Source organism: Pseudotabrizicola sp. (assembly GCF_030684215.1).
GTDB lineage: Bacteria > Pseudomonadota > Alphaproteobacteria > Rhodobacterales > Rhodobacteraceae > Pseudotabrizicola.
In genome coordinates this window covers 1-55,989 of the sequence record NZ_JAUXOV010000041.1, presented here as the reverse complement: position 1 = coordinate 55,989, position 55,989 = coordinate 1, and the positions used below count along the sequence as shown (strand labels likewise).

The 55,989-nt window shown below is 62.2% G+C and carries 56 protein-coding genes (1 of these 56 only partly in view); 30 read left to right on the top strand and 26 right to left on the bottom strand.

Features of this window, described 5'->3' with window-relative positions; all coding sequences use genetic code 11:
* Together Q8K08_RS08670 and pgk are read right to left on the bottom strand one after the other, a co-directional pair.
* A protein-coding gene (locus Q8K08_RS08670; RefSeq protein ID WP_304802081.1) for an SDR family oxidoreductase crosses the window boundary here: on the bottom strand, positions 1–438 show its 5' portion. 381 nt of this gene lie to the left of the window's left edge; only the first 438 of its 819 coding nucleotides appear in the window; its start codon is at positions 436–438; its stop codon lies off the left edge, out of view.
* Positions 435–1,625, bottom strand: coding sequence for a phosphoglycerate kinase (pgk, locus tag Q8K08_RS08665; RefSeq protein WP_305249791.1), 1,191 nt, complete (start codon positions 1,623–1,625; stop codon positions 435–437). Before pgk ends, Q8K08_RS08670 begins: the two co-directional genes overlap by 4 nt.
* 152 nt (positions 1,626–1,777) lie before the next feature.
* On the opposite strand from pgk, the gene Q8K08_RS08660 reads away from it, so the two are divergent.
* From Q8K08_RS08660 to Q8K08_RS08650, 3 genes are all read left to right on the top strand, one after another.
* Entirely contained in the window at positions 1,778–2,287 is a 510-nt protein-coding gene (locus tag Q8K08_RS08660; RefSeq protein ID WP_304797592.1) for a peptidylprolyl isomerase, read from the top strand.
* Positions 2,277–2,888, top strand: a complete 612-nt coding sequence (locus Q8K08_RS08655) for a peptidylprolyl isomerase (protein WP_305249790.1) — start codon at positions 2,277–2,279, stop codon at positions 2,886–2,888. Before Q8K08_RS08660 ends, Q8K08_RS08655 begins: the two co-directional genes overlap by 11 nt.
* Before the next feature lie 190 nt (positions 2,889–3,078).
* Positions 3,079–4,185 (top strand): cystathionine gamma-lyase, encoded by a 1,107-nt coding sequence (locus tag Q8K08_RS08650; RefSeq protein WP_305249789.1) that lies wholly within the window; start codon positions 3,079–3,081, stop codon positions 4,183–4,185.
* Positions 4,186–4,191: 6 nt separating this feature from the next.
* Here Q8K08_RS08650 and Q8K08_RS08645 read toward each other — a convergent pair whose 3' ends face one another.
* The 11 genes from Q8K08_RS08645 to pyrC all read right to left on the bottom strand — a co-directional run bounded on the left by Q8K08_RS08645 (position 4,192) and on the right by pyrC (position 15,394).
* Positions 4,192–4,848, bottom strand: a complete 657-nt coding sequence (locus Q8K08_RS08645; protein ID WP_304797599.1) for an SDR family oxidoreductase — start codon at positions 4,846–4,848, stop codon at positions 4,192–4,194.
* A gap of 98 nt (positions 4,849–4,946) precedes the next feature.
* Positions 4,947–6,410: an amidophosphoribosyltransferase gene (purF, locus tag Q8K08_RS08640; RefSeq protein WP_304797600.1), complete on the bottom strand. Its 1,464-nt coding sequence runs from the start codon at positions 6,408–6,410 to the stop codon at positions 4,947–4,949.
* A gap of 107 nt (positions 6,411–6,517) precedes the next feature.
* Positions 6,518–7,114, bottom strand: a complete 597-nt coding sequence (locus Q8K08_RS08635; RefSeq protein WP_304797602.1) for a CvpA family protein — start codon at positions 7,112–7,114, stop codon at positions 6,518–6,520.
* 21 nt (positions 7,115–7,135) lie between these two features.
* The gene (radA, locus tag Q8K08_RS08630) at positions 7,136–8,494 is read right to left on the bottom strand and encodes a DNA repair protein RadA (RefSeq protein WP_305249788.1); all 1,359 of its coding nucleotides are present in this window, start codon (positions 8,492–8,494) and stop codon (positions 7,136–7,138) included.
* A 111-nt stretch (positions 8,495–8,605) separates the two neighbouring features.
* Positions 8,606–9,016, bottom strand: coding sequence for a hypothetical protein (locus Q8K08_RS08625; RefSeq protein WP_304800897.1), 411 nt, complete (start codon positions 9,014–9,016; stop codon positions 8,606–8,608).
* 9 nt (positions 9,017–9,025) lie between these two features.
* On the bottom strand, positions 9,026–9,772 hold the full coding sequence (locus Q8K08_RS08620; RefSeq protein ID WP_305249787.1) for an ABC transporter ATP-binding protein: 747 nt from the start codon (positions 9,770–9,772) through the stop codon (positions 9,026–9,028).
* Positions 9,769–10,551, bottom strand: a complete 783-nt coding sequence (locus tag Q8K08_RS08615) for an ABC transporter permease (protein ID WP_304800890.1) — start codon at positions 10,549–10,551, stop codon at positions 9,769–9,771. The genes Q8K08_RS08620 and Q8K08_RS08615 overlap by 4 nt, the downstream gene beginning before the upstream one ends.
* Complete coding sequence (alr, locus tag Q8K08_RS08610) at positions 10,548–11,597, bottom strand: alanine racemase (protein WP_305249786.1); 1,050 nt, start codon at positions 11,595–11,597, stop codon at positions 10,548–10,550. Before alr ends, Q8K08_RS08615 begins: the two co-directional genes overlap by 4 nt.
* Before the next feature lie 194 nt (positions 11,598–11,791).
* Positions 11,792–13,291 (bottom strand): replicative DNA helicase, encoded by a 1,500-nt coding sequence (locus tag Q8K08_RS08605; RefSeq protein ID WP_305249785.1) that lies wholly within the window; start codon positions 13,289–13,291, stop codon positions 11,792–11,794.
* 270 nt (positions 13,292–13,561) lie between these two features.
* Complete coding sequence (locus Q8K08_RS08600; RefSeq protein WP_305249784.1) at positions 13,562–14,239, bottom strand: orotate phosphoribosyltransferase; 678 nt, start codon at positions 14,237–14,239, stop codon at positions 13,562–13,564.
* Between the two features lie 111 nt (positions 14,240–14,350).
* Entirely contained in the window at positions 14,351–15,394 is a 1,044-nt protein-coding gene (pyrC, locus tag Q8K08_RS08595; RefSeq protein ID WP_305249783.1) for a dihydroorotase, read from the bottom strand.
* Between the two features lie 165 nt (positions 15,395–15,559).
* Here pyrC and Q8K08_RS08590 point away from each other — a divergent pair, with 165 nt between their 5' ends.
* On the top strand, positions 15,560–16,036 hold the full coding sequence (locus tag Q8K08_RS08590; protein WP_304798155.1) for a TspO/MBR family protein: 477 nt from the start codon (positions 15,560–15,562) through the stop codon (positions 16,034–16,036).
* Positions 16,037–16,105: 69 nt separating this feature from the next.
* Here the strand turns inward: Q8K08_RS08590 and crtC are convergent, their stop codons facing one another.
* Positions 16,106–16,987 (bottom strand): carotenoid 1,2-hydratase, encoded by an 882-nt coding sequence (gene crtC, locus Q8K08_RS08585; protein WP_304798161.1) that lies wholly within the window; start codon positions 16,985–16,987, stop codon positions 16,106–16,108.
* On the bottom strand, positions 16,945–18,519 hold the full coding sequence (crtD, locus tag Q8K08_RS08580; RefSeq protein ID WP_305249782.1) for a 1-hydroxycarotenoid 3,4-desaturase CrtD: 1,575 nt from the start codon (positions 18,517–18,519) through the stop codon (positions 16,945–16,947). The genes crtC and crtD overlap by 43 nt, the downstream gene beginning before the upstream one ends.
* Before the next feature lie 125 nt (positions 18,520–18,644).
* Here crtD and Q8K08_RS08575 point away from each other — a divergent pair, with 125 nt between their 5' ends.
* From Q8K08_RS08575 to Q8K08_RS08490, 18 genes are all read left to right on the top strand, one after another.
* On the top strand, positions 18,645–19,514 hold the full coding sequence (locus Q8K08_RS08575) for a polyprenyl synthetase family protein (protein ID WP_304798158.1): 870 nt from the start codon (positions 18,645–18,647) through the stop codon (positions 19,512–19,514).
* A gap of 3 nt (positions 19,515–19,517) precedes the next feature.
* Positions 19,518–20,633 (top strand): methyltransferase, encoded by a 1,116-nt coding sequence (locus Q8K08_RS08570; protein WP_305249781.1) that lies wholly within the window; start codon positions 19,518–19,520, stop codon positions 20,631–20,633.
* 158 nt (positions 20,634–20,791) lie between these two features.
* The gene (gene bchC, locus Q8K08_RS08565; RefSeq protein WP_305249780.1) at positions 20,792–21,736 is read left to right on the top strand and encodes a chlorophyll synthesis pathway protein BchC; all 945 of its coding nucleotides are present in this window, start codon (positions 20,792–20,794) and stop codon (positions 21,734–21,736) included.
* Positions 21,733–22,737: a chlorophyllide a reductase iron protein subunit X gene (locus Q8K08_RS08560; protein WP_304803130.1), complete on the top strand. Its 1,005-nt coding sequence runs from the start codon at positions 21,733–21,735 to the stop codon at positions 22,735–22,737. Before bchC ends, Q8K08_RS08560 begins: the two co-directional genes overlap by 4 nt.
* Before the next feature lie 162 nt (positions 22,738–22,899).
* On the top strand, positions 22,900–24,342 hold the full coding sequence (bchY, locus tag Q8K08_RS08555) for a chlorophyllide a reductase subunit Y (RefSeq protein ID WP_304803136.1): 1,443 nt from the start codon (positions 22,900–22,902) through the stop codon (positions 24,340–24,342).
* 61 nt (positions 24,343–24,403) lie between these two features.
* Entirely contained in the window at positions 24,404–25,891 is a 1,488-nt protein-coding gene (bchZ, locus tag Q8K08_RS08550; RefSeq protein WP_304803128.1) for a chlorophyllide a reductase subunit Z, read from the top strand.
* Complete coding sequence (gene pufQ / locus Q8K08_RS08545; RefSeq protein WP_304803126.1) at positions 25,888–26,100, top strand: cytochrome PufQ; 213 nt, start codon at positions 25,888–25,890, stop codon at positions 26,098–26,100. Before bchZ ends, pufQ begins: the two co-directional genes overlap by 4 nt.
* 159 nt (positions 26,101–26,259) lie before the next feature.
* Positions 26,260–26,409, top strand: coding sequence for a light-harvesting antenna LH1, beta subunit (gene pufB, locus Q8K08_RS08540; RefSeq protein WP_100198094.1), 150 nt, complete (start codon positions 26,260–26,262; stop codon positions 26,407–26,409).
* Between the two features lie 13 nt (positions 26,410–26,422).
* Complete coding sequence (pufA, locus tag Q8K08_RS08535; RefSeq protein ID WP_304803121.1) at positions 26,423–26,596, top strand: light-harvesting antenna LH1, alpha subunit; 174 nt, start codon at positions 26,423–26,425, stop codon at positions 26,594–26,596.
* A 127-nt stretch (positions 26,597–26,723) separates the two neighbouring features.
* Complete coding sequence (pufL, locus tag Q8K08_RS08530; protein WP_304803119.1) at positions 26,724–27,572, top strand: photosynthetic reaction center subunit L; 849 nt, start codon at positions 26,724–26,726, stop codon at positions 27,570–27,572.
* A complete protein-coding gene (pufM, locus tag Q8K08_RS08525) occupies positions 27,565–28,488 on the top strand; it encodes a photosynthetic reaction center subunit M (protein ID WP_304803117.1) in 924 nt (307 codons plus the stop codon). The genes pufL and pufM overlap by 8 nt, the downstream gene beginning before the upstream one ends.
* 9 nt (positions 28,489–28,497) lie before the next feature.
* Complete coding sequence (pufX, locus tag Q8K08_RS08520; RefSeq protein WP_304803115.1) at positions 28,498–28,740, top strand: RC-LH1 core complex protein PufX; 243 nt, start codon at positions 28,498–28,500, stop codon at positions 28,738–28,740.
* A gap of 201 nt (positions 28,741–28,941) precedes the next feature.
* The gene (gene dxs / locus Q8K08_RS08515; RefSeq protein ID WP_305249778.1) at positions 28,942–30,867 is read left to right on the top strand and encodes a 1-deoxy-D-xylulose-5-phosphate synthase; all 1,926 of its coding nucleotides are present in this window, start codon (positions 28,942–28,944) and stop codon (positions 30,865–30,867) included.
* Positions 30,868–31,045: 178 nt separating this feature from the next.
* Positions 31,046–32,044, top strand: coding sequence for a hypothetical protein (locus tag Q8K08_RS08510; protein ID WP_305249776.1), 999 nt, complete (start codon positions 31,046–31,048; stop codon positions 32,042–32,044).
* 1 nt (position 32,045) lies between these two features.
* Positions 32,046–32,726, top strand: a complete 681-nt coding sequence (locus Q8K08_RS08505; protein ID WP_305249775.1) for a hypothetical protein — start codon at positions 32,046–32,048, stop codon at positions 32,724–32,726.
* A gap of 129 nt (positions 32,727–32,855) precedes the next feature.
* Positions 32,856–33,509, top strand: coding sequence for a protein-L-isoaspartate O-methyltransferase (locus Q8K08_RS08500; RefSeq protein WP_304804412.1), 654 nt, complete (start codon positions 32,856–32,858; stop codon positions 33,507–33,509).
* Between the two features lie 74 nt (positions 33,510–33,583).
* Positions 33,584–34,945 (top strand): TolC family outer membrane protein, encoded by a 1,362-nt coding sequence (locus tag Q8K08_RS08495; protein WP_305249773.1) that lies wholly within the window; start codon positions 33,584–33,586, stop codon positions 34,943–34,945.
* Positions 34,946–35,121: 176 nt separating this feature from the next.
* Positions 35,122–35,910: a hypothetical protein gene (locus Q8K08_RS08490; RefSeq protein WP_304800653.1), complete on the top strand. Its 789-nt coding sequence runs from the start codon at positions 35,122–35,124 to the stop codon at positions 35,908–35,910.
* A 70-nt stretch (positions 35,911–35,980) separates the two neighbouring features.
* Here the strand turns inward: Q8K08_RS08490 and Q8K08_RS08485 are convergent, their stop codons facing one another.
* On the bottom strand, positions 35,981–36,307 hold the full coding sequence (locus tag Q8K08_RS08485) for a DUF6280 family protein (protein ID WP_103333163.1): 327 nt from the start codon (positions 36,305–36,307) through the stop codon (positions 35,981–35,983).
* Positions 36,308–36,523: 216 nt separating this feature from the next.
* Here Q8K08_RS08485 and efp point away from each other — a divergent pair, with 216 nt between their 5' ends.
* On the top strand, positions 36,524–37,087 hold the full coding sequence (gene efp / locus Q8K08_RS08480) for an elongation factor P (RefSeq protein WP_304800658.1): 564 nt from the start codon (positions 36,524–36,526) through the stop codon (positions 37,085–37,087).
* Positions 37,088–37,090: 3 nt separating this feature from the next.
* Here efp and Q8K08_RS08475 read toward each other — a convergent pair whose 3' ends face one another.
* Both Q8K08_RS08475 and Q8K08_RS08470 read right to left on the bottom strand, forming a co-directional pair.
* On the bottom strand, positions 37,091–37,852 hold the full coding sequence (locus tag Q8K08_RS08475) for a folate-binding protein YgfZ (RefSeq protein WP_305249772.1): 762 nt from the start codon (positions 37,850–37,852) through the stop codon (positions 37,091–37,093).
* Entirely contained in the window at positions 37,849–39,645 is a 1,797-nt protein-coding gene (locus Q8K08_RS08470; protein WP_305249771.1) for an ABC transporter ATP-binding protein, read from the bottom strand. The genes Q8K08_RS08475 and Q8K08_RS08470 overlap by 4 nt, the downstream gene beginning before the upstream one ends.
* 118 nt (positions 39,646–39,763) lie before the next feature.
* On the opposite strand from Q8K08_RS08470, the gene Q8K08_RS08465 reads away from it, so the two are divergent.
* Positions 39,764–40,990: an alanine--glyoxylate aminotransferase family protein gene (locus tag Q8K08_RS08465; protein ID WP_370870533.1), complete on the top strand. Its 1,227-nt coding sequence runs from the start codon at positions 39,764–39,766 to the stop codon at positions 40,988–40,990.
* Here the strand turns inward: Q8K08_RS08465 and Q8K08_RS08460 are convergent.
* Positions 40,987–41,322: a DUF305 domain-containing protein gene (locus Q8K08_RS08460; protein WP_304797408.1), complete on the bottom strand. Its 336-nt coding sequence runs from the start codon at positions 41,320–41,322 to the stop codon at positions 40,987–40,989. The two genes, Q8K08_RS08465 and Q8K08_RS08460, sit on opposite strands and share 4 nt — an antisense overlap.
* Before the next feature lie 142 nt (positions 41,323–41,464).
* Between Q8K08_RS08460 and Q8K08_RS08455 the strand changes: the two genes are divergently transcribed.
* Positions 41,465–42,256: a gamma-glutamyl-gamma-aminobutyrate hydrolase family protein gene (locus tag Q8K08_RS08455; protein WP_305249770.1), complete on the top strand. Its 792-nt coding sequence runs from the start codon at positions 41,465–41,467 to the stop codon at positions 42,254–42,256.
* A gap of 71 nt (positions 42,257–42,327) precedes the next feature.
* The gene (locus Q8K08_RS08450; protein WP_305249795.1) at positions 42,328–43,014 is read left to right on the top strand and encodes a D-lyxose/D-mannose family sugar isomerase; all 687 of its coding nucleotides are present in this window, start codon (positions 42,328–42,330) and stop codon (positions 43,012–43,014) included.
* 68 nt (positions 43,015–43,082) lie between these two features.
* Here Q8K08_RS08450 and Q8K08_RS08445 read toward each other — a convergent pair whose 3' ends face one another.
* Positions 43,083–44,180, bottom strand: coding sequence for a L,D-transpeptidase (locus tag Q8K08_RS08445; RefSeq protein ID WP_304798198.1), 1,098 nt, complete (start codon positions 44,178–44,180; stop codon positions 43,083–43,085).
* Positions 44,181–44,372: 192 nt separating this feature from the next.
* Positions 44,373–45,569 (bottom strand): kynureninase, encoded by a 1,197-nt coding sequence (gene kynU, locus Q8K08_RS08440; protein ID WP_304798200.1) that lies wholly within the window; start codon positions 45,567–45,569, stop codon positions 44,373–44,375.
* Positions 45,570–45,705: 136 nt separating this feature from the next.
* Between kynU and Q8K08_RS08435 the strand changes: the two genes are divergently transcribed.
* The 4 genes from Q8K08_RS08435 to Q8K08_RS08420 all read left to right on the top strand — a co-directional run bounded on the left by Q8K08_RS08435 (position 45,706) and on the right by Q8K08_RS08420 (position 50,774).
* Positions 45,706–46,179, top strand: a complete 474-nt coding sequence (locus Q8K08_RS08435) for an isoprenylcysteine carboxylmethyltransferase family protein (protein WP_305249769.1) — start codon at positions 45,706–45,708, stop codon at positions 46,177–46,179.
* Between the two features lie 119 nt (positions 46,180–46,298).
* Positions 46,299–47,876, top strand: coding sequence for a Re/Si-specific NAD(P)(+) transhydrogenase subunit alpha (locus Q8K08_RS08430; protein ID WP_305249768.1), 1,578 nt, complete (start codon positions 46,299–46,301; stop codon positions 47,874–47,876).
* 12 nt (positions 47,877–47,888) lie between these two features.
* Positions 47,889–49,322 carry an NAD(P)(+) transhydrogenase (Re/Si-specific) subunit beta gene (locus Q8K08_RS08425; RefSeq protein WP_304798208.1) on the top strand — a complete coding sequence of 478 codons (1,434 nt, stop codon included), beginning with the start codon at positions 47,889–47,891 and terminating at the stop codon, positions 49,320–49,322.
* A 168-nt stretch (positions 49,323–49,490) separates the two neighbouring features.
* A complete protein-coding gene (locus Q8K08_RS08420; protein ID WP_304798211.1) occupies positions 49,491–50,774 on the top strand; it encodes a DUF3422 family protein in 1,284 nt (427 codons plus the stop codon).
* A gap of 176 nt (positions 50,775–50,950) precedes the next feature.
* Here Q8K08_RS08420 and Q8K08_RS08415 read toward each other — a convergent pair whose 3' ends face one another.
* The 5 genes from Q8K08_RS08415 to hydA are packed head-to-tail and all read right to left on the bottom strand — an operon-like array spanning position 50,951 to position 55,947.
* Positions 50,951–51,937: an ABC transporter substrate-binding protein gene (locus Q8K08_RS08415; RefSeq protein ID WP_305249767.1), complete on the bottom strand. Its 987-nt coding sequence runs from the start codon at positions 51,935–51,937 to the stop codon at positions 50,951–50,953.
* A gap of 48 nt (positions 51,938–51,985) precedes the next feature.
* Positions 51,986–52,831: an ABC transporter permease gene (locus Q8K08_RS08410; RefSeq protein ID WP_305249766.1), complete on the bottom strand. Its 846-nt coding sequence runs from the start codon at positions 52,829–52,831 to the stop codon at positions 51,986–51,988.
* Positions 52,828–53,697 carry an ABC transporter permease gene (locus tag Q8K08_RS08405; protein ID WP_304801971.1) on the bottom strand — a complete coding sequence of 290 codons (870 nt, stop codon included), beginning with the start codon at positions 53,695–53,697 and terminating at the stop codon, positions 52,828–52,830. Before Q8K08_RS08405 ends, Q8K08_RS08410 begins: the two co-directional genes overlap by 4 nt.
* Complete coding sequence (locus tag Q8K08_RS08400) at positions 53,690–54,487, bottom strand: ABC transporter ATP-binding protein (RefSeq protein ID WP_304801973.1); 798 nt, start codon at positions 54,485–54,487, stop codon at positions 53,690–53,692. The genes Q8K08_RS08405 and Q8K08_RS08400 overlap by 8 nt, the downstream gene beginning before the upstream one ends.
* A gap of 5 nt (positions 54,488–54,492) precedes the next feature.
* Positions 54,493–55,947 (bottom strand): dihydropyrimidinase, encoded by a 1,455-nt coding sequence (hydA, locus tag Q8K08_RS08395; RefSeq protein WP_304801975.1) that lies wholly within the window; start codon positions 55,945–55,947, stop codon positions 54,493–54,495.
* Positions 55,948–55,989: the final 42 nt, after the last annotated feature.

Sequence of the window (55,989 nt, the reverse complement as noted above, 5' to 3'; positions counted from 1 at the left end):
CAGGATCCGCCCGCCACCAATGGCTGCCATATGGGCCAGCGCGCGTTTCATCAGGATCGTGGCCGAGATCACATTGACCAGAATCGATTCCGACTCGCGCAGCCAACCGTCGGGATCAAGAAACTGCCCGTTGCGGCCAAGGCCCGCTGCATTGACCAGCACCGCGATGCGGCCTTGGCTGGCGGCCTCGGTCCAAAGCGCCTCGGCGGCGTCGGGGTCGGACAGATCAGCGGTGATGCAGACCGTTGCCACATAATGCGCCCGGCGCAGGCTTTCGGCATGTGCCTCTAAGCGATCAGACCGCCGACCAGACAGGATGACATTATACCCCGCCTTGGCCGCCTCGGTCGCCAAGGCGCGGCCGATCCCGTCGGATGCGCCTGTCACCAGCGCCCAGTCTGCCTTGCGGTAGTCTTGCGCCAGTGATGTGTCGCTCATGCCATCAGCGCCGCTACGCCGGGCAGTTCCTTGCCCTCCATCCATTCAAGGAACGCACCGCCTGCGGTAGAGATAAAGGTGAAGTCATCCGCTGCACCCGCCTGATTGAGCGCAGACACGGTATCGCCGCCGCCCGCGACTGAGATCAACGCACCTTCACGCGTGAGTGCCGCTGCCGATTTTGCCGCCGCATTGGTGGCTGCGTCAAACGGTGTCAGCTCGAACGCACCCAATGGGCCGTTCCAGATCAGCGTTGCACTGGCCTCGAACACTTTGACGATGGCGGCCACGCTCATCGGGCCTGCGTCCAGAATCATCGCATCAGCCGGGCAAGCATCGGCGGCCACCACGTCATGCTCGGCATTGGCCTTGAACTCACGCGCGACAACCACATCGACGGGCAGGTGAATGGTGCAACCCGCCGCCTTTGCCTTGACCAGAATGTCACGCGCGGTATCGGTCATGTCGCGTTCCGCCAGCGATTTGCCAACCTCTATCCCCTGGGCCACAAGGAAGGTGTTGGCCATGCCGCCACCGATCACCAGATGATCAACCTTTGTCACCAGATTGCCCAACAGATCCAGCTTGGTCGAAACCTTGGCCCCGCCCACCACGGCCACCACCGGGCGCTTGGGGGTGCCAAGGGCCGCTTCCAGCGCCTGCAGCTCTGCCTCCATCAACCGGCCCGCAGCGGCGGGCAGCAGGTGGGCCAGACCAGCGGTCGAGGCATGGGCGCGGTGTGCGGCGGAAAAAGCGTCGTTCACAAAGGCGTCGCCCAGCTTTGCCAATTCAGCGGCGAGCGCGGGGTCGTTCTTTTCCTCGCCAGGGTGAAAGCGGGTATTTTCGAGCAAGACGACATCGCCCGGTTCCGCACCGACAATTGCCGCCGCAGCCTCGGACCCGATACTTTGCGCGCTGAACACCACCTTGCGGCCCAGACTTGCCTCTAGTGCCGGGGCAAGCTGGCCAAGGCTCATTTCCGGCACCACTTTGCCCTTGGGCCGGTCGAAATGTGCCAAAAGCACAACCCGCCCACCACGCGCGATGATGTCTTCGACTGTCGGTTTGATCTTGTCGATCCGGGTGGTGTCAGTCACCCGCCCGCCCTCCATGGGCACGTTGATATCAACGCGGACCAGCACCGTCTTGCCTGCAAGGCCGATGTCATCGAGTGTCTTCCAGCCCATGCGCGGACCCTCCTGTCGTATTACCGCCCTCTGTTTCCGCCGGAATGCCGCGCAGGTCAACCGATCTGCGCACCTTATGCACCGGCCCCCCTTTCCTTGCGGCCACAGGGACATTAGGTTGCGCGCGACAGAACAGGAAGGAGCCTCACCCGATGGCCGAGATCAAAGACCCCGAAAATACCATTATCCTCACGCTGAAGGATGGCGAAGTGGTGATCGAGCTTCTGGCCGATGTTGCGCCAAAGCACACCGCCCGGATGAAAGAACTGGCCCGCGCCAAAGCCTATGACAACGTGTGTTTTCACCGCGTGATCGACGGTTTCATGGCGCAGACCGGTGATGTGGAAAACGGCAACATGGAAAACAACTTCAACCTGCGTCGGGCTGGCACGGGCGGATCTGACATGCCGGACCTGCCGGCCGAGTTTTCCAAACTGCCGCATGACCGTGGCACTTTGGGCGCCGCCCGCAGCCAGAACCCGAACTCTGCCAACAGCCAGTTCTTCATCAACTTTGGCGACAATCATTTCCTGAACAACCAATACACCGTCTATGGCCGGGTGATTTCGGGCATGGAGCATGTGGACAAGATCGCGCGCGGCGAGCCACCGGCAAGCCCGGACCGCATGATCACCGTGCGGGTGGCTGCCGATGTTGCGTGATCGGTTCATTGCAGGCGGGATCTTTGCCCTTGGTCTGGCGGTTGTGGGCGGATATGCCATCAGCCAGTTTGCAAGCCCGGTGATGGCGCAGGCCGAAGACGGCCCCGGCCCGAACCTTGTGATCGAGGTCGCGGGCAGCACCTCTGGTCAGATCGTGATCGACATGCTGCCGGACGTGGCCCCGCGCCATGTCGAGCAGATCACTACCTTGGCCCGCGAAGGCGCTTATGACGGGGTGGTGTTTCACCGCGTGATTGATGGCTTCATGGCCCAGACCGGCGATGTGGCTTACGGCAAGACGGGTGGCGATACCTCGATGGCAGGGATGGGCGGATCATCGCGCCCCGACCTGCCGGCCGAGTTCTCGCAACTGAGCTTTGAACGTGGTGTGGTCGGCATGGCGCGCAGCCAAAACCCGAACAGCGCCAACAGCCAGTTTTTCATCATGTTCGCACCGGGCGAGTTTCTGAACGGTCAATACACCGTTGTGGGCCGGGTGATTGCGGGTATGGAGGTGGTTGATGCCATCAAAAAGGGCCAAGGCAGCAATGGTGAAGTGACCGACCCGGACCAGATGGCGAAAGTCTCTGTCGCCGAGTGATCGGGTTTTTGATCGGTGACAAGGCCCCCGAAGGTGACTTCGGGGGCCTTGTCTTTTGGGCGGCCCGACGGGGTGCCGCACCTTGTTTCCGGGCCACGCAAGAAACTTCCGCGCCGCAGCGCCTTCGCCGACCGCCTCTTGCAAATTCCAGCGGGCTGCCTGACTGTGCGCCATCACATCAAGGGGTTGGATGATGGACACCGACATGCAGCGCCGTTTGGCAGACCTGTTGCACCACCGCAGCGCGGGGCTGGAAAAGGGCGATCCGGTGTCGCTGCCGCTGACCACATCGACCAGCTTTCACCTGCCAGAGGTGCAGGGCGCGCCCTATATCTACGCGCGCAACGGCACGCCCACATGGGAGGCGGTCGAGGCGCAGTTGTCTTTGCTGGAGGATGCCGAAACGGTGACCTTTCCAAGTGGAATGGGGGCAATTTCGGCAGCTCTGTTTGCGACGCTCACGGCAGGGGATCGGGTGATCCTGCCCTCGGACGGGTATTATGTGACCCGCGTGTTGTCAGAGGGGTTCCTTGCGCCCTTGGGCGTTGATGTGGTGCAGATCAGGACGCTGGACTATGCGACGGCTGATTTTACCGGAGCGGCAGTTGTCTATCTGGAAACCCCATCCAATCCGGGGCTGGATGTGGTGGACATAGCCGATGTTTGCGTGCGCGCCCATGCGGCGGGGGCGATTGTGATTGTGGACAACACCACGATGACGCCGCTTATGCAACGGCCCTTGGACCTTGGTGCCGATCTAGTGGTGGCCGCCGATACCAAGGCGCCCGCAGGCCATTCAGACGCGCTGTTTGGCCATGTTGCGGGGCGCGATGCCAGACGCATGGCCCGCGTGCGCGACTGGCGGCGGCTGTCGGGGTCGGTGCCGGGCTCGATGGAAGCGTGGCTGGTGCATCGGGGGTTGGAGACGCTGGAGGTGCGGCTGGAGCGGATGTGCGCCTCGGCAGCTGTGATTGCAGACCGGTTGCAGAGCCATTCTGCGGTACTGGCCTTGCGCTATCCGGGGCTGATGGATGATCCGGCGAATGCGCTGTCAAAGCGGCAGATGCAGGGGTTTGGCTTTCTGATCGGCATGACAGTGAAAGATGCCACCCTGGCCGAGGGGTTTCTGGCGCGTTGCCCCTATCTGGTGCGCTCCACCAGCTTTGGCGGCACCCATTCGGCGGGTGAGCGTCGGGCGCGCTGGGGCGACGGCGTGCCCGAAGGCTTTATCCGGCTGTCGATCGGGGTGGAGCCGGTCGAAGCCCTGTGGGCCGCGATGCGAGACGCGTTGAACTAGGGGCGCTCAGATAAGATCAAGCAACCGCGCGGCCTCGTCCCTTGGGGAGAACAGGGCTGCGCGGTCTTCGCCCGGATAAAAGCGCGCGCGCACCGCTGTTGGCATCGGGCGTGGGGTTTCCACCAGCACGCGCGGGCCAATGCGCTGCGATTCCGCCTGCCAGTTGTGGGCGAGGGCGATCTGGCCTGCTTTGCTGGCCCCATAAGCCGCACCGAATTTCTGAGTGGCCACCGGATCATCGAAGAACATCGCGGTGCCGGTTTTCGCGCGTAACAGCGGTTCCACCATGGTGATCAGAAACGCCGTAGCGCGCAGATTGGCTGCGATGGATTTGTCGAGATCCTTCATGTCGATCGAGGGCGCGGGCGCAAGTGCCGTGGTATGCACCGCCGTATGCGCCCAGAACTGCAATCCGCCCCAACGGTCATGGATGGAGCGGCACAGATGGCGCATCGCGTCTTCATTTGTTACATCCATCGGGGCAAGCGTCAGGCTGCCTGCGCCTGGAAGGCCCGCAGCTTTGACCCGGTCATCAAGGTCTTCGAGCCCGCCCACGGTGCGGGCGACCGCCACCACATGCCAGCCGCGCAAGGCCAGTTGTTCGGCCATGGCCGAACCCAGCCCGCGCGAGGCGCCGGTGATGAGGGCGATGTTCTGAGTCATGGGTGGCTCCGGTGGTTGGTGATGGACGCGGGGGTTTCACACCCCCGCACCCCCGTGGAGTATTTTGCCAAGATCAAGGGGCCAAGGCAGGCGCGCTTTTATTCGGCGGCTTTCATCTCAAAGCCTTCGGCGATCTTGTCCGATGGTGTAACGGGATAGTCGCCGGAAAAGCAGGCATCGCAGAATTTGGGGGCGGCTGCATCGCGGCCTGCGGCCTCGCCTGCGGCGCGGTAGAGGCCGTCGAGCGAGATGAATTTCAGGCTGTCTACGCCGATCCAGTCGCGCATTTCATCCTCGGTCATGGTGGCGGCGAGGAGTTTGGAGCGTTCGGGCGTATCAACGCCGTAAAAGCAGGGCCATGCGGTGGGGGGTGAGGCGATGCGGAAGTGGACTTCGGCGGCACCTGCATCAAGGATCATGTCCTTGATCTTGCGGCTTGTGGTGCCGCGCACGACCGAGTCGTCCACGAGGATGACCCGCTTGCCCTTGATCAGCGCGCGGTTGACGTTGAGCTTCAGTCGCACGCCCATGTTGCGGATGGATTCGGTGGGCTCGATGAAGGTGCGGCCCATGTATTGGTTGCGGATGATGCCCATGGCATAGGGGATGCCGGATTGCTGGGAATAGCCGATGGCGGCAGGTGTGCCGGAGTCTGGCACCGGGCAGACGAGGTCGGCATCCACAGGGGCCTCAATAGCCAGTTCCACGCCGATCTGGCGGCGGGTTTCATAGACAGAGCGGCCGCCGATGATGCTGTCGGGACGCGAGAAGTAGACCTTCTCGAAAATGCAAAAGCGTGAGGGCGCGGGGTGGAAGGGGCGGGTGGAGATCACCTTGTTGCCTTCAATCACCACCATTTCACCGGGGTCGATCTCACGCACGAAATCGGCGCCGATGATGTCGAGTGCGCAAGTCTCTGACGACAGCGCCCAACCGGAATCGCCGATGCGGCCAAGGACCAGCGGGCGCACGCCAAGCGAGTCGCGCACGCCGATCAGTTTGGTACGGGTCATGGCAACGACCGAGAACGCACCTTCGCAGGCGCGCAAGGCGTCCTTTATGCGCTCGGACAGGTTCTTCTGGATTGACCGCGCCATCAGGTGGATGATGCATTCGCTGTCCGATGAGGACTGAAAGATCGAGCCGCGCTCGATCAGTTCTTTGCGCAGGGCGGCCGCGTTGGTCAGGTTGCCGTTATGCGCAATGGCACAGCCGCCCATGGAAAACTCGCCAAAGAAGGGCTGCACGTCACGGATCGCGGTGGCCCCTTTGGACCCGGCGGTGGAATAGCGGACATGGCCGATGGCAAGCTGGCCCGGCAGAGTGTCCATCACATCGGCTTTGGTGAAGTTGTCGCGCACATAGCCAAACCGGCGGGCCGAGTTGAAGCCGTGGTCGGGGTGATAGCTGACGATGCCGCCTGCCTCTTGCCCGCGATGTTGCAGGGCGTGCAGGCCAAGGGCGGTGAAGTTGGCTGCATCCGAGACGCCGATGACGCCGAAGATCCCGCATTCCTCCTTTAACTTGTCATCATCAAAGGGGTGGGACAGGAAGGGGCGCATCGGGCGACTCCGTCTATGGCAGGTTTGCCACCCTTTACGCCATGGTCACGGCAGTGTCACGCGCATTGCAGCAAATAGGCAGAGCCGATCTGCTGCAATGCGGCAAGTCAGTTGCCAGCCGGGGCAGGTTGCGCGGCGGGAACGGTCGCAGGGGCTGCACAGGCGGCGGTCAGGTCGTTATAGCGCGAGACGATCCAGCCCGGCGCATCGGCAGGGATGCTCTCGTCGATATTCGCCTGAAAGCTGGCGAAAACCTTGGCCGAGCGCGAGTTGTCCACCATGGGGATGGTGTTGGCCGCCACAGCGCGGTCGTAGACGATGAAGGCCACCGCCACCAGAATCACCCCGCGCGCGACGCCGAACAGAAAACCAAGCGCCTGATCTATGCCGCCAATGGCCGAGCGTTGCACAAAGCTGGAAAACAAAGGTGTGAACAGCGCGGCAATGACAAGACCCACGGCGAAGACGGCGGCGAAGGCGCCGATGATCGACAATTCGCAACTGTCGCCCAAGAAATCGCCGACCACCGGCAGTTCCTTGATCAGGGGTTGGGCTGCGGGCGCGAAGATGAAGGCCAGAACAGCGGCCCCGATCCAGCCTGCAATGGCCATCGCCTCACGCACAAGGCCGCGCGAATAGGCAAGGATCGCCGACAGGACAATCACGCCCGCCACGATCCCGTCAACCAAGGTAAAGCCTTCCATCGTCCGCTCCTTTGTGTCGCGTCAGCCTGCGCCGAACATCTCGCCAACAAAGGCGGTCAGATCGGGCATGTCGCGCAAACGCATATCTGTTCCACCCGCGGTTTTCGACCCCGTGGGCAAGGTTGCCTGCTGAAAACCAAGTTTCGACGCTTCTTTCAACCTGTTTTCCGTTTGCCCCACCGGGCGCAGCGCACCCGAGAGCGAGATTTCCCCGAAAAGCACCATGTCTGGCGGAATTGCCACATCCTCTCGCGCGGAAAGAAGTGCTGCAGCGACGGCCAGATCGGCGGCAGGTTCATTGACGCGCAAGCCCCCTGCGACGTTCAGAAAGACATCCAGTCCGGCAAAGGGGATTCCGCAACGCGCCTCCAGCACGGCAAGAATCGTCGACAACCGGCCTGAGTCGAGGCCGACAACTGTGCGCCGGGGCGTGCCAAGGGTGGAGGGCGCGACCAGCGCCTGAATCTCGGTCAGCACGGGCCGCGTGCCTTCGATTCCGGCAAAGACCGCCGATCCGGGGGCAGGGCGGTCGCGGTCGGACAAAAACAGCGCCGAGGGGTTGGTGACCTGCGCCAGCCCGTTGCCGGTCATCTCGAACACGCCGATTTCATCCGCCGGGCCAAAGCGGTTTTTCACCGCGCGCAGGATGCGGAACTGGTGGCCACGCTCGCCCTCAAAGTAAAGCACCGTATCGACCATGTGTTCCACCACGCGCGGGCCTGCGATCTGGCCCTCTTTGGTCACATGGCCGACCAGAACGACAGCCACGCCGCGCTTTTTGGCAAAGGTTACCAATTCATGCGCAGCGGCGCGGACCTGAGACACCGAACCGGGAGCGGCTTCGACCGTATCCAGCCACATGGTCTGAATCGAATCGATGATCGCAAGCGCGGGGCGTTCGGCGTCCAGTGTGGTCAGGATGTCGCGCAGGTTGGTTTCAGCCCCAAGCCCGACCGGGGCATCCTGCAGCCCCAGACGCTGGGCGCGCATCCGCACTTGGGCAGCGGCTTCTTCGCCGGAAATGTACAGGACTTTCAGCCCCGTGCGGGCAAAACTTGCCGCGGCTTGCAACAGCAAGGTAGACTTGCCGATGCCGGGATCTCCGCCCACAAGAATGGCCGAGGCGGGCACCAGACCGCCGCCAAGCACGCGGTCCAGCTCGTCTATGCCCGATGAGGCGCGCGGCGGCGGATCTTCTTCGGTGGCCAGATCGGTCAGCACAATGGTGCGGCCCTTGGCCCCCAGCGATTTGGGGCCAGCCGACAACGGGGCTTCCTCTACGATGGTGTTCCATGCACCGCAGGCGTCGCAGCGGCCCTGCCATTTCTTGGAACTGGCACCGCAGGCTGTGCAGGAAAAGCTGGTGGAGGATTTGCTCATGGCCCTGCCTAGCGCGGAACCGGGCCGCTCTTCAAGCCTTGCGACTTTCATCGCTGGCGGCAGGCAAGCGAAGTGGCCCGAAAAGGCTGAGGAGCATGGCCGGACCGGCGGTCAGAGCAGCTGGTCCCATCCCATCATGTCGCGGAACAAGGCCACGCCGGTTGTCACGATCAGCGCAATCATGAACGCCACCACGATACTGTTGGCGGCCAGAAGGAAAGGTTCGTGCCATTTGACCTGACGGCCCCAGGCCGAGATCAGCCAGAACCAGCCGATGATTGATACCACCCGACCCGGCAGCACCAGTTCGGGGGCAAGGGGCTGGGGCCAGAGCATCCAGACCATATAGACGGCCACCCAAAAGATCAGCAAAAGCCCGCGACGGTCGCCGATGCGCCATGTGGCATAGCCCGACAAGGCAATCGCAAACGGTGTGGCAATCAGCAGGCTTTGCACCAGATTTCGCCAGATCGACGGTTGCTCAAAGACAAAGCTCAGATCGGCTTGAAAGACCGGGCCCAACTTGCGCGCCTATCGGATAGCGTTGATCGGGCCGTTGGCCCGGCCATGGATGAACTGCTGCACATAGGGGTCTGCGCAACTGTCCATCTGTGATACCGGGCCGGTCCATTTGATCGTGCCTTCGTGCAGCATGGCCACATCATCGGCAATGGCGCGGACCGAGCTCATGTCATGGGTGATGGTCATGGCCGTTGCCCCCATTTCAACCACGATTTCGCGGATCAGATCATTGATCACCCCGGCCATGATCGGGTCAAGCCCGGTGGTGGGTTCGTCAAAGAAAATGATCTCTGGCTCGGCGGCAATGGCGCGGGCAAGGCCCACGCGCTTTTGCATGCCGCCTGACAACTCGCCGGGGTAAAGATCAGCCACTTGGCTGCCAAGGCCAACGCGGCGCAACTTTTCAACGGCAATTTCGCGCGCCTCGGCCTTTGGTCGCTTGGTGGTCCCGCGCATCAGACGAAAGGCGACGTTCTCCCAGACCCGCAGACTGTCAAACAGCGCGCCACCCTGAAACAACATGCCAAAGCGGGCAAGGAAGGCATCACGCTCGGCGCGGCGCACGTCCTGGCCGTCCAGCGCGATGGTGCCCGCATCGTGTTCGACCAGCCCAAGAATGCATTTCAAGAGCACCGATTTCCCGGTGCCCGATCCGCCGATGATGACCATGCTTTTGCCCGAGGCGATCGTCAGATCAACGCCGCGCAATACGTTGTTTGTGCCAAAGGATTTGGTGACGGAGGCGAGGGTGATCATGAGGTAAAAAACAGCTCTGTCAGCATGTAATTGGCGGCGAGGATCAGCACGCTTGCCGCCACAACGGCGGATTTTGTCGCTTTGCCCACACCTTGCGCGCCGCGGCCCGAGTTCATGCCGTGATAGCAGCCCATCAGCGCCACGATAAAGCCAAAGGCAGCGCCTTTCACAAGGCCGGAGCCGACATCCCAGACCTCCAGAAAGTCGACGGTGTTTTTGAGATATGTGACCGAGTTGAAGTCGAGCCGCGTCACACCGACAAGCCAGCCGCCCATGATGCCAATGGCATCGCCGACACCGACCAGAACCGGAACGGTCAGGGTGGCGGCAAGCACGCGCGGCACCACAAGATATTTCATCGGGTTGGTCGACAGCGTGGTCAGCGCATCAATCTGTTCGGTGACCTTCATCGTGCCAAGCTCGGCCGCAATGGAACTGGCGACCCGCGCGGCCACCATCAGGCCGCCCAGCACGGGGCCAAGTTCGCGCACCATGCCGATGGCGACGATGGAGGGCACCACGGCCTCGGCGTTGAAGCGCGCACCCCCGGAATAGATCTGCAACGCAAGCGCTCCGCCGGTGAACAGCGCTGTCAGGCCGACGACAGGCAGGCTGAACCAGCCGATTTGCAGGATCTGGGTGCCTAATTCCCGCCAGTAAAACGGCGGACGCAGCAAATGACCAAGGGTGGCCGCGGCAAACAGCACCACGCGCCCGATGGCTGCAAGCGCTGCCAGAGTAGGCCGGCCGACAGCCCGCAACCCAAGGGCAGGACTCACGTTCCGCCCTCTTGATACCGGCGGGTGTAGCGCTGGCTGAGCGACGTCAGGATTTCATAGCCGATGGTGCCGGCGATATCGGCCAAATCGTCCACGGTCTGATGCGGGCCAAGAATATCGAGGCTGCGCGGGACATAGGACAGGTGGCTGATATCAACGGTGATAAGGTCCATAGAGACCCGACCCACCAGCGGGCAGGGCGTATCGCCATCCCACAACACGGCATTGTTCGACAGACTGCGCAGCAGCCCGTCGGCATAGCCGCCCGACAGGGTTGCGATCATCGTCGGGGCCTCGGCGGTCCAGCTGCACCCATAGCCCACCGCCTCGCCGGGTTGGACGATCCGGGTCTGGATCACCGGCAAGGACAGGCCAACCACGCGAGTGGCGCCCTCATAGGGGCGGCCGCCATAAAGGCCGATGCCGGGACGGGTCAGATCGAAGTGGTATTTGGGGCCAAGCAGGATGCCTCCGGTGGCCGCAAGCGAGCGCGGCACCCCGGTGCCATCGGTCATCGCATGAAAGGTAGCCAGTTGCAGATCGTTCAACGCATGGTCCGGCTCATCCGCGCAGGCCAGATGCGACATGATCAGCTCTGGCCCGGCCTCGAGCACAAATGGGGCGACCGCCTCCCACTCCGCTTCCTCCATGCCAAGACGGTTCATCCCGGTATCAAGCTGCACGCCAAAGGGCAGACCGGGCAAAGCTTCCAGATGGCGGGTGACCTGATCCAGAGCGTTGAGCATCGGGGTCAGGTCAAGATCATGCACCATTTCGGTGTCGCCGGCCATATGGCCGGACAGGATGCAGATTTGTGGCCCCGGACCAATCGCCTGACGCAGGGCTGCGCCTTCTTCGGCCAGAGCGACAAAGAACCGCCGTGCGCCGGCCTGTGCCAGCGCGCGGGCAACGCGGGTGATGCCAAGGCCATAACCGTCGGCCTTGACCACAGCCGCGGTTTGCACGCCCGAAGCCGAGGCACGGTCCAGCGCGCGCCAATTGGCGGCAATGGCATCAAGATCAATGGAGAGGGTCGCTGTTGTCATGGGGGTTTGTTGTCGGATCAGGGGTTACGGTCAAGGGGAAAACGGGATTTCGGCGGAAAGCGGGCGGGTGCGGCGGGCATCGAGCCCCCCGCACCCGCTGCTGCCGCGCGCAAGGATTGCCGCGGCGGGTGTGGCTGCGGGGGCGGAAGCCTCCGGCGGGAGTATTTGGCAAGCAGCAATCGGGGGGTGGGCAGTCAGTAATCTTGTCCGTCGCCTTGCCAGGGTTTGGCGAGGTTTCCAAAGCGGGTGAAGCGGCCCTCGAAGCTGAGATCAACGCTGCCGATCGGGCCGTGGCGTTGTTTGCCGATGATCACCTCGGCCTTGCCATGGACCTGTTCCATGATCTGTTGCCAGGCAGCCATCTTTTCCAGCTCGTGATCGCCGGGCTTTTCGCGTTCTTTGTAATATTCGTCGCGGTAGACGAACATCACCACATCTGCATCCTGTTCGATCGAGCCGGATTCGCGCAGGTCGGACAGTTGCGGGCGTTTGTCTTCGCGCGATTCGACTTGCCGCGACAACTGCGACAGCGCGATGACGGGGATATTGAGTTCCTTGGCGATGGCCTTAAGGCCTTGGGTGATTTCCGAGACTTCCTGCACCCGGTTGCCTTCGGAGCTTTTGGCCGAGCCTTTGAGAAGTTGCAGGTAGTCGATCATCAGCACATCAAGGCCGTGTGTCCGTTTCAGGCGGCGGGCGCGGGCGGCGACCTGGCTGATCGGCAGGGCCGGGGTGTCATCGATGTAGAGCGGGCAGGATTCCAACTGCTTGGCGGCCTCGACGAAGCGGCGGAATTCGGTTTCGGTCATGTCACCGCGGCGGATCTGTTCAGACGGGACTTCTGATGCCTCGGACAGGATACGCGCGGCCAGCTGTTCGGCGCTCATCTCGAGGGAAAAGAAGCCGACAACGCCGCCCTCGACCGCGCCCTCGTGGCCGTCGGGTTTGCGGCCGCGTTTATAAGCCTTGGCAATGTTGAAGGCGATGTTGGTGGCCAGCGAGGTTTTGCCCATCGACGGGCGACCCGCCAGGATCAACAGGTCGGATTCGTGCAGGCCCCCGAGTTTCTTGTCGAGATCGGTGAGGCCGGTTGAGATGCCCGCAAGGCCGCCGCCGCGCTGGTAGGCTGCGTTGGCGACGTTCACCGCATCGGTGACGGCTTTGAGGAAGGACTGAAAGCCGCGCTCGGCCACGCCCTGTTCGCCCAGTTTGTACAGCCGCTGTTCGGCGTCGGTGATCTGTTCGCGCGGCTCCGAGGCCATGTCGACCTTGGCCGCGCGGGCGGAGATGTCTTTGCCAAGCGAGATAAGCTCGCGACGTACGGCGAGGTCATAGATCATCTGGGCGTAATCGCGCGCCGCATAGGCGCTGATCGCGGCCCCTGCCAGACGCACAAGGTATGCGGGGCCGCCGAGTTCCTTGAGACCGTCGTCATCCTCGAAGAACGGCTTCAGCGTGACCGGGCTGGCGAGAGCGTTTTTCTGGATGCGGGCTGCGGATTTTTCATAGATGCGCTGGTGGACCGGATCATAGAAATGCTCGGATTTCACCGTGCTGGCGATGCGGTCATAGACATCATTGTTGGTCAGGATGGCGCCCAGAAGCTGCTGCTCGGCCTCGATGTTGTGGGGAAGGCTATCTGTCTCGGCGGGGGGCGTGGGAAGGTCGGCCCGAATCTTTGCGACGTCGTTCATGTGCTGCCTGTTTCTCCCCGTGTTGATCCGGGGCTACTCTGTTTTGTGCTGTCGTGGCAATCGGGGCAAAACCCTGTGGATAACCCGGTGTAAAGATTCTGCCGCGGCTAAAGGTGCCGCTTGTCGCGGGTTGGCCCACAAGATGTTGCGATCAAAGCGTGACATTAGCACGGCTTTGCGATTCGAACGACCCGTTGTCCACACGTCTTGCACAGACTTGCCCACCGCCTTTTTGAGGCGGTGGCAGGTTTTCGCCGACGTGCCGCTGCGTTACTTTTGCCGGGCGTCCTGCCAGGCACGCGGGGCGTTCAGAAATGCCTCGACTTCGGTGAGCGTGGCCTCGTCAAAGGCACTTTGCGCCCTTGCCTCGGCCAACACATCCCACCAGGTGCAAAGATGGTGCAAGGCGACGCCATGTTCGGCCAGACGCTCTGTGGTGCCCTCGAAGATGCCGTAGTAAAAGATTACCGCCGTATGGGCGCAGGTGGCCCCGGTTTCGCGGATGGCATCGACGAACGACAGCTTGCTGCCGCCATCGGTGGTCAGATCCTCGACCAGCAAGACGCGCTGGCCGGGCACCATTGCGCCCTCAATCCGGGCGTTGCGGCCATAGCCCTTTGGCTTTTTGCGCACATAGGTCATCGGCAGGGCCAGACGCTCGGCCACCAGCGCGGCAAAGGGGATGCCTGCCGTCTCGCCGCCTGCGATGTTGTCGAACGCCTCGAACCCTGCGTCGCGCATCACCGTCACCGCCATGAAATCCATCAGCATCGAGCGGATGCGCGGATAAGAGATCAGCTTGCGGCAGTCGATATAGGTCGGGCTTGGCAGGCCAGAGGCCAGCGTGAAGGGAGTCTCGGCGTTGAAATGCACGGCCTTTATTTCCAGCAAGGCGCGGGCAGTCAGGCGGGCGATCTCGTCGCGGGGGGGGAAACTGGTGGGGATCATCGGATCATCCTTGTTGCGCGCTGCATTTCATCTTGGCTCAAATACTCCCGCCGAAGGCATCCGCCCTGTCCGCAGGAGCCTCTGGCGGGAGTATTTGTCGCCACGATGAGATCAGGCTTCCACAGACCAATGGACCGGGTAGCCGGGGTTGAAGACGGTGACGGGGCCGGCCTCGGTAAAGATTTTCTCGGGCCAGTGTTGCGGGCTGTCATGTTTGACAAGTCTGATGCAGGCCTCGTTCGCCGGAAGGCCATAGAAGGCCGGGCCGTTGAGGCTGGCAAAATCCTCCAGCCGGTCAAGCGCACCGTCTTCTTCAAACACATGGGCGAGCAGAGCCATGGTGTTGGTGGCCGTGAAGCATCCGGCGCAGCCGCAGGCATGTTCTTTGAGCGCATCGACATGCGGGGCGGAATCGGTGCCAAGAAAGTACCGGCCCGCGCCCGATGTGGCGGCGGCGCGGAGCGCGAGGCGGTGTTTCTCGCGCTTGGCCACCGGCAGGCAATAGTAATGGGGCTTGATGCCCCCCACCAGCATGTGGTTGCGGTTGATGATCAGGTGATGCGTGGTGATCGTGGCGCCGAGGTTCGGGCCGCCGTCACGGGCGTAGTCGGCGCCGTCTTGTGTCGTGATATGTTCCATCACCACCCGCAAGGAGGGCAGGCGGCGGCGCAATGGGTCCAGAACCGTGTCAATGAAGACGGCTTCGCGGTCAAAGATATCGACCTGCGGGTCTGTGACTTCGCCATGCACGCACAGCGGCAGGCCGATCTGTGCCATTTTCTCCAGCACGGGCATGACTTTATCCACGTCATGCACTCCGCCGTGGGAATTCGTCGTGGCCCCTGCAGGGTAGAGTTTGACCGCCTTGACCAGGCCCGAGGCATGGGCCGCGGCGACATCTTCCGCATCGGTCGACTCGGTCAGATACAGCGTCATCAGCGGTTGAAAGCTGGCGCCTTCGGGCAAGGCCGCAAGGATACGGTCGCGGTATTGCGCCGCCTGCGCACCGGTCACCACCGGCGGCACCAGGTTTGGCATGATGATTGCGCGCGCAAAATGGCGGGCGGTTTCGGGCAGCACCCCTTGCAGCATTGCACCGTCGCGCAGGTGCAGGTGCCAGTCATCGGGGCGGCGGAGCGTGATCTCTTGGGTCATGTCGCCCGGTTACCGTAAAGACAGTCTGGTTTCCAGAGGGCAGTTGCGGGGTTTTTGGGGTCAGGGCCCGGTATTGCAGCGCCGGCGCGGGCCTGGTGCGACGCATGCATTGGCTTGCGCTTTGGGGCGAGCGGGTTAGATAACAGGTAACAAAAGGGGCCGATCATGGATTTTCCGCTATTTTTCACCTATCTGGCGGCCTGCGGGGCAGCGGCGGCGACGGGGGCGATGTTTCAGCCCGGCGCGTGGTATCAGGGGCTGAGCAAACCGTGGTGGACGCCGAAGGACTGGATGTTCCCGGTGGCCTGGACGATCTTGTATATCAGTATGAGTGTGGCTGCGATGCGGGTGGCGATGCTGGCCGGGGCGGATGACCGGACAGGGCAGGCGCTTGCCTTTTGGGCAGTGCAGATCGCACTGAACACATTGTGGACGCCGGTGTTCTTTGGCTTGCGGCGGATTCGGGCGGGGCTGGTGGTGCTGAGCCTGCTTTGGGTTGCGGTTGCGGCGACGCTGGCGGCGTTCTGGCAGATTGATTCGGCCGCGGGCTATCTGATTGCGCCCTACCTGTTGTGGGTGACCATCGCAGGGGCGCTGAACGCTTCGGTGTATCTGCGCAATCCGGGCGCCAGCGCGGGGTGAAGCGGCGGATGCGCTCCGCGCGGGAGTATTTTCAAAGCAGCAATGGCAGGCCTGCGCCTGTGCCAAGTGTCAGTCTAGAAAGGTCCAGCCTTTGCGGCGCGGGACACGCACCGCAAGCATGGGTTTCAGGAGCGGTTGGCGAAAGCGGATCAGGTCAAGCGCTTCGTGAACGCCGGTTGTGGACTCTCCGTTCAGGCGGGTCTCGACAAGGCTGCGCGAGTAGAACGGCGCGTCGAGCATGTTCAGGCGTTGGCGCGGTATTGTGCCCGCATCGGCGCGGGTTTCGCGCTTTACCTGCCACATGCTGCGGGCAAAGCGGGTGCGGGGCGGGGCTGTGACTTCGCGCACCTGACCGGTGCCGTCGATTTCCACCGCAAGGTCCAATCTGGTGCCATCGCGGCGGGTGGCGTCATAGATGCACAAAGCGCGGTCTTTCATGGGAAAGCGTCCCCATGTCCAGAAATCGAAATCATCCTCCAGCGCGCGGGTGCCGAAATTGGCGTCGAAATAGCCGTGCCCCTGCCATTGATGGCCTTGGGTCAGGTTGACCGAGATATGCGCCGTGGGGGCAAAGGGGCGCCAGATGTGGCTTGCGTCGGCGGTCAGCAGCACCTCGGCCCCCGTTACCGCTTGCGGGGTCAGGATGATCTGGCCGCGCACTGGCGTCACCATCGGTGGCGCGCCCCATTCATTGATGTCGATGATCAACTGGCTGCCGGTCCAGTGCATTTTACTGGGGCCGACCTCGAACGTAGCGGCATCGCGGCGCAAGGCGGGGCGGCCGCGGTCGGTCATGGTGAAGCGGCTGCCGGGACCATAGGTCGCGACATTGATGCAGCAGTGGTTTTCCGGGTCGCGCCGGCCCGACCAGCGATACCACGGCGAGAACACCGAGCCGATGAAGCCGATTACCGAAACCGCGCGCGTGCCGTCTTCGCTGACCCCGTCGATATACCACCATGCGTAGCCGTCGGGGCCGACGTTGACGCGGAAATCCGGTCCTGCCTGATCGCCTCGGCCGCGTGCCGCGCGGAGAGGGCCGCCATCGGCACGCCCGCCCCCGGATGCGCCCCCCCGCCCGCCAGCACCAGTCCCGGAAGCCGCGTCCGGGCCGTCGGACGCTGGAACGCGGCCATCAGCCCCTCGGGCGAGCGGCCATAGATCGCCCCCTCCGATGCGGGGTAGAGCCGCGCCAGATCGGTCGGAGTTGTCAGGGTGTGCGCCTGCGGATTGGGCGAGAAGGTCAGCCCGAAGGCTTTGAGTCGGGGGAAGGTGCGCTGGTAGCATTGGTGTTCCTCGTCTGACGGGGGCAGGGCGCCTGCGGGGGCGTTCAGGATAATCTCGAACCGTTCCAGCCCTTGGGGGGGGAGGGGTGTGCGGTCCTGCGCGCACAGGTACAGCGTGGGTTTTTCGGGCATCTGGCCGCGCCCGATCGGGCCGAATTCGGCCTTTGGGTCATCGGTGAAAAACACGTTGTGATGGGTCAGATCCGCGCCATGGGGGGTTGCAGCAAAGGCCCAGACAAAGGCGGACAGGCTGCGGGGCCTGGTGGTGGTGACGGCGATGGCGCTGCGGGCGGCGTCGCCCAGCAGCCCGGCTGTCAGTGCAGCGGGGTCGCCGTTAAAGACGCAGTGACGGCAGGGCAGGGTGCGCCCGCCTTCGATCTGAACGCCTGTCACGCGGCCGCCTTGGGTGACGATCCGGCGCGCTTGTGTGGCGTAGTGAAATCTGACGCCCATGCTTTCGGCAAGGCGGGCGAGGGCAGCCGCAAGGCTGTGCATGCCGCCTGCCACCGCCCAGACGCCCGCCGCCTCGGCCCGCCAGATCAGGGCAAGAACACCCGGTGCATGACGGGGGCGGCCGCCGACGTAAGTTGCATAGCGGGCAAACAGTTGCACAAGCCGCGGATCGCGGAAGTGCAGCTTCAGCAGACGCTCCAGCGACATGCCGGGCAGCAGGGCTGGCCAAAGCCGGGGATGGCGAACTGCTGTGCGGGCAATGGCAGCCAGATCGGGTTTGGCCGCGCGCATCACGGGCGCATCAAACGCGGCCAGCAACCCCTGCGCCTGTGCATCAAAGTGGGCAAAGGCGGCGGCCTCACGCGGGCCGGCAAAGCTGTTGATCGCCTCGATGTTCGCGGCATGGTCCGCGAACAGGTCCAGCGTGGGGCTGTCTTTCCACCAGTGCCGGGCGAGGATGGGTTGCGCGATCAGGGTGACGTGGTCGTCAAGGCGCTGACCGGCAAGCGCGAACAGCGCGTCAAATTCGGCGCGCATGGTCAGCACGGTGGGGCCGGCATCGACCGGACCCGCAGCAGAGGGCAGGGCGCGGGCCTTGCCGCCGGGCACATCACAAGTGTCGACGACCGTGACCGCCAGCCCCATCGCCGCCAGCCGGATGGCTGACGCAAGGCCTCCCATCCCCGCACCGATGACGATGGCGGCTTCGGGGGCTGTTTCAGGCGCTGTGTCGCGGTGATCCATTGGCCCATTTTGGCCGGGTGGCGGCGGTTGTCCATAGTAAATGACATCGAAGTGTAAGTTTTAGTTTACACATGCGACGCAGACTGCCACGATAAGGCCGATACAACGTCAGTAAGGGGCGGCGCATGGCACTGGACGGGCGGATTGAAGCGGCGATGATGCAGGCGATGGCGATAGCGCAATCGGGCGCGGCCCCGCCGCGACTCGGGGCGGCTTTGCCCTATGCGGTGTTTCCGGGCGGCGCGCGGATCAGACCTACGATTCTGATGTCGGTGGCGCTGGCCTGTGGCGACGACCACCCCGGCCTGACCGATGCGGCGGCGGCCGCGCTAGAGCTGATCCATTGCGCCAGCCTTGTCCATGATGACCTGCCCGCCTTTGACAATGCCGATGTGCGGCGCGGCAAGGCGACCGTGCACCGCGCCTTTGGCGAGCCTTTGGCGGTGCTGGCGGGCGACAGTCTGATCGTGCTGGCGTTTGAGGTGCTGGCGCGTGCGGGGGGCAATGCGCCCGACCGCGCGTTGCGGCTGGTGTCGCATCTGGCGCAGCGCACGGGCATGCCGCTTGGCATCTGCGCAGGCCAGGGCTGGGAGAGCGAGACGCAGATCAACCTTGACGCCTATCACCGCGCCAAGACCGGCGCGCTGTTCATTGCGGCCACCCAGATGGGGGCCATTGCTGCGGGTCAGGATGCCGAACCGTGGGAAGAACTGGGCGCGCGGATCGGGTCGGCGTTTCAGGTTGCCGACGATCTGAAGGACGCGCTTCTGGGTGTCGAGGATATGGGCAAACCTGCCGGGCAGGACGCGGCGCATGGCCGCCCCTCGGCGGTGGCCGAACTGGGCGTTTCTGGTGCGGTGGCCCATTTGCGTGATATTCTTGGCGGCGCGATTGCGTCGATCCCGGCCTGTCCGGGCGAGGCGATGCTGGCCAAGATGGTCCGCGCCTATGCCGAAAAGATGACCCCGGCGCGGCTGACCGCCGCCAAGGGCTAAGCCATGGCCGATCTGCCCTTGCAGGGGCCAGTCCGGGCGCGCAGATCAGGGCCGGGATGGCTGACACGGGTTGCGATGTCGCCAAAATTTCATGCTATTATTGAACGTATTCCGGGCCTTAGGTTGAAGTCGCGCGCTGAAGGGCGAGCGCTTTTCGATGTGGTGTCGGGCTTTGTGCAATCGCAGACCCTGCTGGCGCTGGTTGAACTGCGCGTGCTGCACAGGCTGGCCGACGGGGCTGCGACGACCCCGGCGCTTGGCCTGCTGGCGGGGGTGCCAGAGCCGCGCATGGCGATATTGCTGCAAGCCGGGGCGGCGCTGAAGCTGCTGCGATTTGCGCGCGGGGCGTGGCATCTGACCCCACGCGGAGGGGCCTTTCTGACCGTGCCGGGGCTAGAGGCTATGGTGCGCCACCATGATGTCCTGTACCGCGACCTGACCGATCCGGTGGCGTTTTTCAGGGGGGATACCCAGCCGGAACTGGCGCGGTTCTGGCCCTATGTTTTCGGTGCGGGTGGCGCGGCTGACCCCACGCTTGCCGCGCGCTACAGCCAATTGATGGCTGACAGTCAGGCGCTGGTTGCTGCCGACACCCTGCGGTTGGTCAACCTGTCCGGCACCCGGCATCTGATGGATGTGGGTGGCGGCACGGGGGCGTTTTTGCAGGCGGTCCAAGCGCAATATCCCAAGCTGGATCTGACGTTGTTTGACCTGCCCGCCGTGGTCAGTGGCGCGCCAGCCTTGCAACGCCTGACTGTGTATCCGGGCAGTTTTCGCGACGATCCGTTGCCACGCGGCGCTGACGCGATCAGCCTGATCCGGGTGCTGTATGACCATGCCGATGCCACTGTGGCGGCCCTTCTGGCGCAGGTTCATGCCGCTTTGCCACCCGGTGGGCGAGTGATAATTTCCGAACCCATGTCCGGCGGCGCTCGCCCTGATCCGGCCACCGATGTGTATTTTGCAGTTTACACTTTGGCGATGCAGACCGGGCGCACGCGGTCTGCTGCCGACATTGCGGACTTGCTTGCCGCCGCCGGGTTTACGGCGGTGCGGTCTTTGCCCGGTCCACGGCCTTATGTGACCTCGGCAATCACCGCTGAACGGTCGGCGGGCTAAGGGCTGCCGATATTTTCAACGCCCCGCGCGCCTATCTGCCAAAAATGTGTCCATTTAAATTGACACTGGCGATTGTAAGGTTAAACTTACACATAACGCAAAGAGCCCGGCCATCTGCGACTCTATGTCGCGAAGGGACGGGAAGGGGAGGCCACCACGTGAGAACAACCGCTGTCATCCTGTCCGGCCCCCGCGATCTGGGACTTGGCACGTTGGGCCTTACCGCCCCGACAGCAGGTGATCTGGTGGTCGAGGTTTCGCATTCCGGCATCTCTACCGGCACGGAAAAGCTGTTCTGGTCCGGCACAATGCCGCCGTTTCCGGGCATGGGCTATCCGCTTGTGCCCGGCTACGAATCCTTTGGTGAGGTGGTCGAGGCCGCCCCTGAAAGCGGCTACCGGGTGGGCGAGCATGTGTTCGTGCCGGGGGCCAATTGTTATACCGCCAATGTGCGGGGGCTGTTTGGTGGCGCGTCGCGCCATCTGGTAACGCCTGCATCGCGGGTCGCCCGGATGGACCGCAGCATGGGCGCGACCGGCGCGCTTCTGGCTCTTGCCGCAACCGCGCGCCATGCCCTTGCTGGCTTCAATACCGCGTTGCCCGATTTGATCGTGGGGCATGGCACCCTTGGCCGCCTGCTTGCGCGGTTGACTGTCGCCGCCGGTGCGCCTGCGCCAACCGTGTGGGACACAAACCCCGCCCGCCGCGACGGCGCGATCGGCTATGATGTGATCGACCCCGCCGATGATACCCGCCGCGATTATCGCGCAATTTACGATGCCAGTGGCGCGCCCGGTCTGCTGGACCAATTGGTGATGCGTCTGGCCAAAGGCGGCGAGATTGTGCTGGCCGGGTTCTATACCGAACCAGTCGCCTTCGCCTTCCCGCCCGCGTTCATGCGCGAGGCGCGCTTTCGCATCGCCGCTGAATGGAACGCCGACGACCTGACCGCCACGCGGACCCTGATCGAAAGCGGCGCCTTGTCGCTGTCGGGCCTGATCACCCACACCCGTCCGGCACGTGACGCAACAGGGGCCTACCAAACGGCTTTTGAAGACGCGTCCTGCCTGAAGATGATCCTAGACTGGAGCGGCCAAGCATGACCCTTGATATCCCTAATCTGAAGGATTTCGACGCCCGCCTGCGCGATGAAGCGCATGAAGAGCCAACGCTTGAGGTGCCGCAGGGCGAGCCTACCAAGCACACCCAGATCATCGCGATCTATGGCAAGGGTGGCATCGGGAAGTCGTTCACGCTGGCCAACCTGTCCCACATGATGGCCGAAATGGGCAAGCGTGTGCTTCTGATCGGCTGTGATCCAAAGTCTGACACGACCTCGCTTTTGTTCGGCGGCAAGGCCTGCCCGACCATTATTGAGACCTCGACCCGGAAGAAACTGGCGGGCGAAGAGGTGAAGATTGGCGACGTCTGCTTCAAACGCGGCGGCGTCTTTGCGATGGAACTTGGCGGGCCGGAAGTGGGCCGCGGTTGCGGCGGTCGCGGCATCATCCACGGCTTTGAGTTGCTGGAAAAGCTGGGCTTCCACGACTGGGATTTCGACTATGTCCTCTTGGATTTCCTAGGCGATGTGGTCTGCGGCGGCTTCGGTCTGCCGATCGCCCGCGACATGGCGCAAAAGGTGATCCTTGTCGCGTCAAACGATCTGCAATCCTTGTATGTCGCCAACAACGTCTGCTCGGCGGTGGAGTATTTCCGGCGTCTGGGAGGCAATGTCGGCATTGCGGGGTTGGTCATCAACAAGGATGACGGCACGGGCGAGGCTGCGGCCTTTGCCGAAGCGGTCAAGATTCCGGTGCTGGCCGCCATTCCGCAAGATGATGACCTGCGCAAGAAATCCGCGAATTATCAAATTGTTGGCAGCTACGAGTCGCAATGGGGCCCGATGTTTGCCGACCTTGCCACCGCCGTCGGCATCGCCCCCCCGGTGCGGCCTGCACCCCTGACCCAGGACGGCTTGCTGAACCTGTTCAGTGCTGAACACACCGGCGCCGATTTTGTGCTGACCCCGGCCACCGACGCCGACATGCGCGGCAAGTTCGCCAATGTGAAAGCCTCGCTGGAAGTGGTGTATGACAATGTTTGATCTCGACACCTTAGCAAAAATCGAAGCGGCGCTGCGCGACATGCAGCGCAAGGCGGGGTCGAAATGACCAGCATCCGCCATGCCGCCCCCGACCAGCCCCCGGTGACAGGGCAAGCCCTGCCATCACTGGACGGCCAGGGGTGCCATGCCGGAGCGGGCGCGATGCAAGAGGCAGCACGGGCGGCCGGGAACTCTGAACTTCTCAACCGTTACGCGAAAGATTACCCGCAAGGCCCCCATGATAAACCGCAATCCATGTGCCCGGCCTTCGGCAGCTTGCGCGTGGGCCTGCGTATGCGGCGGGTGGCGACGGTGCTGTCAGGGTCTGCCTGCTGCGTCTATGGGCTGACGTTCGTGTCGCATTTCTACGGCGCGCGGAGGTCGGTGGGCTATGTGCCCTTCAACTCGGAATCGTTGGTGACTGGCAAGCTGTTTGAAGACATCCGCGACGCGGTGCACGAGCTGGCCGACCCAGACCGCTATGATGCGGTCGTGGTGACCAACCTGTGCGTGCCAACCGCCAGCGGCGTGCCGCTGCGGCTGTTGCCCAATGAAATCAACGGCGTGCGCATTGTGGGCATCGACGTGCCCGGCTTTGGCGTGCCCACCCATGCCGAGGCCAAGGATGTGTTGGCGGGCGCAATGCTTGCCTATGCCCGGGCCGAGATCATGGCAGGCCCTGTGGCCGCCCCTGCGCAAGGCCGCTCGGATCGCCCGACGGTGGCCCTGTTGGGCGAGATGTTCCCGGCTGATCCGATGATGATCGGTGCGATGCTGGCCCCGATGGGCCTTGCCGCCGGTCCTGTGGTGCCCTGCCGCGAATGGCGCGAGCTGTATGCGGCGCTTGATTCCAAGGTCGTGGCTGCAATCCACCCATTCTATTCCGCCGCCGTCCGCGAGTTTCAGGCCGCAGGCCGTACTGTCGTTGGCTCGGCCCCAGTGGGCTATGACGGCACGATGGCATGGCTGCAAAACATCGGCGAAGCCTATGATGTGGCACCCGAAAAGATCATCGCCGCCCAGAACGCCTTTGGTGGCGCCATCAAATCTGCGCTCGCCGCCAACCCGATCAAAGGTCGGATCACGCTGTCGGGCTATGAGGGTTCCGAACTTCTGGTCGCGCGCTTACTGATCGAAAGCGGCGCAGATGTGGCTTACGTCGGCACCGCCTGCGCCCGCACCGACTGGAGCGAGGCCGACCGTGCATGGCTTGCCGACAAGGGCGTCGCGGTAAAGTTCCGCGCCAGCCTGGAGGACGATTGCGCCGCGATGGAGGGCTTCCAACCTGATCTCGCCATCGGCACAACGCCAGTTGTGCAAAAAGCCAAAGAGCTTGGAATTCCAGCACTTTACTTCACCAACCTCATCTCTGCGCGCCCGTTGATGGGCCCGGCAGGGGCTGGGTCGCTGGCGCAGGTCATTAACGCTGCCATGGGCAACAAGGCCCGGATGATTGGCATGAAAGCCTTCTTTGAAGGTGTGGGCACCGGCGACACCGCTGGCATCTGGGAGGGCGCGCCCAATCTGCGCCCCGATTTCCGCGCCGCACATCAAAAGAAACTCGACAAGCTGGCCCGCGCCGCAAAAGCGGAGGAGATGATTTGACCACTCCGCTTTCATCTTGGCAAAAATACTCATGTTGCGCGCGCTGCGCGGGGAGGTCCGCATGTTAGTGCAGGATCACGACCGGGCAGGCGGCTACTGGGGGGCGATCTACGCTTTTTGCGCTGTCAAAGGCTTGCAGGTGGTCATCGACGGCCCGGTGGGCTGCGAAAACCTGCCCGTGACCTCGGTTCTGCACTACACCGACGCGCTGCCGCCGCATGAGTTGCCCATCGTCGTCACCGGTCTGGCCGAGGATGAGATGTCATCGGGCACCGAAGCGTCGATGGCGCGGGCGTGGAAAACGCTGGATCCGGCGCTGCCGGCTGTTGTGGTCACGGGCTCGATTGCCGAGATGATCGGCGGCGGGGTCACGCCTGCTGGCACCAATATTCAACGCTTCCTGCCGCGCACCATTGATGAGGACCAATGGCAATGTGCTGACCGGGCGATGACCTGGATCTTCACCGAATTTGGCATGACCAAGGGCCGGATGCCGCTGGAGAAAAAGCGCGAACCCGGTGACAAGCCTCGCGTCAACATCCTTGGCCCGATGTATGGCACCTTCAACATGGCGTCGGACCTCTACGAGATCCGCCGTCTGATTGAGGGCATGGGCGCGCAGGTCAACATGGTGATGCCGCTTGGCGCTCATCTGGCCGAGATGCGCAATCTGGTGAATGCTGATGTCAACATCGTCATGTACCGCGAATTTGGCCGGGGTCTGGCCGAGGTTCTGGGCAAGCCCTACCTGCAAGCACCCTTTGGCCTTGAATCGACAACCAAATTCCTGCGCACCCTGGGCGAACTCTTGGGGCTTGACCCGGAACCATTCATCGAGCGTGAAAAACACTCGACGCTCAAGCCAGTGTGGGATTTGTGGCGGTCCGTCACGCAGGATTTCTTTGCCACCGCCAGTTTCGCCATCGTCGCCAATGAAACCTATGCGCGCGGCGTGCGGGCGTATCTGGAAGACGACCTTGGCCTGCCTTGCGCTTTTGCGGTTTCCCGTGTGGCGGGCAAGAAGACCAATAACGAAGCGGTGCGGGCCGATCTGAAAAAGCACCGCCCTCTGATCGTGATGGGGTCGATCAACGAGAAGATGTATCTGGCGGAACTCAAGGGCGGGCATGGCCCGGCCCCCAGTTTCATTGCCGCAAGTTTTCCGGGGGCCGCTATCCGGCGCCACACCGGCACGCCGTTCATGGGCTATGCGGGCGCGGTCTGGATCTTGCAGGAGGTCTGCAACGGTCTGTTTGAAGCCCTGTTCCACATCCTGCCCTTGGGCACCGATATGGACTCGGCAGCCGCCACGCCGACCACGCTGCGGCGCGATTTTCCGTGGGATCTAGATGCGCAGGCAGCCCTTGATCGCATCGTTTCCGAACATCCGGTGTTGACCCGGATATCTGCCGCCAAATCCCTCCGGGATGCAGCGGAAAAGGCCGCGCTCGACCATGGGGCCGAGCGGGTAATTATCGAATTTGTCGAAGGTCTGCGCGGGGATGCCCGCAAGTCCGAGACGCAAGACAGCAAGGGAGGCACGACATGAGTGACCAGACCGCAGGCGGGCATGCGCACCGCACGCCAAAAGCCGAGTTCTACATGTATTTCGCACTGATCTTCATGGTTGCAGTGCCCTTGTCCCTTGGGGCCTGGGCCTGGTCTGTGATCCGCCATCAGCGCCTGCCGGTGCATGGGCCGCTGGCCCGCGCCTGGCTTGAGGCCAAGGCGATCACGCCCGCGATATTCCGACCCTGAGGGGCCGGCTGATTTTCCTTCCGCCGCGCCCGTCGGAAGCCATCGCTTCGCCTCTCCGCAAATCATCGTGGGTGGGTGAAAAACTCGGAAAGGCACTCCGCCGATCCGTGACCTACGCCGCAGGGTTTGCGGCGGCAGTCTCCAAATCCGGAGGATAACATGGCTGATAGAACCGACCTGAGCTTCACAGGTCTTACCGACGAGCAGGCGCAAGAACTGCATTCCGTTTACATGAGCGGGCTTTGGCTTTTCACAGCCATCGCCGTGGTTGCTCATCTGGCGGTCTACATCTGGCGCCCTTGGTTCTGAGGAGGATCACACAATGTCGAAATTTTACAAAATCTGGCTGATCTTCGATCCCCGTCGCGTTTTCGTGGCACAGGGCGTTTTCCTGTTCCTGTTGGCGGCGATGATCCATCTCGTTCTGCTGTCGAACCCATCCTACAACTGGTTCGACATTGCAGCGGCGAAATACAACCGCGTGGCTGCGGAGTAATCCGTGCCTCTCTCGTGGGCGGCTCGCTGGTCGGGTCGCCCGCGGACATCAAACAAAATTCAAGTCGGCCCCCCATGGCGCATCCTGCCCATGACGGGACCGCCTCCATAAACGCGGAGAGGGAAGCATGGCACTGCTCAGCTTCGAACGAAAATACCGCGTGCCGGGCGGCACGCTTGTCGGCGGGAACCTGTTCGACTTCTGGGTCGGCCCTTTCTACGTCGGCTTCTTTGGAGTCGTGGGCTTTTTCTTTGCTGCCCTCGGCACCCTTTTGATCTTTTACGGTGCAAGCCTTCAGGGAACGTGGAACCCTTGGCTGATCTCTATTGCACCACCGCCTGTTGAAATGGGCCTTGCCGCGGCACCGCTGCGTGAAGGCGGATTATGGCAGGTTATCACCATCTGTGCGATCGGGGCTTTCGTGTCCTGGGCGCTGCGCGAGGTCGAGATTTGCCGCAAGCTGGGCATGGGCTTTCATGTGCCTGTGGCCTTTGGTGTCGCGATTTTCGCCTATCTGACACTGGTGGTCATCCGTCCGGTCCTGATGGGGGCCTGGGGCTATGCCTTTCCCTACGGGATCTGGACGCACCTCGATTGGGTGTCAAACACCGGGTATCAATACGGCAACTTCCACTACAACCCGGCCCATATGATCGCGGTAAGCTTTTTCTTCACCACGGCTTTAGCGCTGTCCTTGCATGGCGCGCTGATCCTGTCGGCGGCCAACCCTGAAAAGGGCAAGGAAATGCGCACCCCGGATCATGAAGACACCTATTTCCGCGATCTGATCGGGTATTCGGTCGGCACGCTTGGCATCCACCGTGTGGGCCTGCTGCTGGCGCTGAACGCGGGTTTCTGGTCGGCAATCTGTATCGTGATTTCCGGGACCATCTGGTTCGACCAATGGGTCGTCTGGTGGGACTGGTGGCTGAACCTGCCTTGGTGGGCCAATATTGAGGGAGGCGTAAATGGCTGAGTATCAAAACATCTTCACTCAGGTCCAAGTGCGCGCCGAGCCTGAAATGGGCATGGTCGAGGGCGTTGAGTTGTTCAACCGCACCAAAGGGGCCAGCTTTTCCAACCTTGCAGGCTGGCTTGGCAACGCGCAGCTGGGGCCGATCTATCTGGGCACCATGGGTGTGATCTCTTTGGCGGCTGGTGCCATCTGGTTCATGACCGTAGGCGCATGGTTCTGGTATCAGGCGGGGTTGAACCCGGCTGTGTTCCTGCGCGATCTGTTCTGGTTCAGTCTGGAACCACCGGCCGAAGAATACGGCCTTGGCTTTGCGCCGATTGCCGAAGGCGGGTTGTGGATCATTGCCAGTTTCTTCTTGCTGATCAGTGTCTGCGCCTGGTGGGTGCGCACCTATCTGCGCGCTGAAGCCCTTGGGATGGGCAAGCATGTGGCCTGGGCCTTTGCCTCTGCCATCTGGTTGTTTCTGGTGCTGGGCCTGTTCCGTCCGATCCTGATGGGATCGTGGAGCCATGCCGTGCCTTATGGCATCTTCAGCCATCTGGACTGGACCAACCTGTTCAGCCTGACCTACGGCAACCTGTTCTATAACCCGTTCCACGCGCTTTCGATTGTGTTCCTGTATGGATCAGCCCTGCTGTTTGCCATGCACGGGGCAACCATTCTTGCCGTCTCCCGCTTCGGCGGTGACCGCGAGCTGGAACAGATCGTGGACCGTGGCACGGCATCGGAACGGGCGGCCCTGTTCTGGCGCTGGACCATGGGGTTCAACGCCACGATGGAAGGAATTCACCGTTGGGCCTGGTGGTTTGCCGTTCTGGTGACGCTGACTGGCGGGATCGGGATTTTGTTGACCGGAACTGTGGTGGACAACTGGTTTGTCTGGGCACAGGACCACGGCTACGCACCGCTGGATTGAGGGGATACTATGTCTGACAAACCGTTTTATCAGGATGAGAACCCGACAATCCGCCTGCGCACCTGGGCCTTTGGCCAAATGGTGTGGGGGGCCTTTCTGGCTGGAGTGTGTTTGCTGGGGATCGGGATCTTTTTCGGCGTGATCTATGCCATCGGGCTCTTGCTGCCCGAGGAAAGCCGCCAGACCCCGGACCCGATGCCAAGATCCAGCCTTGAACAACCGCTGACAGTTCAGGGCAACGATCTGGCCTGAGCTTTGCGCGCGGGCGGTTCGCCGCCCGTGCCAACCATATTCGGGCCATAAAGCCGGTCCGGATCCGGGGCACAACCACAGCCCGGTTCCCTTCCTGTTGGCGACAGGGACCTGGTGCCGTGTGGAGGTGATCCATACGGCACTTTTTTGTCTTTTGGCCCCTGAGCGGGCCAAGGCATCACCGCTTTGGAGGACGCGACCATGAGCGAGCATAGCATTCACACCCCGACCCTTGACCGGGTGTCCGGCCCCGCCGACCTCAAGGCGCTGACCGATGCCGAGTTGAAGCTGCTGGCCGATGAGTTGCGACGCGAAACCATTGAGGTCGTCAGCCGCACAGGCGGGCACCTTGGGTCATCTTTGGGGGTGGTCGAGCTGACGGTCGCCATTCATGCGGTGTTCAACACGCCGATGGACAAGCTGATCTGGGATGTGGGCCACCAGTGCTATCCGCACAAGATTTTGACCGGTCGGCGCGATCGGATGCTGACCTTGCGCCAGGCGGGGGGGCTGTCGGGGTTCACCAAACGGGCGGAGTCTGAATACGACCCCTTTGGCGCGGCCCATTCCAGCACCTCGATTTCTGCGGCGCTTGGCTTTGCGGTGGGGCGTGAATGCGGCATGCCGGTAGGCGATACGATTGCGGTGATCGGGGACGGCGCCATCACCGCCGGCATGGCCTATGAGGCGATGAACCACGCGGGCCATCTTAAAAGCCGGATGTTCGTGATCCTGAACGATAACGACATGAGCATCGCGCCACCTGTAGGGGCCTTGCAGAAATACCTCAACGATATCGCCGTAAAAGGCCCGCTGGCCACGCTGAAAGCCGTGGCCGAAGGGGTCGAGGCGCATTTGCCGGGCGGTATCCGCGACGGCGCACGCCGCGCGCGTCAGATGGTGACGGGGATGCCGGGCGGTGGCACCTTGTTCGAGGAGTTCGGCTTTACCTATATCGGCCCGGTCGATGGCCATGACATGCCACAACTGCTGGCCACCTTGCGCGCGGCACGGGCGCGGGCGACGGGGCCGGTACTGATCCATGCGGTGACGGTCAAGGGCAAGGGCTATGCGCCTGCCGAGGGCGCGGATGACAAGTATCACGGGGTTGCCAAATTCGACGTGGCGACCGGCGCGCAGGTCAAGTCAAAGTCCAATGCGCCAAGCTATACAAGCGTGTTCGGGCAGCGCCTGACGGACGAGGCCGCACGCGATCCGCGCGTGGTGGGGATCACCGCCGCCATGCCGGGTGGCACGGGGCTGGATATGATGGCGCGGCGCTTTCCGGCGCGGGTGTTTGATGTGGGCATTGCCGAGCAGCATGGTGTGACTTTTGCTGCGGGGCTGGCGGCATCAGGCATGAAGCCGTTCTGCGCGATTTACTCCAGCTTCCTGCAACGTGGATATGATCAGATCGTGCATGATGTGGCGTTGCAAAACCTGCCCGTGCGCTTTGCCATCGACCGGGCCGGGTTGGTGGGACAGGACGGGGCGACCCATGCCGGGGCCTTTGATGTGGCTTTCCTTGCCAACCTGCCCAATATGACTGTGATGGCCTGCGGTGACGAGGCCGACCTGTGCCACATGATCGCAACAGCGGTCGCGCATGACAGCGGGCCGATCGCGTTTCGCTATCCGCGCGGCGAGGGCATGGGTGTCGAGATGCCCGAACGCGGCCATCCGTTGGAGATCGGCAAAGGCCGTGTGCTGCGGCAGGGCAGTGACGTGGCCCTGCTGTCGTTCGGTGCACATCTGTCCGAGGTGCTGGTGGCGGCAGAGTTGCTGGAGGCTGAAGGGATCAGTGTGACCGTGGCCGATGCGCGCTTTGCCAAGCCGCTGGACCATGCGCTGATTGATACGCTGATCGAGGGGCACGAGGCACTGATCACGATAGAGCAGGGCAGCACCGGCGGCTTTGGTGCATTGGTCCTGCATTATCTGGCGGGATCTGGGCAGTTGGAGCGGGGTCGCGCGATCCGCACCATGGTTCTGCCCGATCAGTTCATTGATCAGGCGGCGCCGTCGCAGATGTATGAATGGGCTGGCTTGCAGGCCGGAGATATTGCCACCGCCGCGCGCGGCGCCTTGCGGCGGGATACGGTAGCCAAGGGGCTGCGGCTGGTCTGAGCTTTGCGTTTTGGGCTGGCGTGGACCGCCTCCGGCGGGAGTATTTCGAAAGCAGCAATGCACAAGGTTTGGTAGACCTGACCCTGCCAGCGCCTGATACGGGAGGATCAGGGTTGTCAAACGACGAGGCAGCCCGCAGTCTGTCCGGGTTGGGTGTTGGCATTTCAGGATCAATCAGATGTGGGATTTCTCAATCAGGCAGGCCTTGGGCCTGATGGGGCGGACGGCGCCTTTTGTGCTGTTTGGGGTGGTGGTCTATTTTGGCATCGCGCTTGCGCTGGTATTGGTGACGGGCACCGGGGCGGGGGTCGGCTATGGAGTCGGCGCCTTTGGTGATGAGGAGTTTCGCGCCTCCACCACCGGCTGGGGGGCATTCGCCGGTTTTGGTCTGACCGCCGGGGTGATCTTCTTTTTCCGCGACTACCTTTTGTATATCGTGAAGGCAGGCCATATCGCCGTGATGGTAGAGGCGATGCAGGGCCGCGATTTGCCGGGCGGGCAGGGCCAGATTGCCTATGCGCGCGGGATTGTGGCTGAGCGATTTGGCACGGCATCGGCGTTGTTCGGGCTGGATGTGGTCATCAAGGGGGTGGTGGGGGCCATCACCGGAATTGTGCAGGGCCTGTTGTCGATTTTGCCGATCCCCGGTCTGGACAAGATCATGGGTCTTGTGCGGGCCTATCTGCGGATGGCCGTTGGCTTGATGGATGAGGTGATTCTGGGGCATTTGCTGGCAACACGGTCGGAAAACCCGTGGAGGGGCGCGCAAGAGGCTTTGGTGCTGTATGGTCAGAACGCGCGGGTGATGATGGTGAACGCGGCCTGGCTTACGGCTATTGTCTGGGGGCTCTCGCTGATCGTATTTATGGTGATGCTGGCTCCGGCGGCGGGGATTGTCTGGCTGATGCCGGGCAATATGTCGGCGGCGGGCTTTCTGGTGGCGTTCATCTTTGCCTGGGCGGTAAAGGCGGCCTTGATCGAGCCGTTTGCCATTGCCTGCATGATGCAGGTCTTTTTCAAGGTGACGGCCGGACAGGTGCCAAACCCGGAATGGGTTGCAAAGCTGGAGGCGGCATCAGACAAGTTTCGTGATATGGGGGCCAAAGCAGCGGCCTGGGCCGGACGTGGCTTTGGCGGACGCGGGCGTGCGGCGCAAGCTGAACAGCAGGAGGTCTGACGTGCGGCAACGCGGTTTTTGGGCGCTGATCTGGGGACTGGCTTTGTGCCTGCCTGCGGGGGCAGAGCCAATCACGGTCAGCATCATTGCGCTTGTGCCCGAGGGGGGCGAGACGCGGCCAGTGTCCTGGTCTGCGGTGCCCCTGGATCTGCCCGAAGACGCGGATGTGATTGATGCGATGATCATGACGCCAGAGCCGGTTGACGGGCCGTGGCAGGTCGCGCTGGAGCCGGGGGACTATGTGATTTCGGGCTTCACCGAAGCCGAGCTTTACGAGACCACCGCCGCTGTAACCCCGCAGACCCGCATGATCGAGGTGCCGGTGCTGGCCATTGATCAGACCGTGGCGCTGCGCTGCGCCGAGGCGCGGTGCGATTTTACCGATGAGGCGACCGGTTTGCAGGCCACTTTGCCGGAAGGTTGGGCGGTGGACGCGCCCTATTTCGCCGATCTGGGCGACGGGGCGCTGGCCACCGAAATCTCGACCGTGTTTTTCGAGGATGTCGAGGGTGACGGGGGTGGAGTGTGGTTCCTGAACCCCGTTGACTGGATCACGGGCGATACCGGGCCATGCCGGACCGTAGAATTGGGCAATTTGTGCACCTTTGACCTGTCGCCCGCTGCCGAGGCGGCCTTTTCAGTGATCGCACCTGCACTACGGTTGGGCGCGACGGCTCCGTAAGCGGCGCAAAGATCGCAGAGGCAGAAAAACGCGTGGCGGATCTGCGGCGGGCCTGACTGTGCCGTTGCCCCCGCCGGGCAGATGTGGCAAGACAGAATTACAGCAAATCCAGACCCGTGAGTTCAGCCCATGACCGATTTCTCTGCCCGCCGCGTGATGATGGTAGACACTCAGGTGCGTCCGTCTGATGTGACCAAATTCCCCATCATCGAGGCCATGCTGAGCGTTCCGCGCGAAACCTTTGTGCCGCGCGACAAGCGCGAGGCGGCCTATATGGGGGAAAATCTGGTGTTGCGGCAGGGTCGTGTGGTGCTGGAGCCGCGCACTTTGGCCAAGCTGTTGGATGCGCTTGACATTCAACCAGACGAGATGGTGCTGGATCTGGGCTGTGGTCTTGGCTACTCGGCTGCTGTGCTGGCGCGTCTGGCCGATGCCGTGGTCGCGGTCGAAGAAGACGAGGCGATGGCGACCGAGGCGCAACAGCTTTTGTCGCAGGCATCGGTGGATAATGCGGCCGTGATCGTCGGACCGCTGGCAGAAGGCGCGGCCAAGCACGGGCCTTATGATGTGATCACGGTGCAGGGCGGGGTGGAAGTTGTGCCCGCAGCGCTGCTGGCGCAGTTGAAGGATGGCGGCCGGATTGCGGCTGTCTTTATGGAGGGCGCGCTGGGTGTTGCACGCGTCGGTTACAAGGCAGACGGCAAGGTAAGCTGGCGGTTTGTATTCAACGCTTCGGCCCCGGTATTGGCGGGCTTTGAGGCGGCTCATGATTTTGTTCTCTGAGGGTATATTTTTTCAACGGAAATCAGAACCTGGCGCGTAGAAGCTTGGGGACAAAGAGCAGGAGCGGTCGACATATGCGTGGATTTTTTGCGGCGACGGCAATTGCGGTCAGTGTCCTTGCTGCGCCGGTTGCGCAGGCCGAAACCCTGACCGATGCATTCATTGCGGCCTATCGTAACTCAAATCTGCTGGACAAACAGGCGGCGACCTTGCGGGCGGCAGATGAAGATGTGGCGCAGGCGATGGCCACGCTGCGCCCGGTGGTCGATTTTGCGATTTCCAGCGGCTACACGCGCAGCCAGCAAACCGCCAGCGGGCGGTTCACCGATGGGGTGCGCACCACCTTTGATCTGTCGACCTCTCTGGTTCTACTGGATTTCGGGCGCCGGGCCATTCGGATTGAAATTGCCAAAGAGTCGGTGCTGGCCACGCGGGAACTGCTGCGCAGCGTTGAACAGGACGTGCTGTTTGACGCGGTCGATGCCTATGTGACCGTGCAGGTCAATCAGCAGCTTTTGTCGCTGCGCAATTCGAACGTGCGTCTGGTGACGCAGGAATTGCGCGCGGCGCAAGACCGGTTCGAAGTGGGTGAGATCACCCGTACCGACGTATCGATCGCCGAAGCGCGTCTGGCGGCCGCACGGGCCGGGCTTGCTGCGGCAGAGGGCAACCTGATGGTCGCGCGTGAGGCGTTCAAGGCCGCAACCGGGGCCTATCCGCGCAATCTTGCGGCGCTGCCACGCTCGCCCAGCCTGCCTGCCTCGATGGAGGCTGCTCGTGCAGTGGCGCTTAAAACCCATCCTTCGATCCTTGTCGCGCAGCGTCGGGTGACGATCAACGATCTGGGCGTAGAGCTGCAAAAGGCTGGTTTCCGGCCCACGGTGTCTGCGCGCGCCGGGATTGGCATCAATGACTCGGGCGCGGAAAGCCAAAGCTTTGGCCTTTCGCTGAATCAACGGGTGTATTCCGGCGGCAATCAGGCGTCTTTGTTGCGCCAGTCGATTGCGGGGCGGGACGGCGCGCGGGCTGATCTGGCACAAGCGGGCGTGCTGATTGCCGAAGCCGTGGGCAATGCCTGGGCGGGGTTGGCAATTGCGAATGCGCAGGTGCAGGCGGGTGACCGGCAGATCCGCGCCTCGCAGACGGCGTTTGACGGCGTGCGCGAAGAAGCAAGCCTTGGCGCGCGTACCACGCTGGACGTCCTGAACGCCGAGCAGGAATTGCTTGATGCACGCGTTACGCGGATTCAGGCCGAGGCGCAGCGCTATCTGGGTGTTTACCGGGTGTTGCAAACCATGGGTCTGCTGTCGGTCGAGCATTTGAAGCTTGGAATCCCGACCTATGATCCAGCGGGCTATTATAATGCGGTGAAGAACGCCCCGGTGCATTCGGCGCAAGGCAAAAAACTGGACCGCATTCTGGAAAAACTCAAGTAAAGCCGGGCCAGCGGTCGGCATTGCAAATGCATTAACATGGTGTGCGCCATTTTCTTGTGCTGTGGCCTTTGGCGGATTACACTTGGCAAAACCAAGGACGGACAGCGGGTTTTCTGTGCTGTCCGTCAAGCCGGAAATGCGGCAGGAATACGGGCAGGGGCGCCATGTCGGAACCGATGAGCAGTCACGAAATTGAGGATGTCTTGTCCTCTATCCGCCGTTTGGTGTCAGAAGATCTGCGCCCGGCCCCGCGCGCGCCCGCAACACCCGAGCAGGCCGATACAGCTGCCTCTGACAAGCTACTGCTGACACCCGCCCTGCGTGTGGTGGCAGAACCCGATGCGCCGGACCCAACCGATTTTGCGGCAACCGAACCCGAGGCAGAGACTGCTCCGGTAGAGGATGTCGTGTCGCGTCTGGGGGCGGCGGTGACCGAGGATGAATGGGAATCTCCCTTTGGCGACCCGGAAATCTGGCCGGGTTCCGCGCAGGCTGATGTGTCAGACAGTGTAGCGCAGGGCTTTGTGGCGCGGGCCCGTGTGCCGCTGACCACGCCATCTGAAGATCAGGGCGCGGATGACATGCCTGAAGATTTCATGCAAAGTCCGATGGCCGCCTATGCCGAAGTGGAAGATGTGCTGGATGACCCATCATCCGCGCCCCCTGCGCCCGCGCGGGAGTCGCTGCGCACAGTAACACCGCCGCAAGATGACAGCGACTGGGCCGAAGCGGCAGAGGCGGCTGTGCGGGCCGATCTGGCGCATGATGTCGAGGATGAGGTGATCTTGGGCCTGGATGACGTGCAGGCGGGGGGCATGTTTGATGAGGACGTGCTGCGCGATCTTGTGCGCGATCTGATCCGGGATGAGCTTACCGGCGCTTTGGGCGAACGCATCACCCGCAATGTGCGCAAACTGGTGCGGGCAGAAATTGCCCGCGCGATGGCGCTGCGGGATTTTGAATAAGACCCGACCACAGGTCTGAAACACAAAACGCGCCCCGAGGGGCGCGTTTTGATGTGTCCAGCAGGATGAATCAGGCGGCTTCGCCCATTTCCGATTCCAGCGCGTGACGACGTTCGGATTCTTCGCGGCTCAGCGCGACAGAGGTTCGCACGCCTTTGGAGACAAACTCCATCAGACCCTTGACCACCCGCTCGTTCGGGTCGATCCCGGCACAGGACAGAACCTCGCGACCGTCGCGCGAGCGTGCCCAACGTGCAATTTGTTCAGGCCCATTGCCGTATTTTTTGTCATCTGCGATGGCATCGTCCAGCGCAGCAAGTACAACGGCAGCAAACAGCTTGCGCGCGCGTTGGCCTTGTTCGTAATTGAAAGCGGTGCTGTCAACGAAACCAGTCATGTGGGCAGTCCTTATTCTTGCTCTTGTCTTTCTCGGTGTCGGGCGAACCTAAACGTTTCGTAACGATTCGGCATTACCTCTTTTGCAATCCTGTCATGCACGTGATGCATAGCTGACGCAAAGGAATACTGTATTTAGTCTGCTTGCCCCGGTAGAACTGCCCAGATATAGGTGTGGCGCTTTCGACTTCAACCTTTTGTCAAGGTTTTGCCACAAATGCCCAAGATCAACGGAAACGAAATCAAACCAGGAATGGTGCTGGAACATGACGGGGGCCTGTGGGCCGCGGTCAAGGCAAACCATGTAAAGCCCGGCAAAGGCGGCGCTTTCGCTCAGGTCGAGCTGAAGAACCTGCGCGACGGGCGCAAGTTGAACGAGCGATTTAGGTCGGAAGACAAAGTCGAAGAGGTCCGGCTGGAGAACAAGGACCAGCAGTTCTTGTATGAAACCGATGGCCGTCTGGTGTTCATGGATTCGGAAACCTATGAGCAGATCGAGCTGGACGCCGAATTGCTGGGTGACCGCCGCCCGTTCTTGCAAGACGGCATGACCGCGACGATCCGCTACTATGGCGATGAGGCTTTGGCAGTGACGCTGCCGCAAAAGGTCAAATGCCGGATTGTCGAGACCGAACCCGTGGTCAAGGGCCAGACCGCGGCCAACAGTTTCAAGCCTGCAATTCTTGACAACGGGGTGCGCATCATGATCCCGCCGTTCATTGGGCAGGATGAGGAAATCATCGTGCATACGGAATTCATGGAATATTCCGAGCGGGCATAAGTCCTAGGGCAGGGCAGTCAGTCTGGCCGTGCCTGCCCTCATATCCGCCATCCGGTCAAAGCGCAGATACGCAATCGCGCGGCCGCCCGACTGGGTGAACAGGGTGCCTGCGTCTTTTTCACCCGACAGTATCGGCGTGCCGACCGGTGCCGCGCCGTCTATCGCCACGGTGATAAGACCCTTTTTCAGCTCGGTTTTGTGCTTCATCCGCGCCGTGACCTCTTGGCCGACATAGCACCCCTTGCGGAAATCGACGCCACGCAGCCGCTCAAAGCCCGATTCCAGCAGGTAATTGTCATTCGGGATCAGCTCGATCCCGGTTTCAGGGATGCAATGGGCGACGCGGATGGCGTCCCAGTCAACGCTTGGTGGGTCACCCGGCAGGCCATAGGCGCGCCAGCCTAGGGCCTCGTGGCGCGGGTCAGGCCATGCGGCGCCCGGAGCCGCGCCCAAGCCACGTGTGACAAGGGTATCAGCGGGCGCGATCTGCACATCGGCGCGCAAGCGATACATTGACAGGCGGCGCAGCGTGTCGGCGGCGATGGTGGTCTTGATGTCGATCAGCAGATGGTCGGCCGCGACGGGGCGGATCACAAAGAAATCGGCAAGATATTTGCCCTGCGCTGTCAGAAGCGCCGCCCACAAGATCCCTGGGGCCTTTTCCAGTGGCAGCATGTCATTGCTGATCAGCCCCTGCAGAAAGCTGAACCGATCCTTGCCCGAGATGGTCAGGATCTGGCGGTCGGGGGCGATTTCTCCGGTCATTTTGGGTTTCCTTGGTCTTTGAATTGCAGCGCATGCAGGTTGGCGTAAAGCCCGCCTTGCGCCAGCAACTCGACATGAGTTCCAATTTCCACCGCGCGGCCCTGATCCATGACGATGATGCGGTGCGCATGGCGCACGGTGGCCAGACGGTGCGCGATGACAAGCGTGGTGCGCCCGGCGGCGGCCTGTTCCATGGCCATGGCAAGCGCGGATTCAGATGCGGCGTCCAGCGCGCTTGTCGCCTCATCCAGCAACAGGATCGGTGTGTCGCGCAGCAGGGCACGGGCGATGGCGATCCGCTGGCGCTGCCCGCCCGACAGGTTCGATCCGCGCGGGCCTGCCGGGGTGTTGATGCCATTGGGCAGGGCGGCTATGAAACCGGCGGCTTGTGCCGTGGTCAGTGCTTGGGTGATCTGCGGGTCATCCATGCCCGTGTGGCCAAGCGTCAGGTTGTCGCGCAGGCTTTCGTCAAACAGCGCTGCGTCCTGCGATACGGCAGAAAACAGCGCTCGCTGATCGTTGAGTGCCATGTCGGTCGTGGCAATGCCGTCGATACGGACCGTGCCATGTGCGGGGTCTGACAACCCGGTCAGCAGATGGAACACCGTGGATTTTCCCGCGCCCGACGGGCCGACAAGCGCTGTCAGCTTTCCCGCCTCTGCCTCAAACGACAGTCCGCGCAGCACGGGCTGATCACCGTAGCTGAACTGCACATCCTCAAAGCTCAGGCGCGGCGGCAGGGTTTGCGGGTGCGGCCCTTGGGTCGGGCGGTTGTGTGCGGGATTCATGGCAAATAGCGCGGCGATGCGTTGCAGGCTGGCGGCCCCGATCTGCCACAGGCCCGCCATGTCGCCCAGACGGCGGATCGGCTGAAATGTCAGCACCATGGCAGAGAAAAATGCCATAAATTCACCTGTTGTGCGGGTGCCTGCCGCCACTTCGCGCCCGCCAAGGATCAGCACAGCCACAAAGCCCAGCCCCGTGATCAGATCGACCAGTGAGGGCAGAACGGCGCGGCCAAAGGCGGCTTTGGTTTCGGCGGTGACAATGCGCGACAGAATGGCGTCAAAGCGCGAGGTCTGATGCGTCTCCATCCGGTTCAGTTTCACCGCCTGAATGCCGTGGAAAATCTCATCCAGCCGGGTGGCACGCTCGCCCGCCTGATCGCGCAGGTGCATCGCCTTGCGCCGCAGGTAACGGCGCAAAATGGCGGCGGGCAGGATCAGCAGGGGCGTGCCGACAACGGCGGCCAATGTCCACCATGGGTCGATCATCAGCGCCACCGTAAACAGCCCGATCAGCGCCACCACATCGCGGCCAATCCCGGACACCAGCGAAATCCATATGCCCTGCACGGCCATGGTGTCGCCCTGCACCCGTTCAATCAGTGCACCTGGGGAGTTATCCTGAAAAAATCGCATATCAAGCCGCAAAAGATGCGCCAGCAGGCGGCTTTGCATATTGGCGGCCACGCGTTGCGAGATGCGCGCCAGCAGGGTTTTGGATGCAAGCGAGGTTGCGGCACGCACCGCAAACAGCCCAAAGATCGCGCCGCCAACCAGCCACAGGGCGCCCGTGCTGCCGCTGCCGAACACACGGTCAAACAGGGGCTCCAGCATAAAGGACAGCGCGCCAAGCGTGCTACCCTCGATCACCATGATCAGAAAGGCAACCGCCAGCAGCCCGGACTGTGGGCGCAGATAGCTGTGCCAGAACCAGCGGACCAACGGGCCATCCCCGGTGGATGGATCGGGCGGCGACAAGGTGGGGCGGCTGGGGTCTGGCATCGTCATGCGCGTGATCTAATGTCAAACCCCCTGCCGCCGCAATGCTTGGCGCGCAAATCAGCGGCGGGCGATTGACCTTGGCTGTGACTGGCCCTAGCCATTGGCGCACAGCAGCCAGAGGCGCATGATGACGCAAACCAATTCTTCCCGACCCGATCTGTCGCGTGGGCGCAGCTATCTGGCGATTCCCGGCCCTTCGGTGATGCCCGACCGGGTGCTGAACGCGATGCACCGCGCGGCCCCCAATATCTATGCGGGCGATTTGACCGAGATGGTCGCCGCGATGTGGCCTGACCTGCGCGCGGTGGCGGGCACCACGCAGCATGTGGCAGCCTATATCGGCAACGGCCATGCGGCGTGGGAGGCGGCGAACGCCAACCTGTTCAGCCGGGGCGATCTGGCGCTGGTGCTGGCCACGGGGCGGTTTGGCATCGGCTGGGCGGAAAGCGCGCGGGCGATGGGGGTCGCGGTTGAGGTGATGGATTTCGGCACATCCTCGCCAGTCGATATGGCGCGGGTCGAGGCGCGCTTGCGTGATGATCGCGCGGGCCGGATCAAGGCTGTGCTGACCACGCATGTTGACACGTCCAGTTCTATTCTGACCGACATTCCGGCCTTGCGCGCCGCGATGGATGCGGCGCGGCATCCGGCGCTTTTGTGCGTGGATTGCATCGCGTCCCTCGGGTGTGACGAATATCACATGGATGCCTGGGGCATCGACCTGACGGTTGCGGCCAGCCAAAAGGGGCTGATGACCCCGCCCGGCATGTCCTTTGTGTGGTTTTCCGAAAAAGCGCGGGCTGTGGGGACAAATGCCGATCTGCGCACTCCGTATTGGGATTGGCGCAAGCGGGCCGAGCCAGAGGAGTTCTGGCAATATTGGGCCGGCACCGCGCCCACGCATCACCTGTTTGGCCTGCGTGAGGCGCTGATCATGCTGCACGAAGAAGGGATGGCCAACGTCTGGGCACGCCACGAGGTGCTGGCCCGCACCGTCTGGGCGGCGTTTGAGGCTTGGGGCACGGGCAACCCGCGGATCGGGCTGAACGTGGCAGACCCGGCGTATCGCTCGCGCGCGGTGACGGCTGCGCGACTGGGAGCGCCCGATGCCACCCGCCTGCGCGACTGGACAGAGCATCAGGCCGGGGTCACGCTGGGCATTGGCCTTGGCATGGCGGATCCATCAGACCCCGCGTGGCACGGGTTCTTGCGGGTGGCGCATATGGGCCATGTGAATGCCCATATGACGCTGGGCGCGCTGGCGGTCATGCAGGCGGGGCTGATCGCGCTGGACATCCCGCATGGCCCGGGCGCGCTGGACGCCGCTGCAAGGATAATCGCAGCGGGCTAGTCTGACGACCTGACCCGGATACGCCGCGACATGCTCTGGTTTGCGTTTTGCGCCACCCAGCCGGTCATCCGCGCGATGTCTGCGTATTGCGAGGCAATGATCGCCTCGGCCAGCTTGCGCACCTCTGGGTCGGTGCCGTTGATGTTCTGCGCCGCGCTGTGGCCACCATGGCCAGAGTGTCCTTGGTCTGGGCAAAGGCGACGGCATTGGTCAATTCGGCGACGGTCAGCAGGGGTAAGAGCAGGCGCGGTTGCATGGTCTCTGCTGTGATTTTTGCCAGTTTCGCGCCGTCCTGCAGCGTTAAAGCATGTCACGGCAGGGCTATTCTGCATGGAATTTCGCCAAATGCTGCCCTTGGGGCGCTGATTGGGTCTGATACGGGGGTGCGTTTGGGTTGTGCGCGGGTGCGGACTTGGCCAACACGGACTTTGGCCCTATTGTTAGGAAATGCATAGTGAACGTGGCTGCAAGTCAATGACTCCCTCCGCCTCTCGTCGCCCTGTGGTTGGCATCATCGGCAACATGAGTTTGCTGAATGAAAGCTATCCGGTACATGCCGGGGGCACGATGAATTCGGAAGCGGTGGCAGAGGTGTCGGGCTGTTTGCCGATCATCATTCCATCTGATCCGCGTCTGGTCGTGGTCGAAGAGCTGCTGGAACTGTGCGACGGGTTTTTGCTGACGGGTGGGCGGCCAAATGTGCATCCTAGCGAATATGGCGAGGATGAAACCCCTGCGCATGGCTGTTTTGACCGCTGCCGTGATGCAATTACCCTGCCGCTGGTGCGCGCCTGTGTCGAACGTGGTCAGCCGGTGCTGGGCATCTGCCGGGGCTTTCAAGAGGTGAACGTGGCGATGGGGGGCACGCTCTACCCCGAGATCCGCGATCTGCCGGGCCGGATGAACCACCGCATGCCCCCTGATGGCACGCTGGAAGAAAAGTTCGCCCTGCGCCACCCCGTGCGCTTTACGCCGGGCGGGGTGTTTCACCGCCTGATGGGGGCCGAGGAGGTGATGACCAACACGCTGCATGGCCAAGGCATCAACCGCCCCGGTGCGCGCATCGTGATTGACGGCACCGCCCCTGATGGCACGCCCGAGGCGATCTATGTGCAAGGCGCGCCGGGATTCACTCTGTCAGTGCAATGGCACCCCGAATGGAACGCCGCAGGCGATCCGGTGTCACGCCCTCTGTTTGCCGCCTTCGGGGCGGCGGTGGCCGATTGGGCGGCGGGCCATCGCCTGGCAAGCCTGCGCAGCGCGTGACGGCTTGTTCGCGCTAACGCTGCGGGTATAGTCCTTGGCGAACGCTCAGGGAGGATGCCGTGACCCATTCGATGAAACGCAGCCGGATCAATGACATCATGGGGGCGGCGGATGAGATGATCCGCCACTACGGCTTTGTGCTGCCGCCCTTTGCCTATTGGACCCCGGATCAGTTCCGCGCGCAAAAGGCGCAGGCGGGTCGGATCATTGGTGCACGCATGGGTTGGGACATCACCGATTACGGCCAGGGCCGGTTTGACGAAATGGGGTTGTTCCTGTTTACGCTGCGCAATGGCGATCCTGCCGATCTGCAGCGTGGCGGCGGCATGTGCTATGCTGAAAAGCTGTTGATCTCGCGTCAGGATCAGCTTTCCCCGATGCACACCCATATCATCAAGGCTGAGGATATCATCAACCGGGGCGGGGCCACGCTGGTGGTCGAGCTTTACGGCAGTGATGACACGGGGCAGTTCGCACGCGACAAGGGCGGCGTGGTGCGCTGTGACGGCTTGGAACGCGCCTACGCCCCCGGTGACAAGCTGAAGCTGGCACCCGGTGAAAGCGTGACGCTGATGCCGGGCGACTGGCACGCGTTCTGGGGTGAGGGCGGCGATGTGCTGATCGGAGAAGTCTCAACGGTGAATGACGATGTGACCGACAATGTTTTCGTCGAACCCATCGGGCGCTTTGCCGAGATTGATGAAGACGTGGCACCAACGCATCTGCTGGTCAGCGATTACGACCGCTGGCTGGGCTAACCTGACCAAACCGAAACAAAAAACGCGTGCATCAAAGGATGCGCGCGTTTTTCAATCTGTGGCCAGCTTTAACCCTGTGGGCAAAGGCCATTCACCAAAGGCACTGCGCAGACCGGGGCCGGGGTTGCCGGTGAGGCTGGCACTACGGCCGCAGGGGCCACGGGCGTTGCTGGGACAACCGGGACCGGGGCAACCGGGGTCACGGGCGCTGTCACAACAGGCGTGGTCGGTGTTGTGGTCGTTGGCGCTGCTGGCAGCATCGGTGTGCTCAGCGCTGGCGTCGGAGCAACCGTTGCCGGTGTTGGCAGGTTTGGCCCCACAACCGATGGCGCGGTCGACATCGGGCCCATAACCGGCGCTGTGCCTGCGACGGGGGTGACGGTGGCATCAACGTCGGCAGCGGTCGCCACTGCGGGTGCCGGAGTTGCGACCGCCGCCGGAGTTTTCTTCTTCGGGGCCGGTGGTGGCAGCGTCAGGCCCTTTGGCACCTCGCCCTTGGCAGTCAGCACGATCACCTTGGCCCCATCAGGCACGCGGTTATAAAGGTCGATCACATCCTGATTGATCATTCGGATACAGCCGGACGAGGCGTTTTTGCCGATCGACCACCAGTCGGGCGTGCCGTGAATCCGGTAACCGTAGTCAACGCCATTGGTCGTCAGATATAATGCGCGCGAGCCAAGCGGGTTGGTCGGGCCGCCGGGCTGGCCCTTTTCCCATTTGGACAGCTCTGGCTTGCGCTCGATCATTTCCTTGGGCGGGGTCCATGTCGGCCACTGGCGGCGGTTGGTGACAAGCGCCTGACCTGACCACTGGAACCCGGCTGCGCCAACCGCAATGCCATAGCGGATCGCTTTGTTGTTGCCGGTGATGAAATACAGATGTTTGGTCGCCGGGTTGATGATCACGGTGCCGGGCGCTTCGGTCGATGGGAAATCCACGATCTGGCGCTGAAACTGCGTCGGCACTTTGGCCGGGTCAATGGCGGGGATCGCGATACCGTTGTCAGATGTGGCCAGATAAATGCCCTCTGTCGGGACAGAGGTCGGTGCGACGGCAGCTTGGCCAACCGCGCCATCAGGCGAGTCTGTCGTTGCGGGCACACAGGCGGCAAGACCTGCCGTAACGGTCAAGGCAAGCAAGGCACGAAACGCAATAGGAAACATTCTGGAAATCCTGTTAGAAACTCAGGCCCCATACAGCAAGGAACCCCAATATATCCACGCAAATCTAACCGAGGTTGCATCCGAGGTCAAAGCCCCTGCGCGAACTGTCGCCATCTTGCCTGCGTGCGCACGCAACTGTGATTTCTTCTGGCCGTGCTACACAGAAGAATCATCCGGGTGGCCGCGGTCAGATCATGTCACCTTGGCGCGGGTCTTGAACGCGGGTTGATCCCAGCTGTTGCTAGCCATGATCCCGGCCAGAATGGCCACAGCGCCCGACACATCGGCGTCTGACGTATACAGCGGGGTAAAGCCAAAGCGCAGGATATCGGGCGCGCGAAAATCGCCGATCACTCCTTGGGCAATCAGTGCCTGCATGATGGCATAGCCTTCGGGGTGACGGAAACTGACCTGTGAGCCGCGTTGATCGGCGTTACGCGGTGAGGCAAGGGTAAGGGTGGGGCACGTCGCCTCGACCCCTGTGATAAACGCCTCGCACAGCGCAACAGAGCGGGCGCGCAGCGCGGCCATATCGACCGTATCCCAGATATCAAGACTTGCCCCCAGCGCCGCCAATTGCAGCACGGGTGGCGTGCCGACGCGCATCCGTTCAATGCCGCTACCGGGGCGGTAGTGCAGATCAAACGCGAAGGGCGCGGCATGGCCCAGCCAGCCTGACAGGGCGGGGCGGGTGGTGTCCTGATGGCGGGGGGCGACATAGATGAATGCCGGGCCGCCGGGGCCGGAGTTGAGGTATTTATAGGTGCAGCCAACCGCGAAATCGGCGCGGCACGCCGCGAGATCCACCGGCAAGGCCCCTGCCGAATGGGCCAGATCCCAAACCGCGATGGCACCCTTTTCATGCGCAAGCGCGGTCAGCGCCGCCATGTCATGCAGGCGCCCGGTGCGGTAATCCACCTGCGTCAGCATCAGCACCGCGACATCCTCTGTCAGGGCATCGGCCACATCTTCGGGGGCAACCGTGACAAGGCGGTATTCGGGGCCAAGCGTACGGCACAGACCTTCAGCCATATAAAGGTCAGACGGGAAGTTGCCGGTATCGGACAGAATCACCCTGCGGGAGGGCACCATATCGAGCGCCGAGGCAAGGGCTTGATACACCTTTATCGACAGCGTATCGCCCAGCACGATCGAGCCTGCTTCGGCCCCGATCAGCCGCCCGATGCGGTCGCCCAGTTTTGTCGGCTGGTCCATCCATCCGGCAGCGTTCCAGCCACGGATCAGCATGTCGCCCCATTCGTCTGTCACGCAAGACGCCACGCGTGCGGCAGCCGCACGTGGCAGGGGGCCAAGCGAATTGCCATCCAGATAGATCACTCCTTTGGGCAAATGGAACTGATCGCGGGTGGCAGCAAAATCGGTGGGCATCGGATGTCTTTCTGTTATGTGTCGCTACAATGGCGAAAGTGGCCGACAGCGCAACAGCTTGACGTCGGGAAACCTTTGTCTCTTTCAAGAAGCTGTTGCCGCAAGGCCAGACAGATCGTTAGCGGAGCGCCGGGAGATGACCCAAAACCCTTTGCACTGGATCGACCTGCCACCGGTCTGGCTGGCGCTTTCGCTGGCTTTGGTCTGGGCGTTTGATCAGCTGATGCCCTGGGGCTTGTTTGGCCCGACGGGGCCTATTGTTGGCGGCGGGCTGGTGGCATCGGGCGTGGCGATCATGACGGTGGCAGCCGGGCAGATGCTGGCCGCGCGCACCACCGTCATTCCGCGTGGGCAGCCGCGCGCACTGGTGACAGGCGGGCTGTTTGAATGGTCGCGCAACCCGATCTATCTGGGCGATGTGCTGATCCTTGCAGGTGCTATCTTGTGGTGGGATGTGCCCGTGGCGGTGCCTTTGGTCTTTGGTTTCATCCTGCTGATCCAGCACAAGTTTATCTTGCGCGAAGAAGCGGTGCTAAAGGCCGCGTTTGGCGCGGAATTTTCACAATGGGCCGCGCATACCGGGCGATGGTTCGGGCGCAATCTGCGATAGAAATGCCGCAAATGAGTAGAAGTCTATGAAATAATCTTGCGCGGTGCTAATTGGATCGCAATAGAGAGGCGGACCTTTGCGCTGTGGCGCAGCGCTGACCTGAAAACGGGGGAGATACTGTGAAAATCGGGGCACCGAAAGAGATATTCGAGGGCGAGAATCGTGTCGCCATGACACCGGAATCGGCCGTGCAGCTGATCAAGCTGGGCCATGCATGTGTGATCCAGGCCGGGGCAGGGGCAAAGGCCGGATTTTCCGACGCCACATATCAGGCCGCCGGAGTGGAGGTCGTGCCGACCGCCGCAGCCCTTTTCGACGCTGCCGATGTGGTGGTCAAAGTGCGAGGACCAGAGTCGGATGAGGCGAAGCTGCTGAAATCAGGGCAGACTTTGATCTCGTTCTTTTGGCCTGCACAGAACGCAGAGCTGATGGAGCAGGTGGCCGCACAGGGGGCCACGGTGGTTGCCATGGATATGGTGCCGCGCATCAGCCGCGCACAAAAGATGGACGCGCTGTCGTCGATGGCCAATATCGCGGGCTACCGCGCGGTGATCGAGGCGGGCAACAACTTTGGCCGGTTCTTCACCGGTCAGGTGACGGCGGCGGGCAAGGTGCCTCCGGCCAAGGTGCTGGTCGTGGGTGCGGGCGTGGCTGGCCTTGCCGCCATCGGCACGGCGACCAGTCTCGGCGCGATTGTGAATGCTTTTGACGTGCGCCCCGAAGTGGCCGAGCAGATCGAATCGATGGGCGCGAATTTCGTGTTTCTGGAGTTTGATGCCTCTGAGTTGCCCGATGGCGCGGCAACGGGCGGCTATGCGGCCCCGTCGAGCCCGGCCTTTGCCGCCAAGCAACTGGCAAAGTTCCGTGAACTCGCGCCAGAGATGGATATCGTGATCACCACCGCCCTGATCCCCGGACGCCCGGCACCAAAGCTGTGGACTGCGGATATGGTGGCGATGATGAAGCCCGGTTCGGTGATCATTGATCTGGCCGCCGAGCGTGGCGGCAACTGTGACCTGACCGTGCCAGACCAGAAAGTGCTTTCGGAAAATGGTGTGACCATCGTCGGCTACACCGATTTCCCAAGCCGGATGGCAGCGCAGGCGTCTACGCTTTATTCTAATAATATCCGTCATATGCTGGCTGATCTGACACCAAAGAAAGACGGTGTGATTGCGCATAACATGGAAGATGACGTGATCCGTGGTGCCACCGTGACACATCAGGGCGCGGTGACATTTCCCCCACCACCGCCAAAAATCGCAGCGATTGCAGCGGCCAAACCAAAGCCAAAGGCGATCGAACTGACCCCGGTGGAAAAGCGCGCGCTTGAAGTGGCGGCGTTCAAGACACAGACCCGCAATCAAGTGGGTCTGCTGGTGATTGGCGGCGTGCTGCTGCTTGGCCTTGGCCTTGTGGCCCCGGCCAGTTTCATGCAGCACTTCATTGTGTTTGTACTGGCGGTGTTTGTCGGCTTCTCGGTGATCTGGAACGTGTCGCACAGCTTGCACACGCCCTTGATGGCGATCACCAACGCGATCTCGTCGATCATCATTCTTGGGGCGCTGATGCAGATTGGGTCAGGGTCTTATCTTGTGATCCTGCTGGCGGCACTTTCCGTTTTCATGGCCGGAATCAACATCTTCGGCGGCTTCCTTGTCACCCGGCGCATGCTCGCCATGTTCCAGAAATCGTAAGGGGGCGCAGCCATGGATTACGGATTTACCACGGCCGCCTATGTCGTTGCGGCTATTCTTTTCATCCTGTCGTTGGGCGGTCTGTCTGGGCAGGAAAGCGCCAAGCGCGCGGTCTGGTATGGGATTGTCGGCATGGCGCTTGCCATTGTCGCCACCCTGATGGGACCGGGCGCGGGCAACTGGTTTGCGTCATTGATCATGATCACCATTGGCGGCGCTATTGGTTATGTCGTGGCGCAGCGCGTGCAAATGACCGAGATGCCGCAGCTTGTGGCCGCGATGCACAGCCTTGTGGGCTTGGCCGCGGTGTTCGTCGGCTTCAACGCCGATCTGGAACTGACCCGCGTGCTGGCGATGGAGCCGGGCGCTCGCGTCGGGCTAGAGGGATTTGCGGCGCTGCTGGCCAAGAAATCGGCCGTTGAGATCTCGATCCTGCGGGTTGAGGTATTCCTTGGCGTGTTCATCGGCGCTGTGACCTTTACCGGGTCGGTGATTGCGTTCGGCAAGCTGGCTGGCAAGGTCAACACCACGGCGCAGAAACTGCCGGGTGGCCATATGCTGAACGCAGCTGCTGCGGCAGGGTCGGTCATTCTTGGCGTGCTGTATTTCAACGATGCCGGAATCTGGTCGCTGATCGCGATGACTCTGCTGGCGTTCTTTATCGGCTATCACCTGATTATGGGCATCGGCGGCGCGGACATGCCTGTCGTGGTGTCGATGCTGAACAGCTATTCCGGCTGGGCGGCGGCGGCCATCGGCTTCTCGCTTGGCAACGATCTGCTGATTGTGGTGGGCGCGCTGGTCGGCTCTTCGGGCGCGATTTTGTCCTACATCATGTGCAAAGCGATGAACCGGTCGTTCATCTCGGTTATCCTTGGCGGCTTCGGCGGCACCTCGGGGCCACAGATGGAAGTCACCGGCGAGCAAATCGCGATTGACACCGAAGGCGTGGCCGCTGCCCTGAACGATGCCGACAGCATCATCATCATTCCGGGCTATGGCATGGCGGTGGCGCAGGCACAGCAATCAGTGAGCGAACTGACCCGCAAGCTGCGTGCAAAGGGTAAAAATGTCCGATTCGCGATCCATCCGGTCGCGGGCCGTTTGCCCGGCCACATGAACGTGCTGCTGGCCGAGGCCAAGGTGCCCTATGACATCGTGCTGGAGATGGACGAGATCAACGACGATTTCCCCACCACCGACGTGGCCATCGTGATCGGCTCGAATGATATCGTGAACCCGGCTGCACAAGAAGACCCGAACAGCCCCATCGCTGGCATGCCAGTACTGGAATGCTGGAAAGCAAAGCAGGTGTTCGTGTCCAAGCGCGGGCAGGGCACCGGGTATTCGGGTATCGAGAACCCGCTGTTTTACAAAGACAACACCCGGATGTTCTACGGCGATGCGAAAAAGTCGCTTGATGCGCTGCTGCCGCTGATCGACTAAGCCGATTGCTTCAGGGTGAAAATCATCAAAGGCCCCGGCAGATCCGCCGGGGCCTTTGGCATTCACGCAACAGCCACGCAGCATACCCCGGTATTCCGGCAATTCGCTTTTGCTCCACGCCGCGAACAGCCTAACTGACACTAAGTTCCCTTTGTGCCGAGACGTCTCATGAGCAGTTTTGCCGATCACCCGCAGCGCTATACCATCGTGAACGAGTTGCATGCGCGACCGTTTCCGGCGTTGGATGTGCCGGGAACAGCCGTTTATCTGGCAATCAAAGAGCCCGAAGACGCGGCCAACCGTGACCGTGACCGCGACCGCAGGCATCTGATCGACCTTTTGGATCGCAACGGCGGCGCGCATCCGCAGCCCGAGGCGACCCATTTCTTTGGCGAAATTGGCCGCAATCAGCTGAAGTGGGAAAGCCACACCGAGTTTGTGACCTATTCTTCCTTCGCCAAAGGTGTCTCTGCCCGGCCCTTTGACCCGGCCGAAGCCGAGGTTTTCCCCGAAGACTGGCTGTCGCAAGCTCCGGGCAAGCGGCTGTGCTCTTTGCTGATCCGCATTGAGCATATGCCTGACGATGAGGCCGCGGCGCTGGCAAAGCTGGAAGACTGGTTTGTCGGCGAGAGCCTTGCCGTGTCCAAGGTCGTGGATGGGGCTGCGATTGTTGCGGGTGATTTCCGCATTGATACCGCTGGCCACATGCGCTTTGCGGTCTTCGTACGGCCCGGCACATCATCACGCCGGATTGGCCGGATCGTGCAGCGGCTGTGCGAGGTGGAAACCTACCGCGCCATGTCAATGCTGGCCCTGATGCGGGTGCGCCACCTGAACGCCCGGCTCAACGCGCTCGACCCACGGTTGTCAGGGTTGGTGACGGCACTGGACGGCACAGATCGCAGCGCCGAGACGATGCTGCATGACCTGCTGGCGATCTCGGCCGAACTGGAAAGTCTGTCGGTGAAATACACCTTCCGCTTTGGGGCCACCGCCGCCTACGAGGCGATCGTGAACCAACGTATTCAGGTGATGCGAGAAATCCGCATCAACGGGCGTCAGACCTTCGCCGAATTCATGATGCGCCGCTATGATCCGGCGATGCGCACGGTGAAATCGGCTGAAAGCCGGTTGCGCAGCATGGCCGAACGCGCGGCCCGCGCGGCGGAATTGCTCAGCACGCGTGTCGATGTGGACCGATCTGCCCAGAACCAAAAACTGCTGGAATCGATGGACCGCCGCGCCGATGTGCAACTTCGCCTGCAACGCACGGTCGAAGGCCTGTCCACCGTGGCAATCAGCTATTACGCGATCAATCTGGCCAGCTATGCGACCTATCCGGTGACCGAGGCTTTGGGCATCAGCAAGGGCATGGGCACCGCCATCCTGACACCCATTGTTCTCGTGGCGGTATGGCTGATGGTGCGCCGTATCCGCCATCACCTTGACTGAGGCACGTGCGGTAAGCGTGGCTGCGCTCCGCGCGGGAGTATTTCAAAAGCAGCAATGCCCATTCATCTTGGTGAAAATACTCCGGGGGTCGGGGGCTGGTCCCCCGTCCGCAGGATCTGCAAGGGGCCGCGCCCGATATGGCTCTATCGGGCGCGACAAAAAACCGGGCGCTCGCCTTATTTAAGGGCGATATCGGTCACGGCATGGGTCCACGCCATGCCTTCGGGGGCTTTGGTGATGGCCGGGTTGTCGGGCGAGACAGCGGCCAGCAGGGTGGCGACGGTCTGATCGAAATCTGCCGGATCAAGTTTTCCGTCGCTGCCTGCGGTCAGCTTGGCAACTTCAGACATCATGTATTGCTGATGCTCCAGCCGTTGTGCACCGGACTCGTCGTTCTCGACAATGATTTCGGCGGCTTCATCCGGGTTGGCTTCGGCATATTTCCAGCCCTTCATCGAGGCACGGACAAATTTGGCCATGGTCTCGACAAACGCAGGATCTGCCAGCCGGTCTTCAAGCACATAGAGCCCGTCCTCCAGCACGCCCACGCCCTCATCCTTATAGGTAAAGGTCACCAGCTGGTCCTCGCTGATGCCCGCGTCGATCACCTGACCATATTCGTTGTAGGACATGACCGAGATGCAATCAGCCTGCTTTTGCAACAGGGCATCTACGTTGAAGGCTTGCTTCAACACCGTCACGCCGCCCTCGGCCCCGTCGGTGTTCAGGCCCAGTTTGGCCATCCAGGCGTAGAAGGGGTATTCATTGCCAAAGAACCAAACCCCCAGCGTCCGGCCAGGGAAATCCGCCGTGGTCTCTACGCCAGAGTCTTTGAGGCAGGTGAATTTCAGCCCGCCCTCTTTGAAAGGCTGTGCGATGTTTACCAGCGGCAAGCCGCGTTCACGCGCGGCCAGAGCGGCGGGCATCCATGTGGTGATGATATCAGCGCCGCCGCCCGCGATGACCTGTTCCGGGGCAATATCGGGACCGCCGGGTTTGATGGTGACGGTCAAGCCTTCTTCTTCGTAAAAGCCCTTGTCCTTGGCGACGTAATAGCCTGCGAATTGTGCCTGCGTCACCCATTTGAGTTGCAGCGTCACATCTTCGGCCTGCGCGCTGGTGGCCAGGCTGGCCAAGGCGGCTGCGGTGAGAAACTTCTTCATGTTTAGACCTCCGTGTTGTGCCCCTCGGACGGGGGCGGTTTGCTTTTGTTATTTCCGTTGGCTCGGGTGCCAGAACGTCACCCGGGATTCGATCAGCGCGATCAGACCATACAGCGCCGAACCGGACAGCGCCGCCACTGCGATTGTGGCCCAGACCATATCAAGCCCCAGTCTTCCCACCTCTGTCGAGATCCGGAACCCCATCCCGACAATCGGACTGCCGAAAAACTCGGCAACAATAGCGCCGATCAGCGCCAGAGTGGCGGCGATTTTCAGCCCGTTGAAGAAGAAGGGCATCGCGGCAGGCAGGCGCAGTTTCATCAGCCTTTGCGGGTAGCTGGCTGAATAGGTTGCCATCAGGTCGCGGTGCAATGGGTCGGTGGCCTGAAGCCCCGCCACCATGTTGACCAAGAGCGGAAAGAACACCATCACCACCACCACCGCCGCTTTGGAGTGCCAGTCAAAGCCGAACCACATCACCAGCACCGGGGCGAGGCCGACGATGGGCAGGGCCGAGACAAAGTTGCCGATAGGCAGCAGGCCCTTTTGCAGGAACGGCGAGCGGTCGATGGCGATGGCGGCGACAAAGGCGGCAGCCGTGCCGATGGCAAAACCGCTCAATGCACCCTTGACCACGGTTTGCACGAAATCGGCCCAAAGGGTTGGCAGCGAGGCCGCTATCTTTGGGCCGATCACCGATGGCCCCGGCAGGATGATCGGCGACACCGCAAGGCCGCGCACCAGCCCTTCCCACAGCACCAGAAGGGTGATGCCGAACAGCGTGGCCACCGCAAGCCGGCCCGCCCGTGTGCGGCCAAACGCACTGGCGGCCAACCGCACATTCAGCGCCCATGCTCCCAGCCACACCAGCACAGCCCCCACAAGCCAGATCATGCCGGTGCTCCCATTCTTGCCCGTGCCATCCGTTCGATCAGCCCGACGATCACGATAAGCCCACCCGCCAGAATGGCTGCGGCAAACAGCGCCGCCCACATGATCAGGGGTTCACCGAATTGCGAACCGATCAGCATGCGCGCGCCAAGGCCCTCGATCGCACCGGTTGGCAGTTCGCCGATGATGGTGCCGACAAGCGCCGCAGCAATCGCCACCTTCAGAGAGGCAAAGAAATACGGCATCGAAGCGGGCAACCGCAGCTTCCAGAAGGTCTGCCCCTGAGACGCACCATATGTGGACAGAAGATCAAGCTGCATCTGATCAGGGCTGCGCAAGCCCTTGACCATGCTGACCAGCACCGGAAAAAACGAAAGGTATGCCGAGATGATGGCCTTTGGCACCTCTCGGTTATCAATCCCCATCTGGTTTGACACCGTCAGGATCATCGGCGCCAGCGCCACGATGGGGATGGTCTGGCTGATGATCGCCCAAGGCATCACGCTCAGTTCCATCACCCGGAATCGCACAATGGCCATGGCAAGACCGACTCCCAACGCGATGCCAAGGGCAAAACCCATCATGGTGCCGCGAAAGGTGACATAGCCATGATAAACCAGACTGCGTTTGGAGGTCACTGCCTGCGCGGCGACGCCTTTCCACAACTCTGTCGCCACCTGGTGCGGCGGAGGCAGTAGCGGCCGGGGCTGCGCCATGGTCTGCGGGATAACCTCGGCCAAGGTCACTGTGGTGCCTGCCCGGCTCGCCTGATCATAAACCCATTTGGCATTCATCCACACCGCCGCCGCATACCAAAGCGCAAAAATCGCCAACAGCACGGTTAGAACGGGCAGGGCGCGGTCAGTCATCATGATGCCCCGCGCGCAGGCCTTCACGCACCCGGTGCGCAATCTCTATAAACGCGCGACTGTCGCGGATGTCCAAGGGACGCTCGCGCGGCAGCGGGCTGTCGATGACATCGGTGATCCGTCCGGGTCGGGGCGACATCACCACGATCTTGGTGGACAGATACACCGCCTCGGGGATCGAATGGGTGACAAAGCCGATGGTCTTGCCCGTGCGCGCCCACAACTTCAGCACCTCCTCGTTAAGGCGGTCACGCACAATTTCATCCAGTGCGCCAAAGGGTTCGTCCATCAGCAAGATGTCGGCATCAAAAGCCAGCGCGCGCGCGATGCTGGCGCGCTGTTGCATGCCCCCCGAAAGCTGCCAGGGAAACTTGCCGCCAAAGCCCGCAAGCTCCACCAGTTCTAGCACTTTTCGAACACGTTCTTCCTGCTCGGCGCGTGAAAACCCCATAATTTCCAGCGGAAGTTTCACATTTCCTGCAATTGTGCGCCATGGATACAGCCCCGCCGCCTGAAACACATAGCCATAGGCGCGGCGCATGCGCGCGTCATCCGGCGTCAGGCCGTTGACAGTCAACGTGCCAGCCGTCGGATGCTCCAACGCTGCAATACAGCGCAGAAAGGTGGTCTTTCCACAGCCAGAGGGACCAATAAAACTGACAAAATCGCCTTTGTTTATGGTCAGGTTCACGTCTTTGAGCGCAAGAACCGGGCCATCCCCGGTCTGAAAGGTCAGATCCAGATCGCGCGCCTCAATCACCGGCTGGCCGATTTGTGTCGTGTCTTTCATGCTGCTTACACACCCGTCGCGGGGATGCCGCTGCGCAGCACGGGCCGGGGCGCGGTCAGGTCTTTCCACTGGCTCAGCGCGCGGTTGACCGGGGGGCGTGCCTCACGCGCGACAAACTGGCCATGGCCTTCACGACAGGTCATGGCCCCTTCGGTCACTGCGACATGGCCTCGGGTCAGGGTGAAACGCGGCAACCCCTTCACGGTTTTGCCTTCGAACACATTGTAATCAATGGCCGATTGCTGAGCGCTTGCAGTAATGGTCTTTTTCCGCTCGGGATCCCAGACGATCAGATCGGCATCGGCCCCCACCAGAACCGCCCCCTTTTTCGGATAGCAGTTCATGATCTTGGCAATATTGGTGCTGGTCACGGCCACAAATTCATTCGGCGTCATCCGCCCGGTGCCCACCCCATGGGTCCACAACATCGGCAAGCGGTCCTCAAGCCCCCCCGTGCCGTTGGGGATCTTGGAGAAATCGCCGCGGCCAAAGCGCTTCTGCTCGGTGGTAAAGGCGCAATGGTCGGTCGCCACCACCGACAAAGACCCCGACATCAGGCCCGCCCACAGGCTGTCCTGATGCGCTTTGTTGCGGAAGGGCGGGCTCATCACCCGGCGTGCGGCATGGTCCCAGTCGGGGTGGAAATACTCCGACTCGTCCAGCGTCAGATGCTGGATCAGCGGCTCGCCCCACACCCGCTTGCCCTGCTGGCGCGCCCGTCGAATGGCCTCGTGGCCGTCTTCGCAGGACACATGCACGACATACAGAGGCACACCGGCCATATCGGCAATCATGATGGCCCGGTTGGTCGCCTCGCCCTCCACCTGCGGTGGGCGGGAATAGGCATGCGCCTCAGGCCCGGTATTGCCCTCGGCCAGCAGCTTAGCAGTCAGCTCCGCCACCACATCGCCATTCTCGGCATGGACCATGGCCAGCCCGCCCAACTCGCCCACACGGCGAAAGCTGGCGAATAGCTCGTCATCATTGACCATCAGCGCGCCCTTATAGGCAAGGAAATGCTTGAAGCTGGTGATGCCAGCCTTCACGCTGTCTTCCATCCCCTCCCAGACCTTTTCCCCCCACCATGTCACCGCCATGTGGTAGGAATAATCGCAATGCGCGCGGCCAGATTTGTTGTGCCACATGCTTGCGGCATCCATCAGCCCCTGCCCTTGGCCCGGCAGCACAAAATCGACCACCATTGTCGTGCCGCCCGCCAGTGCCGCGCGGGTGCCACTCTCAAAATCATCCGCGCTGTAAGTGCCCATAAACGGCATCTCCAGATGCGTATGCGGATCAATCCCACCAGGCATGACATAGCAGCCAGAGGCATCCAGCACGCTGTCGCCCGTCAACCCGGCGCCGATCTCGACAATCACGCCGCCCTCGACCTTCACATCCGCCACATAGGACAGATCCGCCGTTACCACCGTTCCGCCCTTGATCACTGTCGAAGCCATCGCGCCGCTCCCTTGTCATTACCTGTTCAAAAATATCCCGGG

What these genes read in the sequence shown, in the direction of transcription:
- pgk (WP_305249791.1), bottom strand. Translation starts at nt 1,625, where the DNA reads ATGGGCTGGAAGACACTCGATGACATCGGCCTTGCAGGCAAGACGGTG.
- Q8K08_RS08660 (WP_304797592.1), top strand. Translation starts at nt 1,778, where the DNA reads ATGGCCGAGATCAAAGACCCCGAAAATACCATTATCCTCACGCTGAAG.
- Q8K08_RS08655 (WP_305249790.1), top strand. Translation starts at nt 2,277, where the DNA reads ATGTTGCGTGATCGGTTCATTGCAGGCGGGATCTTTGCCCTTGGTCTG.
- Q8K08_RS08650 (WP_305249789.1), top strand. Translation starts at nt 3,079, where the DNA reads ATGATGGACACCGACATGCAGCGCCGTTTGGCAGACCTGTTGCACCAC.
- Q8K08_RS08645 (WP_304797599.1), bottom strand. Translation starts at nt 4,848, where the DNA reads ATGACTCAGAACATCGCCCTCATCACCGGCGCCTCGCGCGGGCTGGGT.
- purF (WP_304797600.1), bottom strand. Translation starts at nt 6,410, where the DNA reads ATGCGCCCCTTCCTGTCCCACCCCTTTGATGATGACAAGTTAAAGGAG.
- Q8K08_RS08635 (WP_304797602.1), bottom strand. Translation starts at nt 7,114, where the DNA reads ATGGAAGGCTTTACCTTGGTTGACGGGATCGTGGCGGGCGTGATTGTC.
- radA (WP_305249788.1), bottom strand. Translation starts at nt 8,494, where the DNA reads ATGAGCAAATCCTCCACCAGCTTTTCCTGCACAGCCTGCGGTGCCAGT.
- Q8K08_RS08620 (WP_305249787.1), bottom strand. Translation starts at nt 9,772, where the DNA reads ATGATCACCCTCGCCTCCGTCACCAAATCCTTTGGCACAAACAACGTA.
- alr (WP_305249786.1), bottom strand. Translation starts at nt 11,597, where the DNA reads ATGACAACAGCGACCCTCTCCATTGATCTTGATGCCATTGCCGCCAAT.
- Q8K08_RS08605 (WP_305249785.1), bottom strand. Translation starts at nt 13,291, where the DNA reads ATGAACGACGTCGCAAAGATTCGGGCCGACCTTCCCACGCCCCCCGCC.
- Q8K08_RS08600 (WP_305249784.1), bottom strand. Translation starts at nt 14,239, where the DNA reads ATGATCCCCACCAGTTTCCCCCCCCGCGACGAGATCGCCCGCCTGACT.
- pyrC (WP_305249783.1), bottom strand. Translation starts at nt 15,394, where the DNA reads ATGACCCAAGAGATCACGCTCCGCCGCCCCGATGACTGGCACCTGCAC.
- Q8K08_RS08590 (WP_304798155.1), top strand. Translation starts at nt 15,560, where the DNA reads ATGGATTTTCCGCTATTTTTCACCTATCTGGCGGCCTGCGGGGCAGCG.
- crtD (WP_305249782.1), bottom strand. Translation starts at nt 18,519, where the DNA reads ATGGATCACCGCGACACAGCGCCTGAAACAGCCCCCGAAGCCGCCATC.
- Q8K08_RS08575 (WP_304798158.1), top strand. Translation starts at nt 18,645, where the DNA reads ATGGCACTGGACGGGCGGATTGAAGCGGCGATGATGCAGGCGATGGCG.
- Q8K08_RS08570 (WP_305249781.1), top strand. Translation starts at nt 19,518, where the DNA reads ATGGCCGATCTGCCCTTGCAGGGGCCAGTCCGGGCGCGCAGATCAGGG.
- Q8K08_RS08560 (WP_304803130.1), top strand. Translation starts at nt 21,733, where the DNA reads ATGACCCTTGATATCCCTAATCTGAAGGATTTCGACGCCCGCCTGCGC.
- bchY (WP_304803136.1), top strand. Translation starts at nt 22,900, where the DNA reads ATGCAAGAGGCAGCACGGGCGGCCGGGAACTCTGAACTTCTCAACCGT.
- bchZ (WP_304803128.1), top strand. Translation starts at nt 24,404, where the DNA reads ATGTTAGTGCAGGATCACGACCGGGCAGGCGGCTACTGGGGGGCGATC.
- pufQ (WP_304803126.1), top strand. Translation starts at nt 25,888, where the DNA reads ATGAGTGACCAGACCGCAGGCGGGCATGCGCACCGCACGCCAAAAGCC.
- pufB (WP_100198094.1), top strand. Translation starts at nt 26,260, where the DNA reads ATGGCTGATAGAACCGACCTGAGCTTCACAGGTCTTACCGACGAGCAG.
- pufA (WP_304803121.1), top strand. Translation starts at nt 26,423, where the DNA reads ATGTCGAAATTTTACAAAATCTGGCTGATCTTCGATCCCCGTCGCGTT.
- pufL (WP_304803119.1), top strand. Translation starts at nt 26,724, where the DNA reads ATGGCACTGCTCAGCTTCGAACGAAAATACCGCGTGCCGGGCGGCACG.
- pufM (WP_304803117.1), top strand. Translation starts at nt 27,565, where the DNA reads ATGGCTGAGTATCAAAACATCTTCACTCAGGTCCAAGTGCGCGCCGAG.
- pufX (WP_304803115.1), top strand. Translation starts at nt 28,498, where the DNA reads ATGTCTGACAAACCGTTTTATCAGGATGAGAACCCGACAATCCGCCTG.
- dxs (WP_305249778.1), top strand. Translation starts at nt 28,942, where the DNA reads ATGAGCGAGCATAGCATTCACACCCCGACCCTTGACCGGGTGTCCGGC.
- Q8K08_RS08510 (WP_305249776.1), top strand. Translation starts at nt 31,046, where the DNA reads ATGTGGGATTTCTCAATCAGGCAGGCCTTGGGCCTGATGGGGCGGACG.
- Q8K08_RS08500 (WP_304804412.1), top strand. Translation starts at nt 32,856, where the DNA reads ATGACCGATTTCTCTGCCCGCCGCGTGATGATGGTAGACACTCAGGTG.
- Q8K08_RS08495 (WP_305249773.1), top strand. Translation starts at nt 33,584, where the DNA reads ATGCGTGGATTTTTTGCGGCGACGGCAATTGCGGTCAGTGTCCTTGCT.
- Q8K08_RS08490 (WP_304800653.1), top strand. Translation starts at nt 35,122, where the DNA reads ATGAGCAGTCACGAAATTGAGGATGTCTTGTCCTCTATCCGCCGTTTG.
- Q8K08_RS08485 (WP_103333163.1), bottom strand. Translation starts at nt 36,307, where the DNA reads ATGACTGGTTTCGTTGACAGCACCGCTTTCAATTACGAACAAGGCCAA.
- efp (WP_304800658.1), top strand. Translation starts at nt 36,524, where the DNA reads ATGCCCAAGATCAACGGAAACGAAATCAAACCAGGAATGGTGCTGGAA.
- Q8K08_RS08475 (WP_305249772.1), bottom strand. Translation starts at nt 37,852, where the DNA reads ATGACCGGAGAAATCGCCCCCGACCGCCAGATCCTGACCATCTCGGGC.
- Q8K08_RS08470 (WP_305249771.1), bottom strand. Translation starts at nt 39,645, where the DNA reads ATGACGATGCCAGACCCCAGCCGCCCCACCTTGTCGCCGCCCGATCCA.
- Q8K08_RS08465 (WP_370870533.1), top strand. Translation starts at nt 39,764, where the DNA reads ATGATGACGCAAACCAATTCTTCCCGACCCGATCTGTCGCGTGGGCGC.
- Q8K08_RS08460 (WP_304797408.1), bottom strand. Translation starts at nt 41,322, where the DNA reads ATGCAGAATAGCCCTGCCGTGACATGCTTTAACGCTGCAGGACGGCGC.
- Q8K08_RS08455 (WP_305249770.1), top strand. Translation starts at nt 41,465, where the DNA reads ATGACTCCCTCCGCCTCTCGTCGCCCTGTGGTTGGCATCATCGGCAAC.
- Q8K08_RS08450 (WP_305249795.1), top strand. Translation starts at nt 42,328, where the DNA reads ATGAAACGCAGCCGGATCAATGACATCATGGGGGCGGCGGATGAGATG.
- Q8K08_RS08445 (WP_304798198.1), bottom strand. Translation starts at nt 44,180, where the DNA reads ATGTTTCCTATTGCGTTTCGTGCCTTGCTTGCCTTGACCGTTACGGCA.
- kynU (WP_304798200.1), bottom strand. Translation starts at nt 45,569, where the DNA reads ATGCCCACCGATTTTGCTGCCACCCGCGATCAGTTCCATTTGCCCAAA.
- Q8K08_RS08435 (WP_305249769.1), top strand. Translation starts at nt 45,706, where the DNA reads ATGACCCAAAACCCTTTGCACTGGATCGACCTGCCACCGGTCTGGCTG.
- Q8K08_RS08425 (WP_304798208.1), top strand. Translation starts at nt 47,889, where the DNA reads ATGGATTACGGATTTACCACGGCCGCCTATGTCGTTGCGGCTATTCTT.
- Q8K08_RS08420 (WP_304798211.1), top strand. Translation starts at nt 49,491, where the DNA reads ATGAGCAGTTTTGCCGATCACCCGCAGCGCTATACCATCGTGAACGAG.
- Q8K08_RS08415 (WP_305249767.1), bottom strand. Translation starts at nt 51,937, where the DNA reads ATGAAGAAGTTTCTCACCGCAGCCGCCTTGGCCAGCCTGGCCACCAGC.
- Q8K08_RS08410 (WP_305249766.1), bottom strand. Translation starts at nt 52,831, where the DNA reads ATGATCTGGCTTGTGGGGGCTGTGCTGGTGTGGCTGGGAGCATGGGCG.
- Q8K08_RS08405 (WP_304801971.1), bottom strand. Translation starts at nt 53,697, where the DNA reads ATGACTGACCGCGCCCTGCCCGTTCTAACCGTGCTGTTGGCGATTTTT.
- Q8K08_RS08400 (WP_304801973.1), bottom strand. Translation starts at nt 54,487, where the DNA reads ATGAAAGACACGACACAAATCGGCCAGCCGGTGATTGAGGCGCGCGAT.
- hydA (WP_304801975.1), bottom strand. Translation starts at nt 55,947, where the DNA reads ATGGCTTCGACAGTGATCAAGGGCGGAACGGTGGTAACGGCGGATCTG.